The organism is Haoranjiania flava, assembly GCF_025631005.1.
In the GTDB taxonomy this organism is placed as follows: domain Bacteria; phylum Bacteroidota; class Bacteroidia; order Chitinophagales; family Chitinophagaceae; genus Haoranjiania; species Haoranjiania flava.
Genome location: NZ_JAOTPL010000007.1, coordinates 57,672 through 115,342 on the forward strand (window position 1 = coordinate 57,672; position 57,671 = coordinate 115,342).

Annotated in this window: 44 protein-coding genes and 1 tRNA gene (2 of these 45 cut by a window edge); 19 read left to right on the forward strand and 26 right to left on the reverse strand. The window is 41.1% G+C overall.

Features of this window, described 5'->3' with window-relative positions; genetic code table 11:
* From OD355_RS06630 to OD355_RS06685, 11 genes are all read right to left on the reverse strand, one after another.
* Positions 1-716: the 5' portion of a glycosyltransferase family 2 protein gene (locus OD355_RS06630; protein ID WP_263037673.1), read on the reverse strand. It extends 439 nt beyond the left edge of the window; 716 of the gene's 1,155 nt are visible here — the first part of the coding sequence; the start codon lies at positions 714-716; the stop codon falls past the left edge of the window.
* 22 nt (positions 717-738) lie between these two features.
* The gene (locus OD355_RS13895) at positions 739-1,359 is read right to left on the reverse strand and encodes an acyltransferase (protein ID WP_317619109.1); all 621 of its coding nucleotides are present in this window, start codon (positions 1,357-1,359) and stop codon (positions 739-741) included.
* 109 nt (positions 1,360-1,468) lie between these two features.
* Positions 1,469-2,836, reverse strand: coding sequence for an O-antigen ligase family protein (locus OD355_RS06645; RefSeq protein ID WP_263037674.1), 1,368 nt, complete (start codon positions 2,834-2,836; stop codon positions 1,469-1,471).
* An 86-nt stretch (positions 2,837-2,922) separates the two neighbouring features.
* On the reverse strand, positions 2,923-5,100 hold the full coding sequence (locus OD355_RS06650; RefSeq protein ID WP_263037675.1) for a hypothetical protein: 2,178 nt from the start codon (positions 5,098-5,100) through the stop codon (positions 2,923-2,925).
* Positions 5,101-5,123: 23 nt separating this feature from the next.
* Entirely contained in the window at positions 5,124-5,825 is a 702-nt protein-coding gene (locus OD355_RS06655) for a TolC family protein (RefSeq protein ID WP_263037676.1), read from the reverse strand.
* 11 nt (positions 5,826-5,836) lie between these two features.
* Positions 5,837-6,952 (reverse strand): sugar transferase, encoded by a 1,116-nt coding sequence (locus OD355_RS06660; protein ID WP_263037677.1) that lies wholly within the window; start codon positions 6,950-6,952, stop codon positions 5,837-5,839.
* Entirely contained in the window at positions 6,924-7,292 is a 369-nt protein-coding gene (locus OD355_RS06665; RefSeq protein WP_263037678.1) for a response regulator, read from the reverse strand. Before OD355_RS06665 ends, OD355_RS06660 begins: the two co-directional genes overlap by 29 nt.
* 211 nt (positions 7,293-7,503) lie before the next feature.
* A complete protein-coding gene (locus tag OD355_RS06670) occupies positions 7,504-8,484 on the reverse strand; it encodes a UDP-glucuronic acid decarboxylase family protein (protein ID WP_263037679.1) in 981 nt (326 codons plus the stop codon).
* The gene (locus OD355_RS06675; protein WP_263037680.1) at positions 8,426-9,811 is read right to left on the reverse strand and encodes a UDP-glucose dehydrogenase family protein; all 1,386 of its coding nucleotides are present in this window, start codon (positions 9,809-9,811) and stop codon (positions 8,426-8,428) included. Before OD355_RS06675 ends, OD355_RS06670 begins: the two co-directional genes overlap by 59 nt.
* A gap of 33 nt (positions 9,812-9,844) precedes the next feature.
* Positions 9,845-13,825: a non-ribosomal peptide synthetase gene (locus tag OD355_RS06680; RefSeq protein WP_263037681.1), complete on the reverse strand. Its 3,981-nt coding sequence runs from the start codon at positions 13,823-13,825 to the stop codon at positions 9,845-9,847.
* A 36-nt stretch (positions 13,826-13,861) separates the two neighbouring features.
* A complete protein-coding gene (locus OD355_RS06685) occupies positions 13,862-20,392 on the reverse strand; it encodes a polyketide synthase (protein ID WP_263037682.1) in 6,531 nt (2,176 codons plus the stop codon).
* Positions 20,393-20,602: 210 nt separating this feature from the next.
* Between OD355_RS06685 and OD355_RS06690 the strand changes: the two genes are divergently transcribed.
* The 5 genes from OD355_RS06690 to OD355_RS06710 all read left to right on the forward strand — a co-directional run bounded on the left by OD355_RS06690 (position 20,603) and on the right by OD355_RS06710 (position 25,622).
* Complete coding sequence (locus OD355_RS06690) at positions 20,603-21,301, forward strand: TylF/MycF family methyltransferase (protein WP_263037683.1); 699 nt, start codon at positions 20,603-20,605, stop codon at positions 21,299-21,301.
* Positions 21,302-21,347: 46 nt separating this feature from the next.
* Positions 21,348-22,445 (forward strand): DNA-processing protein DprA, encoded by a 1,098-nt coding sequence (gene dprA / locus OD355_RS06695; protein ID WP_263037684.1) that lies wholly within the window; start codon positions 21,348-21,350, stop codon positions 22,443-22,445.
* 153 nt (positions 22,446-22,598) lie between these two features.
* Positions 22,599-24,041 carry a tetratricopeptide repeat protein gene (locus tag OD355_RS06700; protein ID WP_263037685.1) on the forward strand — a complete coding sequence of 481 codons (1,443 nt, stop codon included), beginning with the start codon at positions 22,599-22,601 and terminating at the stop codon, positions 24,039-24,041.
* Between the two features lie 80 nt (positions 24,042-24,121).
* Positions 24,122-24,883, forward strand: coding sequence for a phosphosulfolactate synthase (locus OD355_RS06705; RefSeq protein ID WP_263037686.1), 762 nt, complete (start codon positions 24,122-24,124; stop codon positions 24,881-24,883).
* 7 nt (positions 24,884-24,890) lie between these two features.
* Positions 24,891-25,622, forward strand: coding sequence for a shikimate dehydrogenase family protein (locus OD355_RS06710; RefSeq protein ID WP_263037687.1), 732 nt, complete (start codon positions 24,891-24,893; stop codon positions 25,620-25,622).
* Between the two features lie 97 nt (positions 25,623-25,719).
* On the opposite strand, the gene OD355_RS06715 is transcribed toward OD355_RS06710, so the two are convergent.
* The 5 genes from OD355_RS06715 to OD355_RS06735 form a co-directional block, all read right to left on the reverse strand.
* Positions 25,720-26,391: an ABC transporter ATP-binding protein gene (locus tag OD355_RS06715; protein ID WP_263037688.1), complete on the reverse strand. Its 672-nt coding sequence runs from the start codon at positions 26,389-26,391 to the stop codon at positions 25,720-25,722.
* A gap of 5 nt (positions 26,392-26,396) precedes the next feature.
* Entirely contained in the window at positions 26,397-27,656 is a 1,260-nt protein-coding gene (locus OD355_RS06720) for an ABC transporter permease (protein ID WP_263037689.1), read from the reverse strand.
* Positions 27,657-27,764: 108 nt separating this feature from the next.
* Complete coding sequence (locus OD355_RS06725) at positions 27,765-28,856, reverse strand: efflux RND transporter periplasmic adaptor subunit (RefSeq protein ID WP_263037690.1); 1,092 nt, start codon at positions 28,854-28,856, stop codon at positions 27,765-27,767.
* Positions 28,846-30,171, reverse strand: a complete 1,326-nt coding sequence (locus OD355_RS06730) for a TolC family protein (protein WP_263037691.1) — start codon at positions 30,169-30,171, stop codon at positions 28,846-28,848. Before OD355_RS06730 ends, OD355_RS06725 begins: the two co-directional genes overlap by 11 nt.
* A gap of 50 nt (positions 30,172-30,221) precedes the next feature.
* Positions 30,222-30,668: a GbsR/MarR family transcriptional regulator gene (locus tag OD355_RS06735; RefSeq protein WP_263037692.1), complete on the reverse strand. Its 447-nt coding sequence runs from the start codon at positions 30,666-30,668 to the stop codon at positions 30,222-30,224.
* A 272-nt stretch (positions 30,669-30,940) separates the two neighbouring features.
* On the opposite strand from OD355_RS06735, the gene OD355_RS06740 reads away from it, so the two are divergent.
* The 4 genes from OD355_RS06740 to OD355_RS06755 all read left to right on the forward strand — a co-directional run bounded on the left by OD355_RS06740 (position 30,941) and on the right by OD355_RS06755 (position 37,277).
* Complete coding sequence (locus OD355_RS06740) at positions 30,941-31,528, forward strand: TetR/AcrR family transcriptional regulator (RefSeq protein ID WP_263037693.1); 588 nt, start codon at positions 30,941-30,943, stop codon at positions 31,526-31,528.
* A gap of 54 nt (positions 31,529-31,582) precedes the next feature.
* Positions 31,583-33,640, forward strand: a complete 2,058-nt coding sequence (locus OD355_RS06745) for a HelD family protein (RefSeq protein ID WP_263037694.1) — start codon at positions 31,583-31,585, stop codon at positions 33,638-33,640.
* Positions 33,641-34,522: 882 nt separating this feature from the next.
* Positions 34,523-35,152, forward strand: coding sequence for an AAA family ATPase (locus OD355_RS06750; protein WP_263037695.1), 630 nt, complete (start codon positions 34,523-34,525; stop codon positions 35,150-35,152).
* Between the two features lie 898 nt (positions 35,153-36,050).
* The gene (locus OD355_RS06755) at positions 36,051-37,277 is read left to right on the forward strand and encodes a M24 family metallopeptidase (RefSeq protein ID WP_263037696.1); all 1,227 of its coding nucleotides are present in this window, start codon (positions 36,051-36,053) and stop codon (positions 37,275-37,277) included.
* Between the two features lie 328 nt (positions 37,278-37,605).
* Here OD355_RS06755 and OD355_RS06760 read toward each other — a convergent pair whose 3' ends face one another.
* Positions 37,606-37,896: a hypothetical protein gene (locus tag OD355_RS06760; RefSeq protein ID WP_263037697.1), complete on the reverse strand. Its 291-nt coding sequence runs from the start codon at positions 37,894-37,896 to the stop codon at positions 37,606-37,608.
* Between the two features lie 297 nt (positions 37,897-38,193).
* Positions 38,194-38,266, reverse strand: a tRNA-Lys gene (locus tag OD355_RS06765).
* Between the two features lie 239 nt (positions 38,267-38,505).
* Between OD355_RS06765 and OD355_RS06770 the strand changes: the two genes are divergently transcribed.
* Genes OD355_RS06770 through lpxB form a run of 3 tightly spaced genes read left to right on the forward strand, consistent with a single transcriptional unit; the run spans position 38,506 to position 41,283 of the window.
* Complete coding sequence (locus OD355_RS06770) at positions 38,506-39,315, forward strand: SDR family oxidoreductase (RefSeq protein WP_263037698.1); 810 nt, start codon at positions 38,506-38,508, stop codon at positions 39,313-39,315.
* Between the two features lie 14 nt (positions 39,316-39,329).
* Positions 39,330-40,163, forward strand: a complete 834-nt coding sequence (locus OD355_RS06775) for an SAM hydrolase/SAM-dependent halogenase family protein (protein ID WP_263037699.1) — start codon at positions 39,330-39,332, stop codon at positions 40,161-40,163.
* 13 nt (positions 40,164-40,176) lie between these two features.
* On the forward strand, positions 40,177-41,283 hold the full coding sequence (gene lpxB / locus OD355_RS06780) for a lipid-A-disaccharide synthase (protein ID WP_263037700.1): 1,107 nt from the start codon (positions 40,177-40,179) through the stop codon (positions 41,281-41,283).
* On the opposite strand, the gene purB is transcribed toward lpxB, so the two are convergent.
* Positions 41,273-42,619 carry an adenylosuccinate lyase gene (gene purB / locus OD355_RS06785; RefSeq protein ID WP_263037701.1) on the reverse strand — a complete coding sequence of 449 codons (1,347 nt, stop codon included), beginning with the start codon at positions 42,617-42,619 and terminating at the stop codon, positions 41,273-41,275. The two genes, lpxB and purB, sit on opposite strands and share 11 nt — an antisense overlap.
* An 83-nt stretch (positions 42,620-42,702) precedes the next feature.
* Between purB and OD355_RS06790 the strand changes: the two genes are divergently transcribed.
* From OD355_RS06790 to OD355_RS06810, 5 genes are all read left to right on the forward strand, one after another.
* Positions 42,703-43,455: a menaquinone biosynthetic enzyme MqnA/MqnD family protein gene (locus OD355_RS06790; RefSeq protein ID WP_263037702.1), complete on the forward strand. Its 753-nt coding sequence runs from the start codon at positions 42,703-42,705 to the stop codon at positions 43,453-43,455.
* Positions 43,456-43,463: 8 nt separating this feature from the next.
* Positions 43,464-43,970 (forward strand): hypothetical protein, encoded by a 507-nt coding sequence (locus tag OD355_RS06795; protein WP_263037703.1) that lies wholly within the window; start codon positions 43,464-43,466, stop codon positions 43,968-43,970.
* 98 nt (positions 43,971-44,068) lie between these two features.
* Positions 44,069-45,385 (forward strand): DEAD/DEAH box helicase, encoded by a 1,317-nt coding sequence (locus OD355_RS06800; RefSeq protein WP_263037704.1) that lies wholly within the window; start codon positions 44,069-44,071, stop codon positions 45,383-45,385.
* An 87-nt stretch (positions 45,386-45,472) separates the two neighbouring features.
* Positions 45,473-47,449 carry a 1,4-alpha-glucan branching protein GlgB gene (gene glgB / locus OD355_RS06805; RefSeq protein WP_263037705.1) on the forward strand — a complete coding sequence of 659 codons (1,977 nt, stop codon included), beginning with the start codon at positions 45,473-45,475 and terminating at the stop codon, positions 47,447-47,449.
* The gene (locus OD355_RS06810; protein ID WP_263037706.1) at positions 47,424-48,026 is read left to right on the forward strand and encodes a peptidylprolyl isomerase; all 603 of its coding nucleotides are present in this window, start codon (positions 47,424-47,426) and stop codon (positions 48,024-48,026) included. Before glgB ends, OD355_RS06810 begins: the two co-directional genes overlap by 26 nt.
* A gap of 250 nt (positions 48,027-48,276) precedes the next feature.
* Here OD355_RS06810 and OD355_RS06815 read toward each other — a convergent pair whose 3' ends face one another.
* The 3 genes from OD355_RS06815 to OD355_RS06825 all read right to left on the reverse strand — a co-directional run bounded on the left by OD355_RS06815 (position 48,277) and on the right by OD355_RS06825 (position 50,147).
* The gene (locus tag OD355_RS06815; RefSeq protein ID WP_263037707.1) at positions 48,277-48,696 is read right to left on the reverse strand and encodes a hypothetical protein; all 420 of its coding nucleotides are present in this window, start codon (positions 48,694-48,696) and stop codon (positions 48,277-48,279) included.
* Between the two features lie 273 nt (positions 48,697-48,969).
* Positions 48,970-49,248 (reverse strand): DUF3098 domain-containing protein, encoded by a 279-nt coding sequence (locus OD355_RS06820; RefSeq protein ID WP_263037708.1) that lies wholly within the window; start codon positions 49,246-49,248, stop codon positions 48,970-48,972.
* A gap of 23 nt (positions 49,249-49,271) precedes the next feature.
* On the reverse strand, positions 49,272-50,147 hold the full coding sequence (locus OD355_RS06825; protein ID WP_263037709.1) for a cell division protein FtsX: 876 nt from the start codon (positions 50,145-50,147) through the stop codon (positions 49,272-49,274).
* A gap of 99 nt (positions 50,148-50,246) precedes the next feature.
* Here OD355_RS06825 and leuS point away from each other — a divergent pair, with 99 nt between their 5' ends.
* Both leuS and OD355_RS06835 read left to right on the forward strand, forming a co-directional pair.
* On the forward strand, positions 50,247-53,132 hold the full coding sequence (leuS, locus tag OD355_RS06830; RefSeq protein WP_263037710.1) for a leucine--tRNA ligase: 2,886 nt from the start codon (positions 50,247-50,249) through the stop codon (positions 53,130-53,132).
* A 474-nt stretch (positions 53,133-53,606) separates the two neighbouring features.
* The gene (locus OD355_RS06835; RefSeq protein WP_263037711.1) at positions 53,607-53,912 is read left to right on the forward strand and encodes a TolC family protein; all 306 of its coding nucleotides are present in this window, start codon (positions 53,607-53,609) and stop codon (positions 53,910-53,912) included.
* A gap of 467 nt (positions 53,913-54,379) precedes the next feature.
* On the opposite strand, the gene OD355_RS06840 is transcribed toward OD355_RS06835, so the two are convergent.
* The 4 genes from OD355_RS06840 to OD355_RS06855 all read right to left on the reverse strand — a co-directional run.
* Complete coding sequence (locus OD355_RS06840) at positions 54,380-55,618, reverse strand: glycoside hydrolase family 27 protein (RefSeq protein WP_263037712.1); 1,239 nt, start codon at positions 55,616-55,618, stop codon at positions 54,380-54,382.
* Positions 55,619-55,675: 57 nt separating this feature from the next.
* Positions 55,676-56,194, reverse strand: coding sequence for a threonine/serine exporter family protein (locus OD355_RS06845; RefSeq protein ID WP_263037713.1), 519 nt, complete (start codon positions 56,192-56,194; stop codon positions 55,676-55,678).
* A 3-nt stretch (positions 56,195-56,197) separates the two neighbouring features.
* Positions 56,198-56,971, reverse strand: coding sequence for a threonine/serine exporter family protein (locus tag OD355_RS06850; protein ID WP_263037714.1), 774 nt, complete (start codon positions 56,969-56,971; stop codon positions 56,198-56,200).
* A 76-nt stretch (positions 56,972-57,047) separates the two neighbouring features.
* Positions 57,048-57,671 carry the 3' portion of a GSCFA domain-containing protein gene (locus OD355_RS06855; protein ID WP_263037715.1) on the reverse strand. It continues 354 nt past the right edge of the window, so only the last 624 of its 978 coding nucleotides appear in the window; the start codon falls outside the window, past its right edge; it ends in the stop codon at positions 57,048-57,050.

Here is a 57,671-nt window from a genome sequence, read left to right on the forward strand (position 1 = left end):
ACTGCATTTTCTGCAAAGGCAATAGTATAATCGCGGCACAATAATTCATACTGTAACACCTTATCGAACCCTGCACCTGAAATATCCACATTCTCCAGGCATTCTTTATACAATGCAGTTGTAAACGACATACCGGAACCAGCCAGGGAAGCCGAAGAGCCGGATTCAAACAAAAGTTTCCTGTCGATAAAACGATAATACATATCGCCGGTTTCGTCAAGGCAGGCATAAAAAGAATTTAGATTCCTCGCCGTGCGTACACCCTGTATAGCCTTATACCCTTGCTGAAACTTTATATGCATCTGTTCTAAATAATTTTTATCTACCAGATTATCGCTGTCAATAATGGTGATGATGTTATGCGCTCTTACAAACCTGTTGACAGCATAGAAATGAGACCGCGTATTCCCTGCAAGTATTGTATCCGGGTACAACATCACTACCCTCTCTGAATCAAATGTTATCCGCTGCTCACAGGCATCTGCCACAACGTAGATCATATAATTGCTGTAAGTGCTTTGTAAAACAGAGTACACGACATCTTCAATCAGATCAAGCTGCTTATAAGCAGTAATAATTATTCCGAAGTCCGACAGGAAAGATCCGTCTGTATCCGGTTCTTTCTTTTTTATAAAGAGCGCTCGCAGTTTTAATACTACCGGGAACCAGAGAGGAATACTTACCAGTACTTGTATTGCTATTAAAAATATTATCATACTATTAACGGGATTGGTGAGATCAGGCAATTACTTTTTCCCATTCATTGGTTTCGGGATTATATATTTTTATAACTGTGGCCGGATTGCCGACCACTACACTATATGCAGGCACATTTTTAGTAACCACACTTCCCGCACCGATCACAGCATGTTTGCCGATACTAACGCCTGGCGTAATAACTGAGTTGGCTCCTATCCATACATTGTCGGCTATAATAACTCTTTTACAATCTACTCCCTGCTCTTTGGGTGATATATCAACATTGCGGTAATTGTGGTTCAAAGCTGATACTACAATATGCTGCGCCAGCATTACATTATTTCCTATTTCCACCGGCCCGATAATAACATTGCCAATACCGATGATGGTATTATCTCCTATCAGCACCTCACCTACACCGTTATTGATAACCGTAAAATCTTCCACGATAGATCTTTCGCCCATGTAAAAATCATTGTAAGGAAAAACATCTACCCGCGCATTGCATCTTATGCGCGAACCGCGGCCCATCTTACGTTTAAAAGGGTTTACCAGGTTTCTTATCCACCATCTGGGTCGCGGATCTCCTTTAGACATCAACAGGAATAAGGCTGCTTTTTTCAGTGCCGGGTTGTTTTTTATTCTTTCTTTTATAGTCATAAGATTAATCTTTAGTTACTTTCATACGCTTTAATCCTTTTACAATACCTAAAAGAAGAAAAAAGATACCGGGGATGACGAAATAAATAAAAGGCATCTGCAATAATTTTTACTGTTTATTTGTTTGAATATATTTTGTACACATAACATAGATAATGCCTGCAGACATTTGAAAAATGATCAGTGCCGGCATGGCATTCATTACCTCATTGCCATAGCTGCAAACAAAAATTCCGGCTACGCCTGCATAAAGCGCTGTCAATTTCGTTCTGAGATTTTTATCATTCACTTTCCATATCATGCCTGCACATTTTCCCAGAATATACATCCACAAACAAAAGAAAATCACGAATCCTACAATGCCATACATGGCCCAAACCTTTACCCAGTAACTATCCGGCGCTATTGTAGATAAGTAATGCCCGGGATTATATTCTCTGCCCCAATGCCCAATAATGCCCAATCCTTCACCAAAAGGTTTTGCAGCCAGGTATTCGCTTAATTTTTGCTGGTTGATGATGCGCATATTCAAAGAAGCGTCTGAAGGGTCTAAGGATGAGCGCAGACGATATATATTGTAATTGGCATTGCCGATGTAGGTATATTTTAGAAACACGAAAGCTGCCAGACTCAAACCGCCTCCGAAAACAATAACTTTTAAATTTCTGCTTAATATAATGGCTGCTATAATGCCTATGGCTACAACAAAAAATGCGCCCCTGGTGCCCGATATTATCATACCGTAAAAGGATAGTATGGCTAATGAAAGAAGAAGCAGTTTCTTTATCCACCCGTTGAGTCCCACAGCTAATATTAAAGCTATCAAACCGATGAGCGCCTGCATAGGGCCGAACTGGCTTGCATCGCTGTAAAAAGAGAATATACGCAATTGCCCGTTGATAACATGCGTTTCAGCACCGCCATCCGCCAAAAAAGCCTGTTCGCCGGGCGAGAGACCGATGAACAACTGCTTTAATCCGTGGAGGCTTGCAAGAAAAGAAAAAGTCAATATCAATACCAGGAACAAATTGAGCCTTCGTTTAGAATTGATCAGCAATATAGCCAATGGCGTTATCAACAAAGGCGCTAATGCTGTGCTTCTTATTTCCTGCAACCAGCCCTGAGGACTGGCGCCCGAAGGATTAATGATTTGTACTACACTAATGGCGAACCATCCAACCATCAACCATACAAGATCGTTGTTAAGCGCTTTAAAATCAAATCGCGATGCATTGTACCAAACACTCAACCATGTAAGGAGTGCTATTACTTCCACGCCGGTGCCGAAAGGTATTTGCCCGATCTCCCGGTTAAGAATAGCCATGAAGAAACAATAAGTCAAAAGAAGTATCAATCCTGTCAGGGGATTTCTGAAAATAAGTATCAACAGAAGTACAGACAATAAAACAAGTGCAGGCGCTATGGTTATAAAAAGATTGTTTAAATATATAGCAAGCAGGCCTATTATCAGAGCCAATAGCAGGCAAACAGAGAGAAATAAATATTCCCGCCCGGAAAATTTTATGTTATGTGTAATTATATGCACTTTAAAAGTCCTGTTGTTTAAGAAACATGCTTAACCTGTACTTTGTTCATTACCCAGCCGATGAACCCCGGTTGCCTCGATAAATAATTTACAAAAACATGGTTTTCTTTTTTGATCTTATTTCCTGCTTCAAATACGGAGATGCTTTTGTCGCAAAACATCATCCATTCTTTCACCTTATGCATATCCTGTGAACTGTCTATATCAACAATAACGATATCAAACGTATCTTTCAGAATATCGAACCCTGCAATGAGGCTTTTACTATCCTTCAATTCGAGCAATGAATTATGACTGGTATCACGGTTGAGCACGGTGATGCGGTTTTCAATTTGTATTTCTTTTTTTACCAGGAAAGATTCAAAGACCTGCGACGTGGCATCATCATTCGTATTGGTAATTACATTAGTAAGATTTGATCCTTTTTCACAAATAAGCAAAACATTCTTTCCCATCATGGCAAAAGCGTAAGATAATCCGTTGGCCAGAAAGCTTCTGCCCTCCTGGCGGCACAGGCTTGTAATGCCTAAAACCTTTTTATCATCGCCCATTATTTCATTCAGATCTACTCTTAACGACCGTAATGCATCTTTGTAACAGGCATACTCATTGTCTTTTGCATTATCGTTCCAGATAGTTCGTAAATCTTTATCTTCCCCGATATAATTTACCCAGCCAAGTACTTTTTGCTTTGTGGTATACTCCAGCTGAGCAGGTGTAACAACGGTTTTATTCAGCATAAATACCAGCAGAAGCGCAAACAAAAGCATAAACAAACTACTTACACCCGAAAAAGCCATATACAAATAATCTCTGGACGGCTCGGGAGAACCGGGCAGGCCGGGCTCAACCAAAGCGAGGTTCACACCCGCTTTGGAAAGGAGGCTTGCTTTATCGTACTGTTCTTTTACATCGGCGTAATCTTTAGCAGACATGCCTGCTTCTCTTATTAAACTTTCCTGGCTGCCTGCTCTTGCCGCAACAGCGCTATAGCCCTGCCTCGGCCCGATGGCCCTCAATTGTTGCTCAATTGCGGCAAGTCCGCTTCTGGCTGATGCAAGGTCATTTTCCAGCTTCATTTTTTGCGCAATGAGGCTTTGCTTTAGTCCTTTGTAATTAGTATTCTGAGCGGATGATGAAGTTAGCACCAACCCTGATTTAATATTTTGCAAAGAATCAATGGCAGCTTTATCCTGTGGCCTGAAATTGTTGTTTACATATCTTTGATTCGCCAGCTGCAACTGGTTATCAATACGTATTATCTCACTATTTTCTTTGTAACCATCCTGCTGCAAATACCCGCCGTCGCCATTAAGTTTTGCATTGATCTCGTCCAAGGCGCCTTCTATAGAGCTGATGTTGCGCAAGGCGCCAAGCCTTTGAGATTCTGCTTCGGAAACTTTCTGGTTGATGAGATCCGATCTTCTTTGTGCATTCAATGCCCCGGCCTCCTGCGCAGTGGCATGTATGGAAGAATTGACAACCGCCGCATTTTTATTCATCATTTCGCTGCCTTTTTCACGCAGCATGGTATCTAAAACAGCCAGTGATTGCTGCCGGCTCATCATTGAAAGGTTTGTATAATAATTGATAAAATCGTTGGAAAGCGTGTTTACTACAAATGCTGAAAGATCAGGATTATGTGAAGTATACGTAACATTTATAAAATCGCTTTCGCCGCTACGGCGTATTTCAATCTTTTTTAAAAGACTTTTATCATCGTAAGCTGCAGACTTTAAAATATCGTACAACCTGTACTCGCTGTTATCCGCGGGAGATATTAAAGCCTGGGAAGACAGCCTGCTTTCAAATGCTTTGATCACGGTATCTCTTTGCTGAGGAGAAAGCTGCGTGATCAGCCTGGAATATTTAGTAAACGGATGCTCCGGGTTTTTAAGATCATGGAGTACCAGCTTATACGAAAGCTGCGTAATCGCTCTTCTGGTTTGCATCATTTCCAGAAGATTACCAAACTGCTGACTAATTTTAAAATTATCTGCAGTACGGTTTTCCAGCAAAGCAGACTCACTGAGTTGCTGGGTAATGCCGGTGGAAATTAATGTATTCGACTTATATTTTTTCGGCAATTCTTTTACAAAAAGATAGGTAAGCACAACACATAAGACCGGTATGATGATTATAAACCATTTAAAATGACTTAGGTACTTTAGAAAATCTTTCAGGTTAAGATTCATATTATCGCTTTTATTTAATTTGGTTAATGTACATTTTCTAGCTTTGTGCCGATCATATCTTCCAACGCATTTTTTGCTTTCAGATAGTTAACCTCGGCAGCCAATACCAACGCTTCTGATTCTGTGGCCATAGTTTTTGAAGCGTTGTAGGCTTCAATAGATATATCGCCACGCTGATATTTTGTCTTCGCATCCGCCCCTTCGATCTTAGAATTCTGGTAAGCAAGATTTCTGATCTCCAGCTGTTTCTTCATAAGTAAAAAATCGTAGTATTTTGATTTTACTTCGGTTTCAAGCATCATTTCATACTCTTCATCCTGCGCTTTGGCTAAAGCATAGTCTGCCTTTGCACTTCTTATAACTGAAGGTTTGGAAAATAAACTACCGAGGTTTACGGCTATACCGGCCTGAAAGCCCCTGGTAACAATCTGGTTGCCGTTTACATTCCCGCCGTTGCCCGGCACAAGAGCAATGCCGTCTACATTTTCAGGGCGATAATAATATCCTGCATTCAATACATCGAATGCAGACATCTTTGCGGTTGTAAACATGTTCTTTGCTTTCTCTACCTGTGCATCATAAATTTTTACACGGGGGTAATTTTGTTTGGCCAGCTGTATATACTTTTGCAACAAACTATTATCCAGCGTTCCGATAATGGATGTCTGTGAGATCGATGTTATAGAGCATAGGAGAAATCCTATCAAAAAAATATTCTTGTTCATTTGTGTATTTTTTAAACTTTTTCTTTCTGTAATAATGCAGGAAAGGTTCTTAATAAAATTTTCATGTCCATCAGCAGGCAATTGTTTTGCGCATAATAGTTATCTAACTGTTTACGTTCCAGATCAGACATATTTGCATTTCCTCTTTTACTCACCTGCCAAAGCCCTGTAATGCCCGCCGGGCCTAAGAAGCGCATTGCAAACTCATCTGAAGTTAACTTTTCAGCTTCGTATAGCGGAAGCGGCCTGTTACCAACAATTGACATATCGCCTTTTAAAACATTGAATAACTGCGGCAGCTCGTCAATGCTGGTTTTTCTTAAGAAAGCTCCTACTTTGGTTACCCGGGGATCGTTTAAGATCTTTACGAAAGCTTCGCCGCCATTAGCTGATTCTCCGGCGTATTGATTATTGGTTTTGCTGAGATCCTGCAGCTTTTTCTCAGCATCGGTAACCATTGACCTGAACTTGTAAAAATCAAAGATCTTGTATCCAGCGCCTGCACGTTTGCTTTTGTATATAACGGCACCCTTACTTTCGAGCCTGATCAATATAGCTACCACCACAAATAAAGGAAGCAGCATGATCAACAGAGCCGAAGAAACACATATATCGAACACCCTGCTATACACACTGTTTATTTGCCAGGAAGCTTTCTTATTTTCTTCCGGCAATGCCGATGGCTTTATCAGTTTGCACCTGATGAGGAAATTGATTCTTTTCACTATGGTGCTTGTATCAAACGGATATTTATAAACATCATCAACTTTTGCACTGATCAAATACTCTTTGGAGAACTGGCATTCATTGCTGCTTAAAAGAATGATGATTGTGGAAGCGAATACAGGATTTTTCCTCATTTGCCTGATGGCGTCAATATCAGCGATGCTGTCGGTTTCAATCAAAACCACAGAGCTTATATCTAAGATGCAGCTCTGGAGCGCTTCTGAAACAAAGCTCCTGAGATGAGGGTACATTCTGATCTCACAATTATAATGCCCGCTTAATTCCTGCGATAATTGGCATAAATTTCCTTTCCCGATACACGCTATTTTATCAACGCCTATAAATTCTTTAGAAACTGGCGGAGTTAAATAATCAGTTGGCGAGTAAGTTTGAAATTTCATTTTGCAGTTTTAATGGGTTAAAGGGTTTATTGATTATTAAATTAACATGGCGAATAAGGTCAGGATCATGGTTGTCTGCATCTGAAACCTCTGTTAACACAACCAGCGGGATAGCAGATAGCATACCGCTTATTTTTATGGATTTTACAAATTCAACAGCATTGAGATAAGGTATTTGCCTGTCAAGAATGATCAGATCGGGATAATTGCCTTCAAGCAGCCAGATCATAGCCTCATAACCATTATTTTTAAGTGTCACTTTATATTTTTTTGATAAGATGATCTGTAGAAGTTTCAACATAGACGGTTCATCATCTACAACCAGTATATTTTTGTTCATTTCATCAGGTCGTTTTGCACGTGTGTATATATTTATTTGTTTTTTATTGACACATGGAATAACATCTTTAAGATTCAATATTCATTCCCGGCGGGTATAGATTCTTAATGTGTATGGCTATTTCATGCATGTATATTTTTAGTACGCCGCTTTGCGGCTGTTTGTATGATTACATGGAATTATTTCCAGTAAACTTCATTTCGCCACATAATCATGCCGGTTGGTATGCAACTTTGCTTATGGCTATTTCAGGTATTAAAAAATCTTCCTGAACGGACTGCCATGTTTTTATAAGCCCGTCTCTTCTGTCTGTTTCAGGCTCCCAGTCAAGCAGCTTTTTGGCCAGCGTTATGTCGGGCTTCCTTTGTTTAGGGTCATCCTGCGGCAAAGGCATATACATAATTTTTGAAGCGGAACCTGTAATGTTTATTATTTCCCTGGCAAAATCAAGCAGTGAAACCTCGCAGGGATTGCCGATGTTGACAGGCAAATGGTAATCTGAAAGCAGCAAACGATAAATGCCTTCAACCAAATCATCTACATAACAAAAAGACCTTGTTTGCAAACCGTCACCATATACCGTTATATCCTCATTATTTAAGATCTGCTTCATGAATGTTGGCAGAGCTCTTCCGTCATCAAGCCTCATCCTTGGCCCGTAAGTATTGAATATTCTCACGATCCTCGTTTCCACCCCGTGAAAATTATGGTAGGCCATGGTAATGGATTCCATAAACCTTTTAGCTTCATCGTACACACCACGCGGGCCGATCGGGTTGACGTTGCCCCAATAGCTTTCTGTTTGCGGATGCACAAGCGGATCGCCATATACTTCACTTGTAGATGCTACCAGGATTTTTGCTTTTTTGGTTTTCGCCAGGCCTAACAGGTTGTGTGTGCCAAGGGCGCCGGCTTTTAATGTCTGGATAGGCATTTTGAGATAATCGACAGGGCTTGCGGGTGAAGCAAAATGTAATATGCAATCTATATGCCCCGGCACATGCACATACGTTGATACATCATGATGGTAAAACATAAAATCGGGTCGGGAAAGCAGGTGTTCAATATTTCTTATTTTCCCTGTAAGCAGGTTGTCCATGCCAATTACCTGCCAGCCTTTAGTTAAAAATTTATCACATAGATGCGACCCTAAGAAACCTGCGGCTCCTGTTATCAGTACTTTCTTCTTCATGAATATTATTTTTATGAGTGATTGTTTTACGGCCGATGCTTTCATAATGGAACCCTAACTCATCCATCTTATCTGAATCATAAATATTACGGCCGTCAAATATGGTTTTAGAATGAAGCAGCGCAGATATTTTGTCAAAGTCAGGGTTACGAAACTCGCTCCACTCGGTTATAATTAAGAGTGCATCGGCATCTTCCAACGCACCATATTGATTTACCGCATACTCTATTACATTGCCAAAACGTGCGCTCAAATTCTTCATAGCTTCAGGATCATATACTCTTATGATTGCACCTGCCTGCAGTAATTTTTCAATAATGTCTATTGAAGGCGCATCGCGTATATCGTCTGTTTCCGGCTTAAAAGACAATCCCCATATAGCCAGACGGCGTCCTTTTAATTTTCCATTAAAATGATCATATACTTTATGGAACAACAATAATTTTTGTTGCTTATTCACTTCAAGCACTGACTTCAGCAGCTTAAAGTCGTACGCATGCTCTTTTGCCGTTTGATGCAATGCAAGCACATCTTTGGGAAAACAACTGCCACCATATCCGATGCCGGGAAAAAGAAATCTTTTGCCTATCCTTTCATCGCTGCCAATGCCAATGCGCACCATATCCACATTTGCATTCGTTTTTTCGCACAGGTTAGCAACTTCGTTCATGAAAGATATTTTCAGCGCTAAAAAAGAATTTGCCGCGTACTTGGTCATCTCTGCACTGCGGATGTCCATAAAATATATGGGGTTGCCCTGCCTTACGAAAGGCTGATACAAGCTTGTCATCACTTCTTTTACCTTCTCAGAATGGGTGCCTATAACTACCCTGTCTGGCTTAAGAAAATCTTCCAGGGCAACGCCTTCGCGCAAAAATTCCGGGTTGGACACTACATCAAACAATTCGCGGGGCAATTTTTTTGATAAGATTTTCATTACCTTTTCTGCAGTGCCCACAGGAACCGTACTTTTATTAACGATTATCTTATAGTCTGTAATTACATTGGACAGGCTGGCTGCCACAGACATGATATGAGCCAGATCGGCAGCTCCGTCGGCGCCCGGCGGTGTAGGCAGCGCAAGGAATATAACATCGGCATCACGCACAGCACTGTTGAGGTCTGTTGTAAAAAATATGCGCTCTTCTTTTATATTCCTGTGTAAAAGATTTTCAAGGCCTGGCTCATAAATGGGACAGATGCCATTTTTCAGGAACGAGATTTTTTCCATATTAATATCCAGGCAGGTTACCGTGTTGCCTGTTTCGGCAAAGCAGATGCCCGTTACAAGTCCCACATAGCCTGTGCCTATAATTGTTAGCTTCATTTTATTGGTTTGTTTGGTTTAGTATGCTATAATTTATTGGTTAGTAATTCTCTGGTTGACTGTTTCTTGTAGTTTTTTTGCCAATACTCTGTTGTGCGGCGCAAGCAAAAATGTTCTGTGATCTCCCGGAACGTTGTGCACACGCACGCCTCCTGCCGCAAATTTCTTCCACCCGAGGTACGCAGGATCGTCTATGTAATAAATTCTTTTTTCAACTTTAAATAAATCAATTGCAATATTCAGTGGCTGCATCACATAATCATTATACGCCTTATCATAGGCTTTTATTACTTCTTCGCCGTAGTCATACACCTTATCATCTTCGGATGTATGTGTTCTATTATTGATCTTTTGGGTGAAAATATATTTCTGGTACTTTAGCGTAGCCTGCGGATATTTAATAAAAGTTTTGGCAAAAAATAGCGCTTTACGGAATTGTCTTTTACTTTTGATAAAATATGCAGATAACTTTCCGCTTGTGCGGTTGTGGTCTTTTGCATAAGTATCCAGTATGCCCAACATAAGAATTTCTTTATTTTGCTCAAGCAATTGCCTGGCCATTTCATAAGCAATGATGCCTCCGAAAGAATAGCCCATAATGATATACGGCCCCTGTGGCTGATGTTCGCATATCTCTTGTAAATACCGCGCAGCAATGGTTTCAATACTTTTCAAATGAGTCAGGTCTCCATCGAGCCCTAAGCCTTGCAGGCCGTACAAAGGCTGATCGTCACTTAAAAAATAACTGAGCGATTTATACATTAAAATATTCAACCCGCCGGCATGTACTAAAAAAATCGGATTCTTCTTGCCTTCTTTTTTTATGGGAATAACAACCTTCTCATTTTGGGAAATTTTCTTTTCATTAATAACTTTCGATAAAGATTTTATGGTGGAGTTTTCAAAAAGTACGGATAAAGGCAGCTTTACGCCGGTCTCCTTGTTTATTTTTGTCATTCCGCGAACAGCTATCATGGAGTGCCCGCCTAATGCGAAGAAATCATCCTCTTCATCTATATCGTTTACGTGCAGTTCTTCTGCCCATATTTTTTTTATCACATCAATCAGATCATCATTACTATAGGTTTCTAACCCTGTATCTACAATAGTTTCAGGCTGATAATTTATCAAAGCCTTCCTATCAGTTTTGTTGTTGGGAGTTAAAGGAAATGCGCTCAGCGGTATCCATTCTTCAGGGATCATGTAAGCTGGTAAAAAATTGCCCAGGGTATTGCGCCAGGATATAAGCTGGCGCTTGCTTACGGGTGTTGTATCCAAATCCTGTTTGATGATATAAGCTGTTAATTGCTCCGCGTCGCCCTGATTTTTAACAACGACAGCAACATCTTTGATTTGGTGTATGTTCAGTATCTGTTGTTCAATCTCGCCCAATTCTATCCTGTGTCCCCTGATCTTTGCCTGCTGATCTATTCTTCCCAGGCAGATCAGTTCTCCAGAAGATGTATATTTACCCAGGTCTCCTGTCTTATACATTTTTCCCTGCTTACTAAACGGATTGTCTATAAATTTTTCTTCTGTCAGCTGGGGCCTGTTGTAATACCCGGCTGCAACGCCGGCGCCGCCAATGCAGATCTCACCTACTTCTGCGGGTTTAACAAGTTCACCTCCTTTTAGGAGGTAAATGTTTGTATTTAAAATAGGATGGCCTATTGATACCACTTCATCGGCTTTATTGATCTTAGCCACTGTTGACCAAATAGTAGTTTCGGTAGGCCCATACATATTGTATACCGATGCAGAACGATCGCATAATTTATGGGCCAGATCTTTTGGCAAAGCCTCTCCACCGCACAAAATTGTTACAGGCAATTGCTCATTCCATCCGGCTTCCATCATTAATTTATAGGTTGAAGGAGTTGCCTGCATCAGGTTAATACGTTTATTGATGAGGCAATCTGTTAACAAACCTCCGTCTTTTACAGTTTCCGCATCTGCAAGGATGAGTGTACTTCCGCTGATTAATGGCAAGAATATTTCGAGACCGGAAATATCAAATGAAACGGTGGTTACAGACAATAATCGCGTTGCAGGATCCGGCCTGAACATCTCTTGCATTGATAATAGAAAATTCAAAAGATTTTCCTGCGTGATCATTACACCTTTTGGCTTTCCTGTAGACCCCGATGTATAAAGGATATATGCCAGATCATCCTGACGTGTTTGTAGAGTGGCTTTTTGAACAGGTAAATAGTTCTCTATTGCCAGATCTTCTATAATTACCTGTACGGAATTCGTTCTGAAATTTTCAGCATATTTCTGATTGACAATTATATACTTTGTATCGGCATCGTCAAGCATAAACTTAATGCGCTCGGCAGGGAAAGCAGGATCAAGCGGAAGATAAGTTGCGCCACATTTTAAAACCGCTAATAAGGAAATAACCAATTCACTGCTCCTGTCAAGTAAAATACCAATAATATCTCCTTGTTGCACACCTTTGTCTGTAAGCATTGCAGCGTATATATCCGCCAGATAGTTTAATTGTTGATACGATATCCTTTGTTCCATAAATTCCAGGGCCGTATGTTCAGGATACTTTACGGCAGCATCTTCAAACATTTCAATTATGGTTGTATCAGGCAGTTGTTTACAATTAACACCTGTATCATCCGCTTTTTTCTTACAATTGGATAGCTGATACACATCAATCAATGCATCGTCTTTTTCACCTATCTGCCTTAGCAGATCAACGAAATTCTCCATCCAGTTTTTTATAGTTGCTTCTTTAAACAAAGCGGTATTATAGTTCCACTGGAATATGTATCTGCCCTTGCTGCCGGTTACATTCAGGAAAATTTCAAATGACTCGGAAACCCTTTCGTTGTAAATTATACTATGTTCAATTTGTTTGAATGAAACGTTGGTATCCATCCCGATATCCACGTTGAAACTTAATGGCACCAAGGGTATCCTGGAACTGTCTCTCTGAATATTTATTTTCTTTAATAAAGTGCCGAAAGTAAAACGCTGATGATCATAATCATTCAATCCTTCCGATTTACGTTGTTTTAGATACACATTAAATGGCAAGGAGCCGCCAGGATTGCTTCTGATGGGAAGCAGGTTAACACAATGCCCTATCAAATTAAAATTGTCCGTAGCAGCCTGATCTGCCACGGGTACACCGATTACAATATCGGATTGACCGGTCAATTTATACAACAGCACTTCAAAAGCGCTCATTAAAGTATTCACCAAACTGCTGTTATTTTTTGCAGCCACTTTTTTAATTTGCGAAGCGACAGCCTCGTCCAGTGAGTGATCATATCTTCTGCAGCTGTATGATCGTGCAGCACCACGCTGAAAGTCAGCAGGCAGCTCAAATGCGGGGAGGTTATTCTTGTATTTTTTTATCCAGTAATTTTCAATTTCATTATACGCTTGCGACTGCATGAAAGCACTATAGGCTTCGGCGTAATCGCTGAATTGCAAAGGCAGGGCAGGCATAGCCGCGTTATCATAAGCAGCATTATAAACGGCACATATATCTTCCAGCAGAATACCCATAGACCATCCGTCACAAATTACATGGTGTGCATTGATGTGCAATAATCCTTCATAGTTGTTTGTTTTAAACAAACCGAATTTTATCAGCGGGCCATTCAACAGGTCAAAGGCTGTGGCGGCTTCCTGTTTACTATATGCTTCAATCACATTTTTTTGTTCATCGGCAGAGAGACCGGCTAAATCGGAGTATTTTAAAGGGATAGCTACATTTTCATAAATTATCATTTTAGTGCCGTCTGCGTTAAACGAAGCTCGCAGCGCTTCATGCCTTTGCACAACCATTTTTAAAGCATCGTTTAAAAACGTAAAATTGATTGTCCCTTTTAATTGCAGGGAGACAGATTCGTTGTAGGCCAGATTAGCTTCTTCTCCGCCAAGTATGCAGGAAACCAGTATTTCCTGCTGAGGTTCGGTGGTGGGCACCACTTTCTCTATTGCTGGGCCGCAGAACGGATCATAGTCTATTGATCTTTGCAAAGTGTACATTTTATTCTAATAATATTTTTGATAATTTCCGGAATGCTATTCATCATCAATCAACATGTACTTCCCTGTTGATATATCTTGCAGAAACCAGGCAGGGTTGCCTTCCTTGTCTTTACCCAACCTTGCACCGGAAACAGGGGGATCTATATTGATAAAACTTTTTGTGGTCTTTTTCGTATAAGGTATAAATCCTGCATGGCACAATTCTTTTATACTTTCTTCAAATGCCGTTATTATCTTATCTATATCCTGTGCGGTATGTGCAGTTGTAAGGAAACAGGGAAAGCCATCCCAGATATGAATATTTCTAAACCGCATTGAAGAGAACAACAGTTCACTGTAAGGATATTCTTCCCTGAACTTAATTTTCCATAAAGAAGAGAAGTGAACAACGTAGACAGGAACTCCATATTTTTTACAGATCGTATTTAGCCTGATAGACAATTCGGAGGTTTTCACATTAAGGCTTTCCTGCAATTTGCCACCCGTTTGTTTTAAATAATTTAATGAAGCAAGCGCAGTAGAAAGCGCCAGCGGATGGCGAACAAATGTGCCGGCAAAATAAGTGACGCCTACTTCAGGAACAGAACCGTCTTCGTACTGCCAGTAACCGCCATCCAATGCGTCCAAGTATTTTTTATCTCCGGCTATAACGCCGACAGGCAAACCACCGCCTACCACTTTTCCATAAACAGCAATATCTGCCCGGATACCAAACATAGCCTGGAAGCCGCCATTGTGTGCCCTGAAGCCGGTGATGACCTCATCAAAAATCAGCGGTACTTCATTCGCTTGTGTCAACGCTCGCAATGCCCTCAAAAATTCAAGCGGAACAAATTCAGGACGCCTGCTTTGTACCGGCTCCACTAAAACACCGGCTATTTCATGGATTCTTTCCCTGATGATCTGTAATGATGCTGCGGTACCGTAATCAAGTATCAGCATATTCTGCACATTGCTGTTCAATATGCCGGACGCGGCCGCAAATGTTTGTAATTTCTTTGTTCCTCTTACCAGCACTTCATCATTAATACCATGATAAGAACCGGTAAAAGCAACTATTAATGCTTTATTTGTAATACTTCGTGCGATGCGCATAGCGCCCAACACCGCTTCTGAGCCCGTATTGCACAAAGCCGCTCTGTTAAAGCCTGTAAGCTCGCAAACAAGTTTGCAGACACTGCCGGCCAAAGCATGTTGCGGGCCAATCTCATAACCGTTCTCTACCTGGGAAAGCAGGGCTTTTTTTAAAACGGGTGACTGGTAACCCAAAAAATTAGAGCCAAAGCCATTCAATGCATCAATGTATTGATTACCATCAACATCCCATAAATATGCGCCGGCTGATTTTTTTATAACAATTGAATAAATCATTTCTTTTGTAAGTGGCTTAAATCCTGAAACCACGCGCGGATCAGCCATACAGCTTCTGTAGTACTGTGTGTATTCCTTACTTCCGGCAGTTTTTTTATTGTATTGCTCAATAAAATTTGTGAGATATTCTTTTTGCTGGGCGGTAATACCGGTTATTGTTTTTTCAATGCGCGCTGTTGCACCAAAAGGTTTTTTCAGCTCAGTTATCTCTTCAGGAGAAATATACACGGCCGGCTCTGCTTGAGTAACCGGTGATATTGATGTTTCACCCGGCTGAGGTTGGGGAGCGCTTTTCTCACTTAATAATGAGACCTGTTGAGCGAGCTGCTGCAATTGTTGTTGTATCAGTTCTAAAGGGCCTGTATTTTCCGTACGAGCTTGATGCGATATAGATCCCTCGTTATCACTATTTATTTTTACTTCCTGCTGATAAGCTGACGGCGAAAGATTTTCATCAAGATAAACGGCGAGCTTTTCAATGCTGTCGTAGCTTTCATTAAGCTGGCGGAAAGTTACCGGCAGTTGAAACTCTTTCTTAACGGAGGATGCAATTTGCGTGAGCAACAAGGAGTCGAGCCCCAATTGCATAAAACTACTGTGCACATCGTTATCAGTAATATCTATTCCTGACGCCGATTCGAAAATTTCTTTGATCTTTTCAATCAGTATATCTTTCCTTTCCATAGTGATTACATGAGGTACTTGTTTGTTTTTAGAAATTTGCTTAAATCCTTCAGGTGACCTGGAAGCCTGGTTGCATATAGTCTTCGGCGGATCTACCCAATGTCTTTTTTTATTAAAAGCATAAGTGGGCACATCATGAAGCAGGTTATAGTTTGTATGTTGGTATACTGCCCGCCAGTTGATATGTACACCTGAAGACCATAATTCACCAAGTGCTGACTGAACACTTACAATTTCATTTTCAGCATTATCGTTCATATCCAGAGCGCTGAACGCTCTTGCACGAATATCCCGATCATGCTGCTTTGCCAAGGTTGCTGCGGTTGTTCCCGGGCCAAGTTCAAGATATACCGGTTGCCATTCTGCCTCAAGTGTTTGTATAGCTTTTGAAAAGTTTACACAGCTTCTCACATGCGCTGCCCAATACACAGGATCCATAGCTTCTTCGTCTTTTAGCCATGTACCTGTAACCGTTGAAACTACCGGTATGTAAGGCTTGGACAATGTAATGCTGCGTACAACCTCAAAAAGAGGATCCACAGCTGGAGCCATCATAGTGGAGTGAAATGCATGACTTGTATGCAAAATATTATGGGCAATATTTCTTTGGCTTAGCTGTTCTGCAAAAGATTTTACCTGGTCAGCATCGCCCGAAAGAACACATAATTGCGGTGCGTTGACAGCAGCAACGGAAAGCTGTTCAGGCAAAAAATCTTTTACACTTTCTGCTGACGCCCTTACTGACAACATCAATCCTGCAGGGAGTGCACTGATTATTTTTCCGCGGCAGGAGATGATCTTCAACACATCTTTTAAAGAAAAAACACCGGCCAGATGTGCAGCTACAAATTCACCGACACTATGGCCAACCAGCGCTTTCGGTTCTATCTCCCAACTTACAAACTGCCGGGCAAGCGCGTAGGAAATGGTAAAAATAGCCGCTTGCGCATACTTGGTATTTTTGAGTTTTTCTTTTTGCTCTTGCGTTTCTTCTTGAGAAAAAATAACGTCTCTGATGTCCTCACCTGTTTCTTCCAATAAAATGTAGGCACATTCATCAACAGCATTTCTGAAAACAGGCAGCTGATGATACAATGCTTTGCCCATATTCAGGTACTGGCTGCCCTGACCGGGGAACATAAATACGATCTTGCTGTCTTTACTGTGTATTTTGTGAATGCGTGAAACCAATTTTTCTTTATGGCTCAGTTGCACTACCAGATCTTTCATGTCAGATGCAACTAAATAGGAACGTACAGGAAAATCATCGCGTGCAATGTTTAATGTATATGCCACATCTTCTATCTTCTCATGCACATGCTCTTTAGCATATTGCAATAATTTTTCAAAATACAGTTGTAGGCTGTCTGCATTGGCAGCGGAAAATTTAATGATCGCCGGTTGGTTAAGCGTTGTACTTTTGATGACAGTATTATTATAGTCCTTCAGAATCACATGCACATTCGTGCCGCCGACGCCAAAGGAGCTTACGCCTGCAATCCTGGCTCCATCACAGTTCCATTCAGTGAGCTGATGATTAACAACAAAAGGACTTTTCGAAAAATCAATTACCGGGTTAGGCGCTGAATAGTTTATAGAAGCAGGAATTTTTTTATGATGTAAAGCCAATGCTGTTTTAATAAAACCTGCTACACCTGCTGCATGAGTAAGGTGCCCTACATTACTTTTTAAAGAGCCGATAGCGCAGTATTGTGTTTTGCGTTGTTCTCCAAAAGCCATCTTCATTCCTTCAAACTCAATAGGATCGCCAATCGGCGTAGCTGTTCCATGTGTTTCAATATAGCTGATTTGCGAGGGATGTACCTGTGCGTTTTCCATAGCCATCTTAATAGCAGCCGCCTGCCCTTCTGCATTTGGCGCCATAAAGCTGCCCTTATTACCACCATCATTACAGATACCCACCCCTTTAATAACCGCGTAAATTGTATCCCCGTCGCGTTCAGCGTCTGCCAATGGTTTCAGCAGAACAGCGCCTGCGCCATCGCTGAAAACAGTACCGGCCGCGTTCTTATCAAACGGCCTGGAGTGGCCGTCAGCGCTGAATATAGAACCGTCTTCGTAAACATGGCCTACCTGTACGGGCACATGAATGGATACTCCTCCTGCAATAGCGATCGTGCATTGTCCTGCTCTCAGGCTTTCTACAGCCTGTGCAATAGCAAGCAGGGAAGTTGAGCAAGCAGAGTTTACATTCACAGAAGGGCCGGTGAGGTTCAGGTGATACGAGATACGCATACCGATGTAATCTTTATCTGAAACAGAGGCCGCATTAAAGTATCCTACCTTGTTAATTTTATCTTTGTGATGAATCACATTGTTGTGGAAATAAGTATTGGTGCCGCATCCGGCGAATACACCTGTTACCTCCTCTTTAGCCGGCTGTAAATACCCGGTTTTCTCCAACAAATTTCGACAAACTTCCAAGAATATTCTTTGCTGAGGATCCATCAGCTCAGCGAGCTTAGGATTTATATTAAAGAAATCAGCATCGAATTGATCAACATCTTTGAGAATACCGCGCGCTTTTATATAAGCCGGATCATTTTTTATGCTTTCATCAACTGAGCTGTCAATTTCGTCACTATCAAAAAAAGAAACCGTTTCTTTCCCGCTTTTTAAAACATGCCAAAACTCGCTGATAGAGCCGGCCCCGGGGAAATTGCATTCCATTCCTATAACCGCTATGTCTTTATTCTTACCGGGTTCTTTGTTTGCCATACAATTAGCGAGTTTGCCTTTTTCTCCATGCAGGTAACCGGATAATTGAGAGACCGTAGGATACTGATATACTATTGTGACCGGGAGGTCATATGAATATTCTTGCTGAAGAGAAGAGGCAAGCCTTTGGGCCAGTAAAGAATTACCGCCATTTTCGAAAAAGTTATCATCTATACCTACAGTCGCAGTTTTTAAAACTGCTGACCAGGCAGAAGCAATATTTTTTTGTATTTCAGTCTCAGGCCTTTTAAACAGATCCTTACGTATATTGTGTTTGGCTGAAAGCGATAATAGTTTCTTCCTGTCAACTTTTCCGTTTGGATTGATTGGGAAAATAGTCATGAAAATAAACTGATCAGGCACCATGAATTCCGGCAGCGATTTTTTCAAACCGGCTTTAATAGTTTCAAGTTTATCGCGGTCGCCCTGATCTTTTAATACAACATAAGCAACCAGCCTTTTATTGTCCGCATCCGCTTCATCCGTCAAAACCACCGCATGCCTGATGTATTGATCTTGCATTAATCTATATTCTATCTCTCCTAACTCAATCCTGTAGCCGCGCAGCTTTACCTGGTTGTCCATCCTCCCGGCATAATCAATTTTTCCATCTTTCCTCCATCTGCCCAGATCGCCGCTTTTATACATTTTTGCATCTTTGTCATTAGCAAACGGATCTTGCAGGAATCTCTCGGCTGTTAATGACTCATTGTGGAGATAACCTTTTGAAACACCTTTGCCGCCAATGTATATTTCCCCAACTTCTCCTGCTTCAAGCTTTTCTTTTTTATCGTTTAATATATAAACCGGTGTGTCAATGGCAGGTTTGCCGATCGTAATATCATCCGCTGAAAAGATCTGCGTAAGAATACAGATCACTGTGGTCTCTGTTGGGCCGTACACATTGTATAAAGCTGAACACCTTTGTAAAAGCTCCGCGGCCAGCTTCTGTGGCAATACTTCACCTGCAGAAATAATAGTTGCTGGCAGCTTATCTTTCCAGCCTGCGTGCAACATTAGCTGGTAAGTAACAGGCGTTGCCAACATAATGGTAGCGTTATTCTCAACGAAAGTTTGCAATAACTGCTTTCCGTCTTTTGCCGTGTCGTTGTCCGTTAATATCAACGCTGCTCCGCGCGATAAAGAAAGAAAAATATCAAAGCAGGAAGCATCAAACGATATGCTTGAAACTGATAAGAATTTATCCGAGGCATTGATGCGAAAAACCCTTTGCATGCCTTTTAAGAAATGTACTATATTACCATGGGTTACCATTACACCTTTTGGAATACCCGTGGACCCTGATGTATAAATTACGTATGCAAGGTCTTCCGAACCGATGGATACATGCGGGTTCCCGGCGATTTCAGATTTTTCCTGTAATATTTCTTCTATTAAAATTTTCTCTCCGCACGCACAAGCCACTTCCAGTTCTTTGGAAGTGAGCAGGAATTTTGCAGAAGCATCTTTCAGCATCAGTTGAATCCTTTCTTCCGGGTAAAAAGGGTCAATGGGAAGATAGGCTGCACCGCATTTCAATATCCCTATAATTGAAAAGATCAATTCAGGCCCGCGATCGAGGTATACCGCAACAATATCGCCTTTTTTAATATTTTTGGTAATCAGGGAATGGCTTATACTATTTGCTTTTGCATCCAGTTCTGCGTAAGAATAACTTTTGTCCTTAAAAGTTATAGCTTTGCTATCTTTGAAGATATTTACAGTTTGAGAAAACTGGTATAGAAAACTATTAACACAGTACATTTCCATAATGATTTCACTATTTATTGTTGCATCAACGAATCGGGCAGCGATCTGCAACTTCTTCCGTTGACAATGCGAAAGTAGATTTTAATAAAACTGCTCCTTATCGCAAATATTAGTGACAAGCCCTTTCCGTAGTACAGGAGAGAACTATATACCTTTAGCCGGCAATAAATAACTGAAGCTATGCACACGCCTCTTCATAATTTCTTTGTCATGCAGAATAATGTTGTAGAAAGCAGGCATAAAAAACAAGTCACTTATATTAACAAGCTGCTGCGCAGGCTGGGCTTCTGGCATCAGTTAACGCCCGTATTGAATCCCATGGTAGAAATGAGTACGATTGAACATCGGATTAATTTCTACCATTTATTAGTAAGTGTAATAGAAAATAATATAGAAGGCGAAATAGTAGAACTTGGAAGCTTTACAGGGCAATGCGGCATCTTTTTCAAGAAAACCTGCAATATGCATAAATCTGCCAAAACATTACACCTGTACGATAGCTTCGAAATAAAGTTTGGCCATAAAAAAAATATAGAACAGGAATTAATTGATAATTTTATGAAAAACAATTTAGAGCTGCCTGTTATCCATAAAGGCAATTTTAATAAAACAATACCGCATCAGCTGCCGGAAAAAATAGCCTTTGCTCATATTGATTGTGGGTTTGGAGGAGATAAGAACGAGCATAAACAAATCATGCTATTTTGCCTGAGACATATATATAACCGATTAAGCAAAGGAGGGATATGCATGCTAATGGACTACCACGATGCGCATTTGTACGATCCCGGCATTGATTGCAATCCCGGTGTAAAACTGGCCTGTGATGATTTTTTTGCAGATAAACCCGAGAGCGTTATTTCTTTGTATGCCAATCAAGCCTCGCACGGGTATTTTAAAAAGATATAAGGTAGCGCATCTCACCAGTTTTATTATATTTATATAATTTTACTGTATGAGCCAGGATTTAATATCGCAGATAGCATTGAGCATTACTCCTAACATCGGATCGGTGCGGGCAAAAGCCCTTGTGGAACATTTTGGCAGCGCTGAAAATGTATTTGCTGCATCTAAACAGGATATACTTTCTTTAGAAAACTTCGGCGCCACACACTACAATGCCATCAAAAAATTTGATGATTATACAACCGTTGACAAAGAGATCGCTTTTATTGAAAAATATAAGATACAGCCACTGTTCATAGGAGATAAAAATTACCCGCAAAGATTGCGCGAATGTTATGATCCGCCCACCATGCTGTATTACAAAGGCAATGCAGACCTTAACCACAGTAAGGTGATCAGTATAGTAGGCACGCGGTCATACACTGCGTACGGGAAAGAAACCACCGAAAAAATTATTGAAGAACTGGCAGGCCGGAACATACTGGTAGTGAGCGGGCTGGCCATAGGCATAGACATCATTGCGCACAAAGAGGCTTTGAAAAACGGCCTGCCGACAGTGGGCGTTATGGGCAATGGATTAAAAACAATTTATCCGCCAAACCACAAAGCCACCGCCGCAGAGATGATTACACATGGCGGCGTGCTTACTGAACTTTTGCACGATACCAAGCCGGATAAACACAATTTCCCCAAAAGAAACCGTATAGTTGCCGGTATGTCAGATGCCACTATCGTTGTAGAAACCGCTATAAAAGGCGGCAGCATGATCACAGCCGAAATAGCCAACAACTACAACCGCGATGTGTTTGCCATACCGGGCAGGCTGGGTGATGAAAAAAGCGAGGGCTGCAATTACCTCATACAAAACAACAAAGCTTTTTTGTTTCATTCAATCAAAGACTTCTTGTTTATGATGGGCTGGAATGAACAAAGTAAAACGCCGAAAAAGCAGATGCAATTGTTTTACGACCTGTCGGAGGATGAGAAAAAGATCGTATCCATCCTGAAACAGAAAGAACAGACGCATATAGACGAGATAGCCATTACTTCGGGTTTCAGCGCCAGTAAGCTTGCCGCTACCATGCTGCAGCTGGAACTGCAAAACATTATAAAAGCACTGCCAGGCAAAATGTACGCGCTCGCTTAAAATAATCTTTTTGGACACTAAAACACTGTGGTTCTCGGTGCAGAACGAATGTAAAATATTGTAAAATTTTATTTTTTTCTGAACTTTTTACATGAGATTTGGTGATTAATTTTTAAGTTGTATCTTCCGCATGTAAAATAAAGGAGGTGTGGTATGATGGATAATTTCGATTTTGAAGATAATTATTTCCCGTCAATGGATGAGCTGCTTGTACGCTATGAAAAAATACGGAACGGTGAGCCTTTGCAATATCTGGAAGAAGAAGATTACCTGAACTTAATAGAATATTTTGACGATAATGAAAATGTTGACAATGCTGTTGAAGCCATTGGCATCGGGCTTTCTTATTTTCCTTTTTCATCTGCCTTGCTTATAAAAAAAGCTGACTTTGAAATAGCCGAAAAGAAATACCTGAAAGCGTTGCGTACACTGGAGCTATCTGAGATCTACAACAGGAACGACATTAATTTATACATCCTGAAAATTGATGCCTACCTGGCATTGCGCGATTTTGAAAAAGCCAATGCTGCTTTTAATGAAGCTGTCTCTATGTTTGAAGGTGAAGAGGCAATTGATCTTTTACTGGAGCTCACCGATCTGTACGACGATTATGATGAGTTTGATAAAGTTTTCGATTCGCTGAAACTGGTATTGAAGCTTGACCCGCAAAACCAGGAAGCTTTATACAAGATCTGCTTCTGGACAGAATTCCTGGGGCGCAATGAAGAAAGTATCCGCATACACGAACAGATCATTGATCAATATCCATACAATGAAATTGCATGGTTTAACCTGGCAGCAGCATACCAGGGGCTGAAGCTGTATGAAAAAGCAATTGACAAATACCTGTATGCCATAGCCATCAACGATAAGTTTGACTATGCATACCGCAACCTTGGCGATGCATACATGCGCCTGCGCAAATACAAGCAAGCTATAGAGGTTTTAGAGAAATTGCTTGAACTCTCCCGCTCTGAAGATGTGATACATGAAGCCATCGGCTATTGCTATCATAAACTTGAGAACTATGACAAAGCCAGGATGCACTACGTGGAAGCGCTGAACCTGAACCCTGACGACACCAAGCTTTCCTATAAAATTGCGCTTACCTATATGAATGAACGGCAATGGCACAAAGCTGAAAAAGCAATGGAGAATGCTATTGGCGCCAAAAAGATCTTTCCTGAAATGCACCTGGCCATGGGTGAATGCAAATTCCAGCTGGGCGCTTACATTGATGCTATACATCACTTTGGCATAGTTGTAAAAAGCCGCCCTAAAAATGCTGGCGCCTGGGAAGCGCTGATCAGAAGCCTGTACTTTTCCAACAACCTGGAAGAAGCTATCGTGCAGTCTGAGAATGCGTTTGAGTTTACTGACGGCAAGCACCTGTTCCTGTATTACAAAGCTTTTGCCTTGTTTGCTATGGGCAAACAAAAAGAAGCAGCCTGCTGCCTGGAAATGGCGCTGAGCAAGGATCCTAAAGCTTTTAAAAAGATAGTAGACATCAATCCTCTGCTGTTGCAGAACAGCGCTATTATAGAACTGCTTTCACGCTATCCTGTAAGCAAGAAAAATACAAGGAAAAGAAATTGATCTATGCCGCAGCGGATATTTTCCAGACTTTTTTATCTTTTACGTGAACATTATTACATTTGCACAATAAAGAAAATGTAATGAATTTCAATCTCTCGCACATCCCTCAAAGAACAGAACAACCCAGGGAATACGGCCTCACAATGGTCATGGACAAAGGCCTTAGCATACAGGAAGTAAAAAATTTTTTAAATATCTGCGGCCCGTATGTAGATGTTGTAAAATTAGGTTTCGGCACTTCTGTAGTTACACCCAACCTAAGGGAAAAAATAGAAGTTTATAAGTCTTACGGCATGCCTGTATATTTTGGGGGCACTTTGTTTGAAGCATTCCTGATACGCAACCAGTTTGATGATTACATAGCGGTGTGTAAAGATTACGGTATCGATCATGTTGAAGTGAGCGACGGGTCTATTGTTATTCCCCATGCAGAGAAATGCGGCTACATAGAAAAACTTACTAAATACGGCAAAGTTTTCAGTGAAGTGGGCAGTAAAGATGCAGCCAACATTATGCCTCCCTACAAATGGATCGAGCTGATGCAAAGCGAACTGGATGCAGGCGCTTCTTACGTGATAGCTGAGGCAAGAGAAGCCGGAAACGTAGGCCTGTACAGGGATAGCGGTGAAGTAAGGCAGGGCCTGGTCAATGAGATACTTACTAAAATACCTAAAGAAAAAATTATCTGGGAAGCTCCGCAGAAAAACCAGCAACTCTACTTCTTACAATTACTGGATTGCAATGTAAACCTTGGAAACATTGCCCCTTCAGAAATTATTGCGCTGGAATCTATGCGTGTAGGATTGCGTGGCGATACCTTTCATATGTACCTTGATAAATAAATAAATAATGAAGAAATACGGCCTGGTAGGTTTCCCGCTGACCCATTCTTTCTCTCAAAAATATTTTCAGCAGAAATTTATTGACGAAGGCCTGCAGGATTGTGTTTTCAACAATTACCAGATAGAACACATCGATGAAGTAAAAACAATGCTTGAAGACAGGGAATTGCAGGGGTTTTGCATTACCATTCCTCATAAAAAAAATATACTTCCTTACCTGCATTTTGCTACAGAAGCAGTAAAACAGATGCAGGCATGCAATTGTGTAAAGATCAGAGAAGGCAAACTGTATGGCCACAATACAGATGTGGCAGGTTTTGAACATTCTTTTACGCCGCATCTTAAACCGCAGCACACCAAAGCGCTGATCTTGGGCGGCTCCGGGGGTGCAGCCGCTGCAGTAATGTTTGTATTGAATAAACTGAATATTGCTTTTAAAAAAGTGTCGCGGGTTAAAGAAGCTGACAACTTTACCTACAAAGAATTAGACAAAGACATTCTAAAAATGTACACCGTTATTATCAACGCTACTCCCTTGGGAACGTACCCCGAAACTGATACAGCGCCTGATATTCCCTATGAATATTTAACTACAGACCATTACTTATTTGACCTGGTGTACAATCCGCCCCTCACCAGGTTCCTCTCTCAGGGCAAGGCCAAAGGAGCAGCTATTCAAAACGGCTACCCGATGCTTACCATCCAGGCAGAAGAAAACTGGAAGATCTGGAACGAATAATTTTTAAAAGAAAGGGCCGCCGCCTTAGCACCTGCATGGTATAAACCGAATTGCTTTTACCCGTTCTCGAAGCTGCCGGTAACATTCAATGAGCAAATCAGCTTACAATTTTACCATCTTCAATGTGTATGATCCTGTCGGCGCGGTTGGCAAAATCATCATCATGCGTTACTACAAGCAAAGTCTGGCCGTTTTCGGCTGCTATCTTTTTGAACAGGTCCAGGACAATATCCGTATTCTGCGAATCCAGGTTGCCCGTAGGCTCGTCGCCCATGATGATAGCAGGTTCGTTGATTAGCGCACGGGCGATAGCCACTCGCTGCTGCTGACCGCCGCTCAGCAGGGCAGCTCTTTTATTTGCCTGGTCTTCCACGCCGAGCAGTTTCAGCAGCTCATAGGCACGCTGTTCTACTTCCGCCGCTGCGTATTTTTTCCTTTTTAGTCCCGGCAGCATTACATTTTTCAGGCAGGTGAAATCCTGCAGCAGGTAATGAAACTGGAATACAAACCCAATGTGGTTATTGCGAAATGCAGCCAGCCTTTGATTTGTTTTTCCATGCAGTTCCTCGCCATTTATCTTTACGCTTCCCGTAAAATCGGTATCCATCGAGGAAAGAACATATAATAAAGTTGATTTGCCTGATCCTGACTTGCCGGTCAGGCACACAAACTCCCCTTTATTTATGGTAAAGCTGATTTCTTTCAGCACCTGCAATGCTACAGGATCGCGAAACCATTTGGAAACTTTATTGACTTCTAATAAATTCATATTGATTATCCTCTTAAAATGGTAATGGGGTCCACCTTCGATGCTTTCCGCGATGGGAAATAACTGGCAAGTGCAGCGGTGATGATACCGAAAAGAAAACCGGTGATATAATAAGACGGCGAAAAGCTAACGGGCAGGTGATCCATAGACACTACCATATCTGCTTTATAAGGCACTTTTGAAATGCCAAAAGCCATCAGGAAACCAAATATCAACCCGGCAATCGCACCAACGATGCCGATGGTGAGCGCCAGGGTAAGGAATATCCATTTTACATCTTTATTTGAGAAGCCCGTTGCCTTCAGTATGGCAATCTCTTTCATTTTGTCGTAGATCATCATTGTAAGAATATTATAGATCCCAAAGCCTGCTACCAGCAGCAGGGTTATAGAAATGGCATAAGACATAATGTTTCGCATCCCCTCGCCTTGTAAAAGAACCGCATTATCTTCCAGGTAATCAGAACCGTGATAGGTGAACAGGTTGCTGTATTTTGCTTTTACAACCGGCGCTGCTTCCTTTTCTTGGAGGCTGAGTTTTATCTCGGTAATATAGGAAGAAGGCACGCCCATCATTTTTTGTGCAGTGGCAATATTCATATAGGCTTGCTGCTCATCAATAGCCATTAGCCCTGTTTTGATCAAGCCTGCAACTTTCAGGTTAAAGCTATGCCCTTCATTGGTCGTAACTGTTACATTATCGCCAGCCTGTACATTCAGCTTACGTGCAAGGAAATGACCGAGCACAATATTATCAGCCGGTGCGCTTATCTGGTCATAATTGCCTGTCAGGGTTTTTTCTTTCAGGTGAAACATTTTATCTTCTGCTTCAGGATCAATGCCGTTAATAGTAGCGGTGATAGTGCTCTTGCCCACATGAAAAAAGGATTGAAATGATACCACACCAGATACAACACGCACAGCAGGATCAGCCTGCATCTGACGTATGGCTACAGAGGCATCTTTCAGGTTAAGCAGCGAAGATTTAGGCTTGGCATGCGAGATGATATTGATGTTGTCGTTTGCCTTATCGAGAATACTCGTTGTTGCAATCTCCGTTGTATTGTAGAAGCGTACATGGGGGGAAGTATTAAAGATCAGGTTACCGGTAAAATCGTTCAGCCCGGTCATAAAGCCAACCATGGATACATACATCATTATCCCGAATGCGATGCTGGCAACAGCCACTATCGTTTGGCTCTTTCTTGCTTTGAGGTAAGTCCACCCAACAGAAGCAGCCAATCTTTTATCTTTCAGGAATTGCATGTGTATATTTTTTTATTGCCCGCTTTGCGGGCTGTTTTTTAATTGTGCTATGGAATAAGTCAATAATCATTGCGGTTTGTATGCAGCATGCTTATGGCTATTGCATAATCACTTTTCTTTTTCAATGATATCGCCGGCTTTCAGCCCGCCTTTTATTTCGATCCAGTCATCATTCTGCACGCCTCTTAGGATCCTGGTCTTTATTGTTTTGCCGTTTTTGCGTAGATTCACACTGTCTTTACCTACCAGGTATCCGGCAGGAACAGCCAGCCCGCTGATTTGCGCGCGTATAACAATATTGGCTTCTACGGAAGATTTCGGGTAAAATGTACCTGCTTCGGTAACCTTTGCTTTGACTTCAAAACTCCTGGTCTGGTTTTGAATGACAGGATTCACAGAAACCACTTCAGCATGGAACTGCTGTCCCTGGCTGGCATCCGTTTCAAATACCACATCCTGGCCGGGTGTTATTTTACTGATATCACGTTCATCTACCCACAACCTCAGTATATAATGGCTGTTATTGCCGATAGAGTACAATACGTCGCCACCCTGCAGCATTTCTCCTTCCTTAAAATTGCGGTTCAGGACAAAGCCGTTGGCGGGACTTAGCAGCCGCTTGCGCTGCAGGCTTTGCAGCACACGGCTTTTTTGCTGCTCCGATCCCAGCAATGAAGTTTCTAATTCGTTTTTTAAAGCCTTGTATTGTTGCTGCAGGTTTTGATATTCGTAAAGGGAACCTTCTGCCGATAACCGGTATTGTTCGGCGTCTTTCCGGGATACTGCACCGGTTTTTGCCAGCCGTGCGTACCGCTCTGCGTTGGTGGCATCGGCATCGTATTTTTCTTTAGCTGCATTTATCCGTACCGCCATTCCTTTTAGCTGCGCCGACTGGCTTCCGGTGTTCTGCTTTGCGAGGGCAATGGCTTTATTGATGGATGCCAGTTCTGCTTCATCGGAAGGAGTGCCCAGAACAGCCAGCAATTGTCCTTTGTGTACCTGCTCGCCCTGCTGCACATACATGTGTAAGATCCTGTCTTGTTCAACAGCTTTTACTTCGTAAAACTCTCCCGGCTCTACTTGCCCGGAAGCATATACACCCTCATTGATGAGTTGTTCTTTTACCGTATAGCCTTCATTTCTTTGTTGGCAGGAGAAAACTAGGACTGAAAGCATTATGATCACATATTTACTGTTCATTGCTTGAATTTTTATGTTGCAGGTATTCCATTTGGATGGCTGCTGAAATATAATTGAGCCGGTTGTTGTTGTATAATTCCTGTAAGCGGTACAGGTCATCGCTTGCCTGTTTAATCTGTGTCATGTCAATAATATTATCCTGTAGTTTTTGCAGCGTAAGCCGCTCGCTTTCCCTGGCTCTTTCAATTGCTTTTTCATTATTATGCAGGATAGCCTCGTATTGCGCTGCAAGCGCTTTCTGTTCGTAAAAATCCTTTTGTGCCTGTTCTACGTATAGCTGGTAATGGATCTTAGATTGCTCCCAGGCAGCTTTATGCTCCTGCACCTGCGCTCCCATACGATAAAAAGCTGAGAGTGGAAACTGTAGTTTCAAGCCAAGGTATCCGCTGGGGAACCAGTCAAACCCCGGTGCAAACCCCAACTGTTCGCTATAGCCGGTTTTTGTATAACCCGCCTGTAGTTTTAATCGCGGATACCAGCTGTTACTGGCTGCTTTCATCAACCGGTAAGCATTTTCAACCTTTAATTGCTCTACCTCCAACGCAGGCAGCCTGTTTTCTTCAAAGTGGGCGTAACCAGGTATATGCGTGTTTTCTTCGCTGATGGAAAGCGCTTTATCAAATGGATACCCCATCCATACTTTTAAGTTCAGGAAAGCTACCTCCAATTGGGTTTTTGCTTTTATTAACCGGTCAAGACGCTCCGATAAAATATTGGCAGATTGGTTTACAGTTATCTTATCGGCAATACCTTCATCATACTTTTGTTGAATAAGCGTGTTGATCTGCACATAATTGCGATACAGGCTGTCTGACAGCGCCACTGATCTTTGCAAAAGCAGCACCTGGTAATACGACAGTTTTACGTTTTTGATCAATTCACGGGCATAGCTTTGCACACTGGCATTGGCTAACTTTTCCTGCAGCAGTGCAAGTTTAACACGTTGCCATTTTTCAACATCTACCAGGTTCGCGTCGGCTGTTATACCATAATTTCCGGTATAAGGCAGTCCAAGCCTGATTGGAATAAAAGAGCCCGCCTGCCCTCCAATGATCTCTGCCGGAAACATTTGTACAGGTATTTTCCAGTAATAATCCACGCCGGATGTGAACTGTACATCCGGGTACAATGCCAGCTGTGTGGTTTTACGTTTATAACTTTCGATCGTGCGGTTCTTTGTTCTGGCCAGCAGCGCTTTATTATGCTCCAGGGTATAACGGATGCAGCTGTCAAGCGGTAATGGCTGGGAGGCAACACTTAACCATTTGGCAGTTAACAGCAGCAATACTGCTATACATTTAAATATTCTTTTCATTCTGTTAGTTCTTTATTTTAAGAACAAATTCGACAAAAAAAATTGACAGGTTATTGAATCTCTTCTTTCCATTTTTTCACCAGCAAAGGGAATTCTTTGATCAGCATATCAAAAAATATCGTGAGGTTTTTTAGTTCTGTTTTCAGCTCGTCGTTCTCTTTGCGTTCTTTTAATACCTGAAGCGTCATTGTGTTCAGGAGTTTGTATTTTTTCACTATATCACTGCTTTCAAATAAATGCGTCAATTCCATTCCAAAATATCGTTTACGTTGTCCGCCTTTCGTTCGTGAACCTACCATCTGAACAAGCGTGAGGTATTTGATGGCATTAGAGATAGCGCTTTTACTTACATTAAAGTAATCTGTGAGATCTTCAAAGGTAGCCGAATAATGCGGGGCATACATAATATAAGCCAGCACCCTGGAAGATACGGGTGATAAACCCATCTGCTCCCAGACAAGCGCTGTGTTTTCTATGGATTGCCTGTACTTTTCCATTGCTGTTGCAAATATACTTAGTTCTTTATAAAAAGAACCAAAAAATGTTTTTTTTATAAAATACACAATTATTGTCTTTTCCCGATCAACAAGGCAACGATAACGTAGCACAGGGAATTGAAGCCAATTCCAGTAAAGCAGGCGCTATGCGAGCTATAGAAAAATTAAATGATACCTATCAAAAGTGAGCCGGATTACTGCATTGGGTAAAGCAAGTTTAAAAAATAAGCATAACACATATAAATGAGCGATTGTTTTTTTATATTTGCAACATGAGGCAAAGAGATGAAAGCAAAGCAGAGCTTATTAAAAAGAAAGCCGTTGAGATGATTGTGAAACACGGGCTTGAGGGCTTCGGGATCAATAAACTTGCGAAAGAAGCTAATCTGTCCGTTGGCACAATCTATGTTTATTTCAAGAATAAAGAAGCTATTCTCACTACCTTATGCAATGACATTGGTAGCAATATTTTGTCATCAAGCCTGAAAGGTCTAATGCCGGACATGGAATTCTCCGAGGGCATTAGGTTACAATGGCAAAACCGTTATCATTTTTACAAATTATATCCGGAACAAGTGGCTTTTGTTGAAAAGGTAAGGTATACAGAAATTTATAACTTTGTTACCGAGAAACTGAATAAAAAGTATGGCAAGCTGTTAGGTGCGTTTATAGCTAAAGCCGTTAAAGACGGACAATTAGCGAAAATGCCTTTCGAAGTATATTGGGCTTTGGCATTTGCACCATTGTACCAGCTGATTAACTTTGGAATGACTAATACAACCAAAGCACGTAGATTTCAGCTCACAGAAGCTACGCTTGAATTTGCACTAAAGCAAGTTTTACAAGGACTGAAGCCTTAAATTTTTTTAATCAATAAATGATCGATCGCTCGTTTATATAAATTAAGTATTCAAATGAAAATAAAAACAGAAAAGGAAGAACAGAACTATTTACAGCAGGTAAAATCGGTTATATGCGAAAAAATAAGAAGTATCCGGCAGCGTGTACAAAAAAGCGTGGATGATATGGCAGAACACAAAGAATATCTGCGGGAAAATAAAGATGAAAAAGCAATATTACATCAATCGCTTGCATACACTGCAAACAGCGGTGAGGCTTCAGTTGTATTGTTAAAACAATTAAACCGGCTATATCAAAGCCCATACTTTGGAAGGATAGATTTCAAGCCTAATGCCAAAGAAAATGAAATGACCGTTTATATAGGTATCTGCAATTTTATTGATGAAGAAAATAAGGAAAATCTGGTATTCGATTGGCGTGCCCCTATCAGCAGTATGTTTTACGATTTTGAAAAAGGTGCTGCCTTTTATGAAGCGCCATCGGGTGTAGTAGCGGGAAGCATTCATCTAAAACGCCAGTATAAAATCAGAAATGGGGAAATGGAATTTATGTTGGATACTTCGGCACATATTTATGATGAACTGTTGCAGAAAGAACTTAGCTTAAAAGCTGATGAAAAAATGAAAAGCATTATCGCAACCATTCAGAAAGACCAAAATGCCATCATCAGGAACGAAAATTCCAATATACTCATCATACAAGGTGTAGCAGGTTCAGGAAAAACATCGATAGCGCTGCACCGTGTAGCTTTTATGCTGTACAGGTTTAGGGATACACTATCATCATCTAATATTCTGATACTTTCGCCTAATAAAGTTTTTTCGGATTATATATCAAATGTACTTCCGGAACTTGGAGAAGAAAACATTCCGGAGAAAACGATAATGGAATTAATTAATGATTTTTTGGAACATCAATATGCTGTACAAAGTCTCTTTGAGCAGGTTTCATTGTTATTAAACGCAGCGAACTCATCTTTTTCGGAAAGAGTAAGTTTCAAATCATCGGAAGCTTTCGTCAGAAAAATGAACGAATACATTTCCTATCTAAATACGAATTACTTTTTGGCTGCAGACATCAAAATAGGAAGGTTTGTTATCCCGAAAGAGATTGTTGATAAAGAATATCAATCGCTATTCCGGTTATCGTTATTGAAGCGCATTAAAGAAATGGAAAACCGTTTGGCGCAACACCTGCTTTTCAAACACCGGTACGAAGTCTCATCCAAAGATAAAACGGAACTCAAAAAAGCCATTAATAATATGTCCGGAAGCAAAAACATAAAAATACTTTATAAAGATTTTTTTGTTTGGCTTGGCAGAAAAGATTTATTCAAGCCCGGCAATAATAAGAATATAGAATATCTGGATGCCTTTGGCATGGCATACCTGAAGATGAACCTTGACGGCTATAATACATACAGACATGTAAAACATCTGATAGTTGATGAAATGCAGGATTATAGCCCGGTTCAATTTGCCGTAATCAAAAAATTGTTCAACGGTAAAATAACGCTACTTGGAGATATTAACCAATCACTAAATCCGCAGAGTAAAATAAATTTGGATAGCCTTCAAAGATCTTTTCCCCAAGCACAATTAATGACATTGAACAAAAGTTACCGCTCCACTTTTGAAATTATCAATTTCACGCAACGCATCGCTTTCAACGAAGACATTATACCAATTGAAAGACACGGAACATCTCCTGTTGTTTATAAGGAAAAAGACAAAGCATCTGAAACAGATCGTATCATCTCCTTGATTTTTAAATTTTTGAAAAATAAAGTATTGCATTCTTTAGCCATCATATGTAAAACGGAAGACGAAATGGAGGATATAAAAATCATGCTTGAGAATGTACAGGTCAAAGCCCAATATTTTTCTGCACAAACCACAAGATTTTCTGATGGTATTGTTGTGACGACCGCGCAACTGGCTAAAGGGCTTGAATTTGATGTGGTAATTGTACCATTCGTCAATGATACCAATTACAAGAATGATATAGATAGAAGTATGTTGTATATAGCCTGCACACGAGCAATGCAGGAGCTTATATTAACCCATATCGGTCAACCATGTAATTTTATAAACAGCATCGTTGAAGAGTAATTAACAATTACACATTTGTGGTAAATAATTCGTTGATTGAAACTCGCGATTCGATATGTCAGCTCAGCGCATGTCTAACTTACAGATAAGATGGATTTGCAATACAGTAAAAAAAAGAAATTTATTTTTGAAAGCATGTGCCTCTATTAAAACGTGTTGCATTCTTTTATTAAATAGAGGTGTAGCAAATTGGTAATCCGCTCTTCGCGATTTGCAATCGCGAAGCCGTATGGAGATTTACAATCTCCGGATAGCTCATCCACATTTCATAATAGCCAGTGTGTAGCCAGTTGGTCTTTATCATGCTGCGGAACATCGCGAAGAGCGCGTCAATGTAATTTTTCTTTATAGCTTACATTGTGCCACACCTAATTTTTATAGTATAAAAATAGCAGAACTTATGTAGGGGCAATTATGGACGAAGAGACCGATAACATCTATTCGCAACGTGACCAAGAGGAACGTTTGCGAAATAGTGCTTGTGTAAATAGTTTTTTTAAGCACTTATTATACTGCTCATTTTGCACCTTTTGACTGAAGTTATGCTGAAGGCTGTATTTGTGTATATTGCGGTTTAATCATCTTTGGCGCCTTTGATATCTCCGGCATTTACGAAATCCCGACCTCACTGAAGTTTATGCCTAACACCCTGCAAAATTAACAACTTTAAAGACACTTAAGGCTATTGCTTCTGCACCAAAATATTTAGTATCTTACCAATAATTTTCAGCAGTCTACCACTTTTGGCAAAGACCGAACCAGGAATCAACAAAAGTGCATCAGTACCAAAGAATACTTACGGCAAGCAAGCCATGATTTTTTGGACAATCATGACAAATCCTCTTCTCGCTGCATAAAAAAATTCTTATAAATACCGGCCATATGTCTATAAAACTAATGGACATCAAATGGCTTTGGTGGTGGCAATTGTCCTTTACAACTATTAAATACAAAAATATGACTAAAAACAATTTCTATATAATCAGCGGTGGACCCGGTGCGGGTAAAACGACGCTTATAAACGAACTGGCAAATACAGGATTCGTGACGAGGGAAGAAGAAGCCCGAAAAATCATTAGAGAGCAATTGGCTATTGGCGGTGACGGCGTGCCCTGGAGAAATAAAGCCCTTTATGCTCAATTAATGCTTAAAGCTTCTATAAACACGTTTAATAAAACAAAAAGAGACAATGGCACAGAGATTATATTCTTTGACCGTGGTATCCTGGATACTATATGTTATATGAATATGGAAAATACTCCTGTATCTGATGAAGTGCAGTATGAAGTCAATACATGTAACTACAACAAAAATGTCTTTATTCTGCCTCCTTGGAAAGAAATCTATCAAACGGATGATGAGCGAAAACAGTCGTGGGAAGAGGCATTATTCAGTTTTTATAAATTGAAAGAAACTTATTTACAATATGGTTATAATGTTATTGAAATACCAAAAATTCCTGTTTCACAAAGAAAGGAGTTCGTTCTTGACAGAATAAGTCAGGATTTTTAGAGCTGTATGTGCTTCCTTACACAACCTTCAGTCGATTATATGTTCAGTTGGTGATTTTTGGCATTTAGAAATAGCTCCTATCTATATTAGATAGTGTCGGACTTGTAATTGCACCAAGAATCTCCACCTTATGATTGCTTTAAACAATTGAATTCAGTTTACGTGACGGATATTATTGTAGATAAACATTGCAGCGAACATGGCATCAATGCTAAACTGATAAACAAAATAAAAGATTGGAGTATGCAAAATGAAAGGCTTATCTCGAATTATTGGTATTAGCTTAAATGGGGTATTTTTTATGCAAAAGGCAACAAATTTTTTTCAGTACCTGGAGACTGCGGGTAAGTGAGAAATACATTCAATTATTTAGGAACATGAATGTAAAGCTTGATTATTCTTGTTACTTTGCATATACAAAAAAACAAAAACTTTAATAAATGATAAAAACATAACAATCTGAAACACGCAGATAGAAAAATTAAGCTACCTAAGAATGCTACTACTTAATACCCGGATATTGGAATTGGAAACACAAAATACAAACAGTCCTGCAATTAACTTTTATAATAATTAAATTTCAAATAACAGGATTGAACTGAAGTTGTATGATGGCTTTTACGATTGAATTTGCTATTTGCGGCTGTTTTTAATGGTTACATGGAATAGCCTTAGTCATTCGAAGTTGGTATGCAACTTTGCTAATGGCTATTTCATGTGTTAATATTTAATTTTTTCTGTTTGTCACATGGAATAGCCTTTATTCATCAACGGTTGATGTGCAACTTTGCTTATGGCTATTTCATGTTTTATGATAGCAAAGACATTTAAACGTCCAAAATATTGTTTCAGTTTATGCAAAAACACCCGAACATTTAATAATTAAAATTATACAATCATGACATTTGGAATTGGCGGTTCTACCGCGAGTATTGAACTAGACAAAATTCAGCACATGACCGGATCTGTTCAACCCATTTCCATTGCTGAATTTAACCTTCGCATCGAAAAAGCAACAGTTTTAATGAAAGAGAAAAACTGTAAGGCTGTATACTTAAATGCCGGGACTAACCTATATTATTTTACAGGTACAAAATGGAACCCATCAGAGCGAATGGTAGGCGCTTTGCTTTTCGATGATAAAAGCATCGAATACATTCTACCAAAATTTGAAGAAGGTACCTTTAGAAAATTCATGCAAGTATTTGGGAAAATCAATTGTTGGGAAGAACACGAAAATCCCTATGAATTATTTGGAAATATTTTAGATATTAAGAACATCCAAGACGCTAATATAGCTATAGACGAATCAGTTCCCTATTCTTTACTTGATGGGCTTATTGAGGCAAATCCGCACTTAAATTTTAATAATGCGCAAGGAATAACATCTGGCTGTCGTGTACAAAAATCTAAAAATGAAATTGATATAATTCAGAAGGCACATGAAATAACGTTAGTTGTTCAAAAGGCGGCAGCACGCATTCTGTATGCTGGTATAGAAGCTAAGGAGGTTATTGATTTTATACATCAAGCACATATAAAGGCAGGCATTTCATCAGGGGCTTATTTTTGTATTGTGCTATTTGGTGATGATTCACAATATCCTCATGGGGTTATCAATCCACAAAAGTTAAAAGATAATGATATAGTTCTGATTGATACCGGATGCCGGTTAGAAGGTTATTGCTCAGATATTACTCGGACTTATGTGTTTGGAACGCCATCCGAAGAGCACAGAAAAATATGGAATATAGAAAAAGCTGCTCAAATGGCCGTTTTCAATGCAGCCCAACTTGGCGCAACCTGTGGATCTGTAGATGATGCCGCCCGAAAAGTTTTGTACCAAGCAGGGTTTAGCAAGAATTACGAACTTCCCGGTTTGCCACACCGTGTAGGACATGGTACGGGATTGGATATACATGAATTTCCCTATTTAGTGCGTGGAAATCCAACGGTTTTACGCGAAGGAATGGTAGTAAGCAATGAACCTATGATCTGCATTCCTGGGAAGTTTGGTATTAGACACGAAGACCATTTCTATATGACTGCAGATGGGCCAAAATGGATAACTACTCCGATGAAAAGTATCGATGATCCCTTCGATGTTATAGAAAGTAAGCACTAAGTATATATTATACAATGCTAAGAATAAATAAGCAAGATCTACATTTGCCGGCTAAATCATATGCCTCACTTTGAAAACTTTTGTGCCATTGCGGGCTTATTCATTTATAATTTATGCACTATCCAAGCACCAGTGGGGATTTCGTATTTCATGGTCCTTAAACAGATGTATGCTCAGGTTAAGCTTCACTGTACAGGCCCCATAAAATTAACTGGAAAAAAAAGTTCTGAGCCTGCTAAAATAAATGCCAACAATAAATGTATAAACATTTTGTAACCACACACACAAATTAATTTTTAATTTGCAAGATAAGTATAAGGCATGCTGTTTAAACCAACTTTTGTAACTTTAGCATATTGTCACTTGGTTTTCTTTCCCAATCAGATAAAGGAGCTTCTGAGATTATCGGGCGTAGTTTCTTGGCAGCTTCCATGGCAAGCTCCGCATTTTCCCATAAAGAAAGCATAATAATCCTGTTATTTTCTTCATCAAGCCAAGAGCCTGCTTCAACATATCCCTCGCAGGTTTTTGCTACAGTATTAACTTTTTCAGCAACATCTAAAATATCCTGGATATGCTCTTTTTTGGGATAGTGAATCCCTAAGGTTAAATGTCTCATTGTATATTTTTATTTATGTGTATTTACATGCAATAGCCTATGGTTATTTCATGTGTTTGCTCTGACGGCCAAGTTAAATATATAAAGATTATCTAATGATACAAAATTCCTGCTTCTTTTTCAACGGAACTTAAAAGGAAGATAGTTGGTTCGATGTTCCCTGAAAATATCGTATTCGACGGCTGCCAACATCGAACAAAAAGAATTGAACGGAAATCATCAAGGTTATTTCCTGATAGATAGGGAATTAAAGCCAAAAAAAATGGGACAAGTCATTTCTAGACTTGTCCCAAGAAGTGATCCCGTTGGGACTCGAACCCAAGACCCATACATTAAAAGTGTATTGCTCTACCAACTGAGCTACGGAATCTTCCACACTTTCAGGAACTACTGTTCCGTTTTGGGATTGCAAAAATAGAATTTTTCTTTTTATTACCAAATAATTTTTCCATTTTTTTATAAGGCGTTCTTCATAAATCGGTTTTGCGGAATACCGTATTGCTTTCTGCCATATCACTGAGATGCTTATAAACAAACAGATTTAAATACAATCTGCGCATTACGTATAAAAATCAGCAAGGATTGCTTAAATTTGCTTTAATTATAACCATGATAGATTTTAAGAATAAAGTAATTGTGATTACCGGCGGTTCCAACGGGATCGGCAAAGCCCTGGTGGAGTATTTTCTTTCTGCCGGCGCCAAAGTAGCCACTTGCAGCAGAAATTTCGACAAACTATATAAATTACAAACCCAAAATACAGGCAAGCCGCTGAATGTGTATACCGCAGACGTGAGTTCTGAATCGGATTGCGCACAGTTCATCAACAAAGTGATCAAGAACTTCGGCACAATTGACATTTTAATAAACAACGCAGGTATCTCCATGCGCTCAGAGTTTGTAGATTCGGAACTGGAAACACTCAAAAAGCTCATGGATACCAACTTCTGGGGAGCTGTTTACTGTACCAAATATGCCCTGCCCTACCTGATACAACAGAAAGGGATTATCGTAGGCATTTCTTCCATTGCAGGCTATCGCGGCCTGCCCGGGCGCAGCGGCTATTCAGCATCCAAGCATGCACTTAATGGCTGGCTGGAAAGTATACGTGTGGAGCTGATGGATGAAGGCGTGCATGTAATGTGGGTATGTCCCGGTTTTACTGCATCCAATATTCGCAATGTGGCATTGAACAGCAAAGCGGAACCTGAAGCAGAATCGCTTTTGGATGAAGGCAAATTAATGACTGCACAGCAGACAGCTCAGCATATTGTAAAAGCCATCCGCCAAAAGAAGCGCACCATCGTGCTTACACGCGAAGGCAAAGAAGCAGTCTTAGTAAATAAATTATTTCCCGTATGGGCAGATAAGCTGATGAGAAAATATTATTACAACGATTCGGGAGAATTAATTAAATAGTACCGGCTTTGCATATGCCAATCGTTACATTATCAACGGACTTTAAAGAAAATGATTTTGTTGCAGGTGCAATGAAAGGGCAATTGCTGTCGCTAAACAAAGAGCTGATCATAACAGATATTTCGCATGAACTTTCATCGGGCAACTACGCACATACATCGTACGTTTGCCGCAATGCTTTTAAATATTACCCCGAAAACACCATACACATTGTATTGATAGACCTCTTTAAAAACAATACTCCTCACCTGCTGCTGACAGAATATAAACAACAATACATCATTGCGCCGGACAACGGCATCCTTACCATGATTTTTAATCAAAGTATTGAAAACATAGTAAAAGTAAATCTCAACGCACAGGAGCGCACCACTATTGCCATAACGAGTACGGCTGCAAGCATAGCCAATGAGCTGAGCAAAGGAAAGTACATCAGGCAAATAGGGAAACCCGTAGAGGAAATTGAAGAAATATACCCCATGCGCCCTGCAATAGGGCCTAACTGGATTGAAGGCCAGATCATATTCATTGATAAATACGGCAATGCTGTTGTAAACATCACCCGCAAGGAATTTGAGGAGTATGGCAAAGGGCGGAGATTCCAGATATTGTTTTCAAGGAATGATATTGTAAAAAAGATATCTCCTAACTATGCCGATGTTCAGACCGGCAGTGCGCTGGCCTGGTTCAACTCTGCCGGCAACCTTGAATTAGCTATATCCAATGGACAGATCGCTCATCTGTTTGGCCTGCGCGACATATCAGTAGCACAGGCACGGCACAATAAGCTTTATGAAACAGTAAGGATATTTTTTGAAGAAGAACCTGTGGAAACACCGCCACTATAATTAAAAACAAACCATGCGTTACTACATTATTTCAGGAGAAGCAAGCGGTGATCTTCATGGCAGCAACCTGATCAAAGAACTCAGGAAATTAGATACACAGGCCCACATACGCGCCTGGGGAGGCAACAAGATGCAGGATGCGGGAGCCACGCTTGTAAAGCATTACAGGGATCTGGCTTTCATGGGTTTTGTAGAAGTGATACTGAATTTAAAGACCATCCTTTCAAATATTGCTTTTTGCAAAAAAGATATACTGGCTTTTAAACCGGACGTACTGGTACTGATAGACTACCCGGGATTTAACCTGCGTATTGCCAGATGGGCAAAGAAACAGGGGATTAAAGTGGTTTACTACATTGCACCGCAGGTATGGGCCTGGAAGGAAAACCGTGCAAAAGCCATGAAGCGCGATATAGATAAAATGCTGGTGATACTACCTTTTGAGAAAGAATATTTTGCAGAAAAGTGGCGCTGGCCGGTAAGCTATGTCGGGCATCCGCTGGTGAAGGTAATAGACGATTTTGCAGCAGAGAAAAGATCATTGGAAAGTCCGGGAAAGCACGTGATAGCATTGTTGCCGGGCAGCAGGTCGCAGGAGATATCCGTAAAGCTCCCCATCATGCTGGAAGTGACCAAAGCCTTCCCGCATTACAGCTTTGTAGTATCCAAAGCGCCGGGTCAGGATGATGCATTTTATAAAGGCTTCCTTGAACAGTACACCAATGTTTCCACCACAAGAGATACCTATGAATTATTGGCAACCAGTGATGCAGCGCTGGTTACAAGCGGTACGGCTACTTTAGAAACTGCTTTGTTCGAGGTACCGCAAGTGGTATGCTACAAAGGAAACAGCATCAGCTATGCAATTGCAAAAAGACTGATAAAAATAAAATACATCTCTCTGGTAAATCTTATCATGGACAAGCCTGTGATAAAGGAGCTGATACAAAAGGAACTGAAGCCTGGAAACCTGATTGCCGAACTGGACAACCTATTGCACAATGACGCGTACAAATCCCGGATTCAAAACGACTACAAAGCACTGAAACACTTGCTTTCAGCAGGCGGTAACGCTTCTGAAAACGCAGCAAAACAGGTATGGGCGTGCATTAATACTTAGCCGTGGTACCGGTATAATTTTGTGGCGTGATTGATTTTAATTCATTTTTCAATTCATCCGGGATCTTAAGCTTGCCGATAAATCTGTGGATATCTTTTTTGGTGATGGCAGCCTTGCCCCTGGTAAGATCCTTTAAAGCTTCGTAAGGATTGGGATATTTCTCACGGCGCAAAACAGTCTGCACGGCTTCTGCTACCACGGCCCAGTTGTTCTCGAGGTCAGCATGGATCGCTGCTTCGTTCAGCAACAATTTTCCAAGTCCTTTTTCAATGGAACGTATTGCAATAAGTGTATGCGCTACGGGCACGCCGATATTTCTCAACACCGTTGAATCGGTAAGATCACGCTGTAGCCTGCTGATGGGCAGTTTGGCTGAAAGATGCTCCAACAGAGCGTTTGCGATGCCCAGGTTGCCCTCTGCATTCTCAAAATCTATCGGGTTTACTTTATGCGGCATAGCAGATGAACCCACCTCGCCCTGCTTTGTTTTTTGTTTAAAATATTCCATGGAAATGTAAGTCCACACATCCCTGCAGAGGTCAATCAGTATATTATTTACACGTTTGATGGCGTCAAAATAAGCAGCAAAATTATCGTAATGTTCAATCTGTGTGGTAAACTGCATGCGCTGCAGACCTAAATGTTCTTCCACGAATTCATTGCCCATTTTCACCCAGTCTTTTGCCGGAAAAGCAACTACATGCGCGTTAAAGTTGCCGGTAGCGCCGCCAAACTTAGCCGCATTCGGTATAACCGACAATAAATTTACCTGGTTAGCGATACGCTCTACAAACACCATGAACTCTTTTCCGAGGATAGTGGGAGATGCAGGCTGGCCGTGGGTTTTGGCAAGCATAGATATGCCTTTCCATTCTTTTGCTTTCTCATGCAAAGCATTCTGCAGGTTAATGATTGCCGGCAAATATTCCAGCTCCATACAATCTTTCCAGCTCAGCGGCACGGCTGTGTTGTTGATGTCCTGTGAAGTAAGGCCAAAGTGTATCCATTCTTTTATTTCACCTGCATTTAATTTATCCAGCTCTTCTTTCAGAAAATATTCTACGGCCTTTACATCGTGGTTGGTAACAGCTTCTATATCTTTAACACGTTGTGCATATTCGGGAGAAAACTCTTCAACAATTGTATTTAAGCCGGAACGTACGCTATTGTTCACGTTGAAGAACTTCTTATCTGCCAGGAAGAGGAAATACGCAACTTCTACCTGCACCCTGTACCTGATCAATGCAAACTCTGAAAAATATAGATCCAACTGTGATACCTGTTTCCTGTACCTTCCGTCAATGGGTGAAATAGCGGTCAACGTATTTAATTCCATAAAGAAAAATTATGATGCAATTGAAAAATACTTATCCTTTTAATTGCTGATTATTGTTTATTTTCGAGCAAATTTAATTTATTTTGGATAAGATAAGAGTAGCAGCTGTAAGTTATTTGAATTCCAAGCCATTGCTTTACGGAATTAAGAGATCGCCTGAACTTTTATCTCAGATAATATTGACAGAAGATTACCCTAAGAAAATCGGCGAAATGCTGGTCAGCGGCGAAGCCGATGTGGGGCTGATACCTGTGGCTTTTATTCCCCTTATACCCCATTGGCAGATAGTTTCAGACTATTGCATTGGCTCTGTGGGCAAGGTGGAAACCGTATCTTTATTCAGCGATGTACCCGTGGATAAAATTGAAAAAGTATTACTTGATTACCAGAGTTTTTCTTCCGTGAACCTTTGCCGGGTATTATTTAAAAACCACTGGAAAAAGGAGGTGGTTTTTGAAAATGCAACTGCTGGTTATATCCAGCAAATCAGCGGTACTACAGCAGGTGTAATCATTGGCGACAGGGTGTTTGAACAAAAAGCATCTGCAAACTGCCAGCCTTATATTTATGACCTTGCTGAAGAATGGACAAAGTTTACCAAGCTGCCCTTTATGATGGCTGCATGGATCGCCAATAAAAAATTGCCCGAAGACTTTACAAAGCTTTTTAACGAAGCTAATAAAACCGGCCTGGAAAATATTGATGCCGTCATCGCTGAAAACCCTTACCCGCTCTACGATCTGAAAAAATATTTCATGGAAGATATCAGCTATGAGATCACCGGAGACAAGCTGAAAGCCATGCAACTTTTTATTACTTTAATGCAAGAACTATAATACTATTTATGCAACGCGCGAAAATATATACCATCTTAACTTATATACTCATACCCTGCTCATTCCTGATACTGTTTTTTGCTTTTTTTGCGTTGCTGATGACATTAAGCGCACCGCAAATGATTATCATCGCGTTCCTGCTGTTTTGTGTGGTTATTTATACTTTTAAGTCGTCTAAATTTTTCCTGTACAATGTCAGGAAGGAACAACCGGCAAAAGAAGCAGACAAAGCATGGATACGCATCAACGGCTTCATCACCCTTTTCTTTGCTTTACAATTATTGCTGAGCGGTATTACAGCGCTCTCCGACCCCGAAACTATTGCTAAAAGCATCGCAATGCTGCAAGCATCCATTCCTTCAGACCAGCTTGCCCAGATGCCAGGCACTGCTGTCCTGGCGCAGGCTATCAAAGGCATGTCTGTTGTTTTTATTATTTATGGCGTATTACAATCGTTGCATGTTTTAATGGGCTTGCCGATCCTGAGAAAGTACAGCTACCTTTTTTCAGAGTAATTGCCGCACTGCATGTTATTTAATCACAAATAACTATATTTATATTGCCTGATCCCGGAATCAAAGGCATGAACAGCATCATTTACACTCAGAATACTATGAACAGAAAAGATATCAGCAGTTACCTGCAACCATTGAAAATAAAGGGCTTGAACGAAATGCAGCAGGCAACGCTGGAAGCATATTCCAGGCACGATGATATTATGCTATTGTCAGATACAGGCTCCGGCAAAACACTTGCCTATCTTTTACCCATTGTACAAAGTTTACAAGACATTGCAGGCACGCAGGCCATGATCGTAGCGCCATCCAGGGAGCTGGCACAACAAATAGAAACTGTTTTCAGGCAAATGCAGACCGGCTATAAAATCACCTGCTGTTACGGCGGGCACAAAAGAGAGATAGAAGAGAATAACCTGCTCGAAGCCCCGGCGGTGATTGTAGGTACGCCGGGAAGGCTGGGCGATCATATCAGGCGTGGAAACATAGAAGTGAACGGCATCAGTATGCTGTTGCTGGATGAATTTGATAAAACGCTTGAATCCGGCTTTACAGAAGAAGTAAAATTCATTGCAGAATCACTCAAAAATGTGCAGAAACGTATGCTTGTCTCCGCTACAGAATCGGCTGATATACCGGAGTTTATCAGGCTAAAGCATCCCGCAATCATCAATTTCCTCAGCGCTGAAAAAGAGGAAAACAAACTGCTGCTGCACTATGTGCATACCGATGATAAAGATAAAATAGATACGCTTTACCGCCTGCTATGCCTTATCGGCAACCGTGCAGCCATTATTTTTTGCAACCACAGGGATGCGGTAAAAAGGGTAAGCGATCATTTAAAAGAAAGAGGTATACTAAATGTATACTATCACGGCGCCATGGAACAAACCGACCGCGATAGTGCACTCGCCAAATTCAGGAACGGAAGCGTGAATTTCCTGGTAACTACAGACATAGCTTCCCGGGGGCTTGACATTGCCAATATCCGCTACATTGTGCATTATCACTTGCCTGCAACGGAAGAAGTGTTTACACACCGCAACGGCAGAACGGCCCGCATGGATGCCAGCGGCAGTGTAGTGCTCATGAAAGGGCCCGATGAAAATATACCTGCATACATTGAAACGGCCATAACCGAATTGCAGTTGCCTGAAGAATGCAAACTGCCCCCAAAGCCAGACTGGGTAACGCTTTTTATGCCGCTGGGAAAGAAAGACAAGGTAAATAAGATAGATATTGTGGGCTTTCTGTTGCAAAAAGCCAACCTGAAAAAAGAAGATGTGGGACTGATAGAGGTGAAAGATTTTCATTCTTTTTTTGCCATAAGAAGAGCAAAAACGAAATCCGTATTTCATTTATTGAAAGATGAGCGTATAAAAAATAAAAAAGCTAAGATCAGCATAGCCAAATAGCAGATCAATATTGATTTTTTCTTACAATTATTATTTGGGTGGTAGGTATTTAATAGTTAAATTTATTGGGTACTAAACTATCAACAGATGTCTCCTAAAAATTACGAAGAGCTATTCTTTGTAGATACTTCAAAGAATGTGTGGAACTATTCCCTGTTTACAGAAGAAGATATCCGTAACTTCCAGCATGGAACGCATTATAGTTTATATAAAGTTTTGGGGAATAAATATATCAAAGTGCTCAACACCTACGGCACCTACTTCGCTGTATGGGCGCCTAACGCAAAATTCGTCAGTGTAAAAGGCAATTTTAATGATTGGGACAATGACTCCCACCCGCTGAATGTAAGGCATGACGGCTCGGGCATCTGGGAAGGTTTTATACCCTACCTCAATACCGGTGAGGTGTATAAATATTACATCATCGGCGCTAATGACCTGAATAAAGATAAAGGTGATCCGTTTGCCAACTATTGGGAAAGGAGGCCGCTGACAGCTTCTGTTACCTGGGACCTGCAATATAAATGGAAAGATAAGTTGTGGATGAAAAACCGCGCCAGCCACAACAGCCTGGACGCGCCCATCTCTATTTACGAAGTGCACCTGGCCAGCTGGGCAAGGCCAGACAAATACAATGAAGAATCTTACCACACCTATGAGAAGATCACTCAACTGCTTGTACCCTATGTGAAAGAGATGGGCTTTACACATGTGGAGTTTATGCCTGTGATGGAGCATCCGTATGATGGCAGCTGGGGGTACCAGGGTACAGGTTTTTTTGCACCTACCAGCCGCTTCGGAGACCCGCAGGGCTTTATGCGTTTAATAGATGCTTTTCACAAAGAAAAAATAGGCGTGATCCTGGATTGGGTGCCTTCCCACTTTCCCTACGATGCGCATGGGCTTTATATGTTCGATGGTGAACATACGTATGAGTATGCCGATATGCGCAAAGGCTTTCACCCCGACTGGAACTCCTATGTATTCAACTATTCGCGCAATGAAGTGAAATCTTTTTTGATCAGCAGTGCGCGCTTCTGGTTTGATGTGTTTCATGTAGACGGACTCCGGGTAGACGCTGTAAGCTCCATACTCAAGCTCGATTACAGCCGCAAAGATGGCGAATGGGAGCCGAATGCCTACGGCGGCAACGGCAACATAGAAGCCATCGCCTTCATCAAAGACCTGAACCGCACTATCTACCGCGATTTCCCGGATGTGCAGATGATAGCGGAAGAATCCACCGACTGGCCGATGACCACCGCCCCTACCGACATCGGAGGCCTGGGCTTTGGCATGAAATGGATGATGGGATGGATGCACGATACCATTAATTATTTTAAAAAAGACCCCTACTTCAGGCAATACATGCAAAACGATTTTACGTTTAGCATGATGTATTATTATGATGAGAATTTTCTATTGCCACTGAGCCATGATGAAGTGGTGCACGGCAAAAGCCCGATGCTGTATAAGATGGCCGGCGATGAATGGCAACGTTTCGCTAACCTGCGCCTGCTGTACAGTTATATGTATACCCATCCCGGCGCAAAACTATTGTTTATGGGCAATGAGTTTGGCGCCACACAGGAATGGGATTATAAATCAGAACTGCAATGGGACCTGTTGTTCTGGCCGAGCCATGTAGGCATGAAAAAGTGCGTGCAGGATCTGAACAGTTTATTAAGAAAGGAGCCGGGGCTATATGCAAAACAGTTTTCAAAACAAGGTTTTGAATGGGTAGACCTTAACCATCGGGCAGAATCTGTACTGGTATTTAAAAGAAAAGGATTAAAGGCAGAAGATGACCTGCTGGTGATCTTAAACATGACGCCTGTACCGCGCTGGGACTGGGTTGTTGAGACCTATGCTACGCACAAATGGAAGGAAATATTCAACAGCGACAGTAAAGAATACTGGGGGGCTGGTGATGTGTATAATGTAGACATTCATTCTGAAATAATAGATAGAGAAAATAATATCTGTAAAATAAAAGTGCACCTGCCGCCATTGGGTGCAATCGTATTAAAACAAACAAATGAAAAAGCAACTGTGGATTTATAAAATTTCATTCTTCGTAGTTATTACTTTTTTACTTGCCTGCGGTGGCAGCAATTCCGGCAACCCGGTTATTGAGATTAAAACTTCATTAGGCGCTGTGTATGTGGAATTGTATCCTGAAAAAGCGCCGCAGACCTGTGCTGCATTCCTGAGCTATGTAGATGAAGGCATATTTGATAACAGCAGCTTCTACCGTGTACTGAATAAAGAAAACCAGCCTTCCGATGCTTCCAAATCTGAACTGATACAGGGAGGAATCTGGGAAAGCAATTCCGCTAAAGCTCAATCACTGCCCGGCATTCCGCATGAAGGCACAAATATTACCGGCATACTGCATAAGCGCGGCGCCATTTCTATGGCCAGGCAAGACACCGGCACAGCCACCTCTGAATTTTTCATCCTCGTTGATGACGATCCTGCCTATGATTATGGCGGCGATGCGAACCCCGACAAACAAGGGTATGCAGCGTTCGGCAAAGTGATCAAAGGCATGAACGTGGTAAATAAAATTTACAATCAACCCGCCAACGGGCAACGCTTTCAAAGGCCTATACCGATTTATAAGATTAGGAGAGATTAGGTTTTCAGATCTTGCGCCTATAATTTATAAAAAATCATTAAAAGTTAGTGCCCACCCACATCAGCGGTAAAATTTAACGCGTCTGACAATAAGATTTTTGCCATACTTTAAGCTCAATAATGCCTTTAATATTACCAGAAGAAGCTATTTCATGATAGCTAATTAAAAAACTTCCTGGGTAGGCGGAAACGACCTTCAGTGATTGTAAAACTATTATCTTCAGGAATAAGATTTCCTTTAAAATATCCTGTTAAAGTCGTTGAAGTTTCCTCAGTAATTTCATTTCATCAATGCTACAGGCACGGCCTTTCGTTTCGCCAGCGCCACATGATATAATCCAGACTCCATTTTTTGCGTAATACATGCCTCGCACATCAAACTTCGTGTAAGGTTTAATTGCTAAGCTGTCGGAACCATACCTAATTTGAGTAGCATCAATCTGTATGCTAAATTCTTCAGTGCTGTCTCTATTAAAACAAAAGAATCCACCACTTCTTGAAGAAGTGCTGGGGTAATAAGCCTCTGTAGCAACTAGCCCACGTGAATAATTTACCCAAGACCCATTTTTCTTTAGCTCGAAATAAAAGCCCGATTTATCAATTTCTTTATTATCACAGCCTGCTATTGCGGTGAAAAAAAGCAGTGCCAAAGCAAAAGAAGTTAGTTTCATAACTTATTTCATTTTATATAAAATTAGAAATTGATATTATAAAAAACAAATTATTTGGATAATAATAAATAGGTTAATTAAATAATCAATTGATTCAATATTTATATGTCATGCCGGCGTTGATAGCTGTCGCTTTCATTATTGCATGCAGATAAAAGCGGTGCTATGAACAACAATAAAAGATTAAGATTAGCATAATGATGGAACAAAAATTTTTCCACAAAAAAAACCGCATCATCAATGCGGTTAAGAATAATATTATGTAGGGAAATCTTATCTTTTTTCTCTCCAGAAAATGCCTACGATCTCTATGGCAAAACCCAGCAGTATCACAATCGGCGCCAGGGTAATTCTCCTGAAACCATATACCAGTTCGTTGTTAAACACATTAGGATCGGGGTTCTTGCCGCCGGACATCAGCAACATGCCAATGGCAATCACCACAAGCCCAGCTATCATGATCCGTATATTCTGCCTTCCGAAAAGAGGCTGTAACAGCGAACGGTTTGCTTTAACTTTGGCTTCGGTAACGGGTTTTCTTGTTGTTGACATACGTATGATTTTAAACAGCAAATTTAATATAAATTTTCAATTCTCGACTTCAGGTATTTTACCACGCTCCTGCTGGTGCTGATCCAAGAGATCATCACCCCCAAAATGATGATGGCTGCATATAACGCAATGGTAAGGTTTCTGTCTTCAATCATTTTTAATTGCGGCAGCTGCCTGTATGCCCACTGCGTTATCAGGAATAGACCCACGCACGCGATCACTGCGCTGATGAGTCCGTTGAGAATGGCTCGCGTAACCATAGGGCGTGTAATAAAGCTGCGCGTAGCGCCTACCATCTGCATGGTTTTTATCAGGAAACGGTTGCTGTACATGGTAAGCCTGATGGTATTGTCAATACTTACCACAACAATCACAATAAGCACAATAGCGATCACCAGGAATATAAGCCCGAGCTGCGTAGCCTTTTCATTCACGGAAGAAACCAGCACCTGCGGGTACACCAGGTCGGTGATCTGTGTACTGAACCTTTCTTTAATGCCACTGCTGATCATTTGCAGGCTGTCTTTATTTACATAGCGCTCTTTTGCACTGAAATCAATACTTTCAGGAAGCGGGTTGTAATCAAGTATCTGGTCCCATTCTTCATTATTATCCCTGTTCCATATTTCCTTTGCCCTGGCTTTGTCTATATATACTACATCTTTAGCGTATGGCTGCGCCTTGATATAATTCATGATCAGGTTAATGGAGTCTTTATTTTCAGTCTGAAGGTAGGCGCTTACACGAATATCTTCTTTCATCTTATTGCCCATTTGTTTCAGGTTCAGAAACAGCAGGCCCATTATTCCCAGTATCAGCAATACCAGCGAAATGCCTACAATGCTGAACAAAGCATTCATCCGCCGGCTCTTGGTCCTAGTTTTTATTTTTTCTTCCATAATACTACTTAATCAGGGCAAATTTAATGTTTACATCCCAATGACGTACATTTGCTCATAAAATTTTTAATACCATATATTTAAAGTTTGTACAATAAAATGGAATATAATTTTCGTGAGATAGAAAAGAAGTGGCAACAAAAATGGATTGACACACAAGCTTATAAAGTTGATAACAACAGCGATAAACCCAAGTATTATGTGCTGGACATGTTTCCTTACCCCAGCGGCGCCGGGCTGCATGTGGGCCACCCGTTAGGATATATTGCCAGCGATATTTTTGCCCGCTATAAAAGACTGAAAGGCTACAATGTATTGCACCCGATGGGTTACGATGCATTCGGGCTGCCGGCAGAACAATATGCCATTGAGCATGGCGTGCACCCTGCAGTGAGTACAGCCAACAACATTACTACATTCGAAAAGCAACTGAACAATATAGGTTTTTGTTATGACTGGTCAAGAAAAGTAAATACCAGCGAACCCGGCTATTACAAGTGGACGCAATGGATTTTCCTGCAACTGTTCAATAACTGGTACAACAGGCTGGAAGATAAGGCACAACCAATCAGTGTATTGGAAAATATTTTCCGCACTGAGGGTAATAAAAACCATGAATGCCCCGGCGACAGCGCTGTAAGCTTTACCGCCGAACAGTGGCAGAATTATGCTGAAAAAGAAAAAGCAGATATACTAATGCATTACCGCCTGTCTTATTGCGGCTATGGCGAAGTAAACTGGTGCGAAGCATTGGGCACCGTGCTGGCAAATGATGAAGTGGTGAATGGTGTTTCTGAAAGAGGCGGCCATCCTGTGGAAAAGCGAAAGTTGCGCCAGTGGTACCTGCGCATTACCGAATATGCAGACAGGCTGCTGAAAGGACTGGAAACAGTGGACTTCAGCGATGCCATGAAAGAAATGCAAACCAACTGGATTGGCAAAAGCTCGGGCGCGGAGATTGATTTCCGCATTGCCGGAAAGGATAGTTTCAAACAACATCATAGCGACTCAGTTGAAAAGGTAGAAGGAGGCGCAATAGGGGCAACCATCCTTTCCAATAGTCCTTTGCAAGGGAGTGAGTTCCTCCGTGTTTACACTACCCGACCGGACACCATTTTCGGCGTAGATTTTATGGTAATTGCTCCTGAGCATGAATTAGTGCAAAACATTACAACACCTCAGCAAAAAGAAGAGGTAGAAAAATACGTCACCTACGTTAAAAGCCGCAGCGAGCGTGAGCGTATGGCTGAAAAGCGCATCACGGGCTGCTTTACCGGTGCTTATGCACAACATCCTTTTGATGCAACCAAGCAAATCCCTATCTATATTTCTGAATATGTTTTAGCCGGCTATGGCACGGGAGCCATCATGGCTGTGCCTTGCGGCGACGAGCGCGACCACAGGTTTGCCAGGCATTTTAATATTCCCATTACCAACATTATCGGCGATGCCTATGATGGGGAAAATGCCAACCCCGGCAAAGACGCTATACTGCAAAACAGCGGTTTTATTACTGGCATGGCTATGCGCGATGCCATAGACATAGTGATTGATAAACTGGAAAAAATGGGCATCGGCAAAAGGAAAACCAACTACCGTATGCGCGATGCAGCTTTCAGCCGCCAGCGCTACTGGGGCGAGCCCTTCCCTATTCTCTGGCGCGACGGCATTGCGTACCCTTTAGATGAGAAAGACCTTCCGCTGGAATTGCCTGTGGTAGACAGCTACGAGCCCGGCCCTTCAGGCGAAGGCCCGCTGGCAAATATGGACGACTGGAAACTGCAATACAACCAGGTTTGCGGCGGCGGATCAGACAGGATGATACTGGAGACCAACACCATGCCCGGCTATGCCGGCTCTTCCTGGTATTTCCTGAGGTACATGGACCCGCACAACGAAGCAGAATTTGCATCAAAGCAGGCTACAGATTACTGGAACCAGGTTGATCTTTATATCGGTGGTACAGAGCATGCCGTAGGTCATTTGTTATACTCCCGCATGTGGACTAAGTTCTTGTACGACATCGGCAGGCTAAGCTTCGACGAGCCTTTCAAAAAACTGCTTAACCAGGGCATGATACAAGGTTCCAGCCGTTTTGTATACAGGATCAGGGGTACTGAAAAGTTTGTTTCTGAAAACCTGAAAGATGCCTATGAAACCGATAAGATACATGTGGATGTGAACATGGTGGATGGTGTGGAGCTGGACATAGAAGCATTTAAGCAATGGAAAAACGGGGAGTATGCCAACGCAGAATTTATCCTGGAAAATGGTAAGTACATCTGCGGTGTGGAAGTAGAGAAAATGTCTAAATCTAAATTCAACACCGTAAACCCCGATGACCTGGTTGAGCGTTTTGGCGCAGATACATTCCGCATGTACGAGATGTTCTTAGGCCCGGTAGAACAAAGCAAGCCCTGGGATACCAAAGGCATTGAAGGCGTGCACCGCTTCCTGAAAAAGCTATGGAGATTATTTTACAAAGACAGCGGAGAAGCTATCTGGACAAATGACAGTCCCGCTGATATTGACCTGAAAATATTGCATAAAACCATACGGAAAATAGAAACAGATACAGAACGTTATTCTTTCAATACGGCAGTATCAGCTTTTATGGTTTGTGTAAATGAATTAACTGAAGCTAAATGCCATAAAAAAGCTATCCTGGAAAAGGTGCTGATCCTCCTCACACCTTATGCTCCACATATTGCAGAAGAACTATGGCACACGCTGGGAAATGAAACTTACGTCTTAGATGCTGCCTATCCTGTGTTTGAAGAAAAATATATCCGCGAAACTGCCAAAGACTATCCGGTAAGTATCAATGGCAAGGTGCGTACTAATATTGACATTTCTCTTGAAGCTTCACAGGAAGAAGTTGAAGCAATTGTTTTACAAAATGAAACCGTTCAAAAGTGGATGGAAGCCAAGCCTATGAAGAAACTGATCTATGTAAAAGGTAAAATGATCAATGTGGTGATATAGTATCTTTATTTTACTTCTTTAAACAGCGGCGGAACTATGCCGTTGTTTTTTTTATATGGTTTTGATTAAAACGGGAGTAATAGTGATTTAAATCTCATAACAGATGTAAAATTAGGGCACATATTGGCTGCAACGTATGGATACGCTTCTCCCTGCTTCCCAATATCCACCGAAAAGCCGGTGAAGTGGCAGCAAAGGCGCCAAGAGATATAGTGTTTGCGAATACGGTAAATATGAAACCAATACTTTTAAATGTAAAGTGAAGCTTTATCTGGACGCTTTAAAAAAAGAATAAACGCTTTACTGATCTGCCTCAATACTACAACTTTTGGCAACAAAGAATAGAAGAAACTATTCCTGCTGAAGAATATGCAAAAGATTTATGGATAAATAAAAGATACAATGTGATGAAAATTCATGATTTTTTCTTTTACTTTTGAAAGAATAAAATGTTTTGCTTACACAATGAAGTACATGCTTTTGTTTTTTTCATTAACGATTTTTATCTACAATACAGCTACTTCACAAATTAAGTATTGGTCTCTTGAAGAATGTATTACCTATGCTACCGCACATAATGTTTCTGTACAGCAGGCAGATGTTCAGGCACGTATAAGCGCTTTGCAGCTGGAGCAATCAAAAGCAGCTAAAATTCCTACACTCAGTTTCAGCACTAATGCAGGAGGTCAATTCGGACGTTCTATTAGTTTTGTCATATTTCAAATCCGTTTTGCTGTGTCTTTTTTATCCGAGGCGCAGCGCTACAATGACTGCCAATAAATAAATGTATAAACATTTTTTTAACTGCACAAATTAATTTTCACTTGCCAAGATAAGCCTAATACATGCATACTAGACTATAAATATTTTAAAATCAGCGTGTTATAATATTAAATTTTTACCAGCTTAGTTAAATTTTGGGGGGTTAATCGGTGCACTTTTTACCCTTTCAAACATACCGCTTTCATTTTTTAAGTTCTTATCAGCAAACATATTTTGTAATTTGTTGTTACATCCATAGATGGCCATTTTTGGGTCATTGTTCAGAAGCTGTATGTTTGGTCAAGGGTGAAGCGTACAAACAGGCTTGCCTTCGGCAAGAACTGATGCCTGGTTTGTTTATGCAGGTTAGAGCAGTTTATTATTTCTGCAAATACCTGGAACAAAACATCAGCAGAAGTATACTTGTAGGAAATCTTAAATGTTGAATATCGTGGCGCAACAACTAAAATGATTAGCCGGAATCACTATTTGCTTTTATACTGGAAAATATTGTAAGGCAATGCTGTACCCGCAATTTTTAAAACTACCACGCCATGAGGCGCTACACTTTTGGTAAGCGTGCTGTCATAAGATCTTTTAAAAGTTTCTTTAGTCCATAAGTCTTTAGTGATATATCCTTTCGCAGGATTGATACCTACTGATTTCAGGTCAAAGCTGATATTTTTAGTTTCTTTTGTTCTGTTTAATAAGGCTACTGCTACTTCCCCGCTCATAGTTGATAGTAATGGCTTGCCCCAAACTTCGAGGTCGCCGTAATCGATTAAACGGCGCGCCTGGTATACAAATGCGCTTTGGTTTAAGGCAATTATTTCGCGGTTGGTAATTATATCTTTTGTTTGCTGGGACATAGTAGTTAAGTCATTGCCGAGCAATAGCGGGGAATGCATCATGCACCACATAGAAAAGTGCGCTTTGTCTTCTTCATAAGTCATTCCTCTGCCCACCTGCAACATGTCCATATCGTTATAGTGCCCGTAAGAGCTGTATATCCATAAATCAGCGTTGATGTCAATGATGTTGAGTATAGACTCAAATTTGTTATCTATATCCCCGGAAATTCTCCACGAGTCTGCTACATTCGTTACCCACTTCCCCGGAAATTGCCAGCGGCAAACATTATAAATTACAGAAGGCTTTATTTGCCTGGCCAGATTGCCTATTTGTGTATACCTTACCTCTTCGTCAAGTCCCATCCATTCTCCACCGCACCAGTCCACTTTTATAAAGTCAAAGTCCCATTCTTTGAGAAATAGATTCAGGTCCTGCTCATCATGCCCATACAATCCCATCCCGGATCCAATAGTATCTTTATCCCAATACGATGCACATGTGTTGGCCCCCGCATCGGAATAGATACCTGCTTTCAGGCCTTTGGCATGTATGTAGCGCGCCAAACTTTTCATACCTCCCGGAAATCTTTTTTTATGAAAAAGAATTTTTCCATTGATGTCCCTGCCGCCAAAAAAGCCGTCATCAATATTAATAAACCTATATCCTGCTTCTGTCAATTTAAGATTTACCAAGGCGTCGGCCTGTGCTTTTACGATGTCTTCATTAATATGGGCCCTGTAATGATTCCAGCTTGCCCATCCCATTAAGGGTGTTTTTAATTCTTTTGAACGATTACCGGCTTGCCTGGTTTGTGCATTTACCGACAGGGTAAGAAGAAAAAAAATGACCAGAGAATAGCGTTTTATAGGCATGGTACAGTTATCTTAATGTAATTTTTATCTTAATCATATCCATCACAAACTACCTGATTATTCCTTTTTTTTCAGTTTAGGTATAGCAGGCGGCTTAATGGTTTTTACACTGGATTGCCTGAACAGTAAAACACTGATGGAAATGCCTATTGCCAGCGTGAACAAAAGCGAAGCGGTAAGCACAAAATTATGCAGGGTATCATGCAACTCATTGGGGCTTTGGTTCAGGCCGGTCTCATCTGTAAGCCTGATAAGGCCAAGCATAGTACGGTAAGCATACAAACCCGGGATCATGGTGATGCATGCAGGCATCGTAAATACTACGGGCGGCGTATGTGCCCTGTGTGCAAACACAATGCCCAGCAACCCAATAATAGCAGTACCACACATGGTAGAAGTAATTAGACCGAAATCAAATCCCTGGTGCAATAAAAAACGTATGCTGTGCCCCAGCCCGCCGAGCAAACCCGCTATCATCAACACTTTCCTGGGTGTATGAAACAGGCTGCCAAATCCTATCGCCACCAAAAATGCGAATGCAAAATCTTTGAGCATCAACAGTAAAATATTATCCATCTCTTAAAAATTATGTATGCCGAAAATTAAAATTGAAAATGCCATGCCCACTGCAATACACAGCAACAGGAATGCACCGTAAAACCCCCGCTGTATAGAAGTAGATACATAACCTTCTATCAGGTCTATTACCGAATTTACCAAAGGTACACCTGGCACCAGGTACAACACTGAAGTAGCCAAAGCTTTATCCGGTGCAGCTCCCAGGTCGTACACCACGTTTAGCGATACGATCATACTGGTAACAAATGCAGCAGCAGTTACGGCGATCATGATGTTGTATCTTCTCTTGGTTATTTCCTGGCGTACGATCAGCCCCAGCATGGAAGCGAAGAAGCTAAACAGCACGTCTATCCAGTTGCCGTCTGAAATGATGCAAAGCGAAGCGCAGGCCACGCCAACGCCCAACACAACCTGCCATCTCGGCAGATGCGGGCGTGACGATATCTCTTCAAATTCTTCTGCCACCTCGTTAAAAGAAAGCTTCTCATCATGCACCTTCCAGGAGAATACACTGATATCTGCCAGCGTATCAAAATGCACCAGGTGCCCTTTTACTTTTTTGTAGTGGGTAGAAGTTACGGTAGGATCGTCTTTGAATTTGGTAGTAAGGATCATACCCGAATAATCAAAAAATATTTCCGTATCAATGCCCATAGCATCGGCAATACGCCTTACATTGCGGTTGATCCTGCCACAGTGTGCACCAGATTCAAGTAAAGTTGTGCCGATGTTAAGCAGCAGTTGATTGTGCTGTTCAATAGTAGTTTTTTCCATTCGCTTTTACTAAATAACTGCCGCAAAATTAATGTTTTGCAAGGGCTTTATCGAAATTTTTAAACAAACGATTGTATCAGCATGCTGCAAAATAGGCAAGCTCTTCACTAAAATCAAGATTGGGGAAACGGCTGCTATAGCTGCTCGTAAGCTCATGATAATGCTGCAAAAATTTCCTGTGCTGTTCGGAAGCAGCATTAAAAGGCCTGTGACTTTTAGCTATGGATATTTTTCTAAACGCTTCGGCAAGTTGCTGTGTATCAGTATCCATGCAGCTTTCAGAAAATTTTTCCAGCACGAAAGCCGTTGCCTGATAGTTGGGATGAGCCAGGTCAATATCATAAAAACGGTAATCTCTTAAAACATCTATCACCAGCTCATAAGCAGGAAAATAATACAGCCTGTCAAACTTATTCACCAGGTGATGAACCGCTTCTATCAGCCTGGCTTTGCTGCGGTTGTTATCCACTACTCCATCGCGCAAATGCCGCACCGGGCTGATGGTAAACATTACATGCAGGCCGGGATTGAATTGCAGCAAACGATAGAGTGCCAGGTCAAATGCTGAGATAATTTCTTCAATACTGCAAAGATGCTTTTCAAATGTTTGTGCAGGCGCTTTGTGGCAATTGGCTACAGGTACACGGCTGTCTGAAAGCTTGTAGGAAAATGCGGATCCCAATGTAATGATCAGCCACTT

Bases quoted from the DNA above. Each gene is read 5' to 3' on its own strand.
- OD355_RS13895 (WP_317619109.1), bottom strand. From the start codon at position 1,359: ATGACTATAAAAGAAAGAATAAAAAACAACCCGGCACTGAAAAAAGCA.
- OD355_RS06650 (WP_263037675.1), bottom strand. From the start codon at position 5,100: ATGAATCTTAACCTGAAAGATTTTCTAAAGTACCTAAGTCATTTTAAA.
- OD355_RS06655 (WP_263037676.1), bottom strand. From the start codon at position 5,825: ATGAACAAGAATATTTTTTTGATAGGATTTCTCCTATGCTCTATAACA.
- OD355_RS06660 (WP_263037677.1), bottom strand. From the start codon at position 6,952: ATGAAATTTCAAACTTACTCGCCAACTGATTATTTAACTCCGCCAGTT.
- OD355_RS06665 (WP_263037678.1), bottom strand. From the start codon at position 7,292: ATGAACAAAAATATACTGGTTGTAGATGATGAACCGTCTATGTTGAAA.
- OD355_RS06670 (WP_263037679.1), bottom strand. From the start codon at position 8,484: ATGAAGAAGAAAGTACTGATAACAGGAGCCGCAGGTTTCTTAGGGTCG.
- OD355_RS06675 (WP_263037680.1), bottom strand. From the start codon at position 9,811: ATGAAGCTAACAATTATAGGCACAGGCTATGTGGGACTTGTAACGGGC.
- OD355_RS06680 (WP_263037681.1), bottom strand. From the start codon at position 13,825: ATGTACACTTTGCAAAGATCAATAGACTATGATCCGTTCTGCGGCCCA.
- OD355_RS06685 (WP_263037682.1), bottom strand. From the start codon at position 20,392: ATGGAAATGTACTGTGTTAATAGTTTTCTATACCAGTTTTCTCAAACT.
- OD355_RS06690 (WP_263037683.1), top strand. From the start codon at position 20,603: ATGCAGAATAATGTTGTAGAAAGCAGGCATAAAAAACAAGTCACTTAT.
- dprA (WP_263037684.1), top strand. From the start codon at position 21,348: ATGAGCCAGGATTTAATATCGCAGATAGCATTGAGCATTACTCCTAAC.
- OD355_RS06700 (WP_263037685.1), top strand. From the start codon at position 22,599: ATGATGGATAATTTCGATTTTGAAGATAATTATTTCCCGTCAATGGAT.
- OD355_RS06705 (WP_263037686.1), top strand. From the start codon at position 24,122: ATGAATTTCAATCTCTCGCACATCCCTCAAAGAACAGAACAACCCAGG.
- OD355_RS06710 (WP_263037687.1), top strand. From the start codon at position 24,891: ATGAAGAAATACGGCCTGGTAGGTTTCCCGCTGACCCATTCTTTCTCT.
- OD355_RS06715 (WP_263037688.1), bottom strand. From the start codon at position 26,391: ATGAATTTATTAGAAGTCAATAAAGTTTCCAAATGGTTTCGCGATCCT.
- OD355_RS06720 (WP_263037689.1), bottom strand. From the start codon at position 27,656: ATGCAATTCCTGAAAGATAAAAGATTGGCTGCTTCTGTTGGGTGGACT.
- OD355_RS06725 (WP_263037690.1), bottom strand. From the start codon at position 28,856: ATGAACAGTAAATATGTGATCATAATGCTTTCAGTCCTAGTTTTCTCC.
- OD355_RS06730 (WP_263037691.1), bottom strand. From the start codon at position 30,171: ATGAAAAGAATATTTAAATGTATAGCAGTATTGCTGCTGTTAACTGCC.
- OD355_RS06735 (WP_263037692.1), bottom strand. From the start codon at position 30,668: ATGGAAAAGTACAGGCAATCCATAGAAAACACAGCGCTTGTCTGGGAG.
- OD355_RS06740 (WP_263037693.1), top strand. From the start codon at position 30,941: ATGAGGCAAAGAGATGAAAGCAAAGCAGAGCTTATTAAAAAGAAAGCC.
- OD355_RS06745 (WP_263037694.1), top strand. From the start codon at position 31,583: ATGAAAATAAAAACAGAAAAGGAAGAACAGAACTATTTACAGCAGGTA.
- OD355_RS06750 (WP_263037695.1), top strand. From the start codon at position 34,523: ATGTCTATAAAACTAATGGACATCAAATGGCTTTGGTGGTGGCAATTG.
- OD355_RS06755 (WP_263037696.1), top strand. From the start codon at position 36,051: ATGACATTTGGAATTGGCGGTTCTACCGCGAGTATTGAACTAGACAAA.
- OD355_RS06760 (WP_263037697.1), bottom strand. From the start codon at position 37,896: ATGAGACATTTAACCTTAGGGATTCACTATCCCAAAAAAGAGCATATC.
- OD355_RS06770 (WP_263037698.1), top strand. From the start codon at position 38,506: ATGATAGATTTTAAGAATAAAGTAATTGTGATTACCGGCGGTTCCAAC.
- OD355_RS06775 (WP_263037699.1), top strand. From the start codon at position 39,330: ATGCCAATCGTTACATTATCAACGGACTTTAAAGAAAATGATTTTGTT.
- lpxB (WP_263037700.1), top strand. From the start codon at position 40,177: ATGCGTTACTACATTATTTCAGGAGAAGCAAGCGGTGATCTTCATGGC.
- purB (WP_263037701.1), bottom strand. From the start codon at position 42,619: ATGGAATTAAATACGTTGACCGCTATTTCACCCATTGACGGAAGGTAC.
- OD355_RS06795 (WP_263037703.1), top strand. From the start codon at position 43,464: ATGCAACGCGCGAAAATATATACCATCTTAACTTATATACTCATACCC.
- OD355_RS06800 (WP_263037704.1), top strand. From the start codon at position 44,069: ATGAACAGAAAAGATATCAGCAGTTACCTGCAACCATTGAAAATAAAG.
- glgB (WP_263037705.1), top strand. From the start codon at position 45,473: ATGTCTCCTAAAAATTACGAAGAGCTATTCTTTGTAGATACTTCAAAG.
- OD355_RS06810 (WP_263037706.1), top strand. From the start codon at position 47,424: ATGAAAAAGCAACTGTGGATTTATAAAATTTCATTCTTCGTAGTTATT.
- OD355_RS06815 (WP_263037707.1), bottom strand. From the start codon at position 48,696: ATGAAACTAACTTCTTTTGCTTTGGCACTGCTTTTTTTCACCGCAATA.
- OD355_RS06820 (WP_263037708.1), bottom strand. From the start codon at position 49,248: ATGTCAACAACAAGAAAACCCGTTACCGAAGCCAAAGTTAAAGCAAAC.
- OD355_RS06825 (WP_263037709.1), bottom strand. From the start codon at position 50,147: ATGGAAGAAAAAATAAAAACTAGGACCAAGAGCCGGCGGATGAATGCT.
- leuS (WP_263037710.1), top strand. From the start codon at position 50,247: ATGGAATATAATTTTCGTGAGATAGAAAAGAAGTGGCAACAAAAATGG.
- OD355_RS06835 (WP_263037711.1), top strand. From the start codon at position 53,607: ATGCTTTTGTTTTTTTCATTAACGATTTTTATCTACAATACAGCTACT.
- OD355_RS06840 (WP_263037712.1), bottom strand. From the start codon at position 55,618: ATGCCTATAAAACGCTATTCTCTGGTCATTTTTTTTCTTCTTACCCTG.
- OD355_RS06845 (WP_263037713.1), bottom strand. From the start codon at position 56,194: ATGGATAATATTTTACTGTTGATGCTCAAAGATTTTGCATTCGCATTT.
- OD355_RS06850 (WP_263037714.1), bottom strand. From the start codon at position 56,971: ATGGAAAAAACTACTATTGAACAGCACAATCAACTGCTGCTTAACATC.